A 51,954-nucleotide genomic window follows, 5' to 3' on the forward strand; every position below is an offset into this window, starting at 1 on the left:
AGGACCACGACGTGGAACATTACCCGATTCATTGACGAGATTTTCAGAGAATTGCTTGCATATCTCAAGTATTTTGACGAATTTTGTATAAAGGTTGTACATACGATGGTTTGAACTTAATGTTTTGATCACCACTAAGTTACTAAAAATCAGCGATATATACAACCTTTTACTCATATTTATCAACTTAAATTAATTCCGCCAACGGGTATGGATAGTAATGAAAAGACATATACCTCAAAGCAACTTGAAGTAATACATGCTGATACTGGCTACAATATGGTATTAGCAGGTCCTGGTTGTGGCAAAACGGATATTCTTGCTGAAAGAATAGCGATAGCTTATGAAAGCGGTAAAGCAGAACTTTCAGATATGTTGTGTTTGACCTTTACCAACCGTGCAGCCCGAGGAATGTACGACCGTATCAAGAAACGTCTTGGTGATGACTCGTCAGAATTATTTGTTGGAAATGTACATCGTTATTGTTCTCATTTCCTTTTTGAAAACAGTGTTGTTTCCGCTGAAACGTCCGTTATGGATGAAGATGACACCAACGAGGTTTTAACAAGTGAAATTGAGGAGTCAGACATCAAGAAACTGATTGGTTATCGAGAAGAACAAGGAGCATATGGTATTCTTGTGTCAATGGATTGGTATACTATAAATCATGTGCTTGGAATCGATATGCATGCTTCTGGGTCAACAGGTAAGGTCAAGGTTGAAACTGCCAAAAAGGTTATCAATGCCGTTCGGTACAAAGTTATGGATATGCAACACCTTATGTACCAGATTAAAGGCGAACATCCGCATGATTCTTTGTTGCATAGAGAAATCATTGAATTAGATGGATTCAAAGACTATTATCCTTTTATACGCAGTCTAAAAGATGCATTCATAACCATAAAATATGATTATAGAACTTATAACGGGCTTAATCCTGTTGATAAGTTAATCGCACTTGCTGAAAAATTTGGAACATACAAGGAAAAGAATGGTCTCATAGATTTCGATGACCTTCTACTTATAACCTATGATGCGTATCTAAATGACATAGAACATGCTTATAAAAGATATAAGTGGGTACAGATAGATGAGATTCAAGACCTCTCCAAATTCCAAATATCACTGGTTGACTTGTTTACTGACAAGTCTAAAGATTTTGTTGTCCTCTATTTAGGAGATGAGCAGCAAGCTATATATTCGTTCATGGGTGCTTCTCTTAGCACTCTTGATATGCTAAAAGAAAGATGCATAAACCATATTTATCATCTTGATAAGAACTTTAGGTCTCCAAAGTATTTATTAGACCTGTACAATGAGTACGCAATAAAAGAATTACATGTAGATAAAGACTTCCTTCCTGAGCCAAAAGATGAAATGGAGGCTGGATTCCATGATGTTTGCATCCATGATTACGGTTCTTTATCAGAAGAGGTAGATAGGGTATATAATGATGTTCTTCCATATCTGATAAAAGAAGTTAAAACTGAAGAAGGCATAAAAAAGGCAAGGACAGCATTACTTGTTCCTTGGAATATCGATGCTAATGAAATCAGTGACCGATTAAAGAAAGATAAAATACCTCATTTCAAAATATCAGGTATGGATTCTTTTCAGATGGTACACATGAAGACCCTTATGGCTCATTTCAATGCAGTTGACAATGACTTCAACCTTATAGCTTGGTCTCGTATCTTAAAGCAAACATTCGCTGTTGACACATACTCTCAAGGTCGGCATATTATTGACGAAATGAGAGGCATAGGTATGTGCCCTTCTGACTTGTTGAGAGATAATGGCTCAACATTAGGTGAATTTGTATATTATTTTGATAATGAGGAGATTGTACTCTTTGATACGGAAACGACAGGAGTAGATGTCTTTACGGATGATATTATCCAAATAGCAGCCATAAAGATCAGAAATGGTGTAGAAGTGCCAGGCTCATTTAAGGAAATTTATCTACGTACAGATAAAAACCGTATTCCGGCAAAACTAGGGAAATTAGTGAACCCAATGGTAGAGGATTATGCACAAGCAGAAAGAGAAGGTCGTGTTGTTGAAAGAACGCAAGGTCTTGAAGACTTCATGAACTACATAGGAAATGCCGTTTTGCTTGGACATAATGTGAAATATGACTACAATATCCTAAAATACAATCTCAAAAGGTATTGTGGGAATAAATATGATTGGTTTGAAACACCGATATTAGATACATTAAAATTAGCACATCTTATTTGTCCTAGATTTAGAAGATATAAGCTTGCATATCTTATTGAGCGTTTAGGATTAGAAGGAACCAACAGCCATAATGCAAAAGATGATATTATGGCAACATATGAACTTGCCAAATATTGCAGGGCTCAGTCTGACAATCTTTTGATTAAGCAAGGTGATTTCTATCAAAGACGTGATGTTCAAAAGATTATAGAAGAGCTTTTCAACGGATATAAGGAATGTTATGACATCACAAAGGCCAGACTTTATGAGCTATGTGATGATAGCGCCCCCTTGGCTTTAGTAAGGGAAATGAAAGAATTAAGCGAATCTCTATCTCGTATTTGTGAATTCAAGATTGTAGATAGCTTCGATCTGATACTTTCATTCATAGAAGAAGATGTTATAAAAGATGAGCCAAATGCATTAAAGGCACACTTTGACAATCATCTTATGGACATGAGTACATATCGAGAGGCTGATCTTTGTTCAAGTTCTCATTTTAAGGAAAACCTTTTTGTTTCTACTGTTCATAAATCAAAAGGTCTTGAATTTGAAAATGTAATTGTTATGAGAGCTGTTGATCAAAGATACCCTCATTTCGCCCATGTAACATATGAACAACAGGAAGAAGATAAAAGACTGTTCTATGTGGCTATTTCAAGAGCAATGAAACGCTTAGTTGTATCGGGGTCTTCAACACAACAATTCACTCCGTACCTTCGTTCTATTCTCCATCGCTTTACTGTAAGATCCATCATCGGTAGATATTTAATTGAGATTGGTTCATCTGAAATGCGAATATCTGAGAATGGAATTAGAAAAAGAAGATATACACACATAGAAAGAATCTTTAATCCTTCAAATATCAAAGATCAGTTTGCTCTAAAACAACAAGTAGGTTGGCTTGGTAGTCAAATTGAGCTATTAGAGAATGTAGATAAATTTATGCTTAAGTATGGCATAATTCCTTCAGTAAATTAACTAAAATCATATTCAAAAATGAGAACAAAAGTAGTAGGTGTTACGTTTAGTAACGAGGATGGCTCGAGTAGAACCAGAATTATTGCTGGTATGACTGAGTCTGATAAGGTGTGCATTGAAAGAGACCCATTTAATCAGTATGATGCTAATGCAGTAAAAGTGTGCGTATTAAAGAACGGAGAAAAGAAACAGATTGGATTCCTTGCAAAAGAAATTGCAGCCGAAATCTCTCCTAAATTACGCAAGAATGTCACATTTAATGTATCAATTGCAGGTGTAGGTATCTGGAATGACAGACCTTTCTGCGAAATAGACATAATGGAGGTGGCTTCAGTTCCTAAAGAAGAGGTAAAACCTGTAACTTCAGGCCCTTCGTTTACGCCATCAAAACCTTCAGGTCCAACTTTCAATCCAACGCGTCCTTCAGGACCTGCTTCTACACCGTCAAAACCTGCAGGTCCAACTTTCACACCAAATAGACCTTCAACCCCATCGTCAACTCCAACTTCAACAACAGCAAGAGCAACTGTATCTGGAGCTAGTCAACCAAAGGCAACCCCTGTGACTTCTTCACCAAGACCTTCTTCATCAACAACACCGCAGAATACAAACAATTCGGGATGTTTGGGAATTATGGTTGGTATTGTTGTGGTATTATCGGCATTACTAATGCTTTAGGGGTTAATTAAGATTGGAAAAGTATCGAATCAGAATTGTTGCTTTATCACTGTATGCAATACTTCTTAACGGATGTATTGCATGCAGTGGTTCGCATCATAGATATAGCGAGTTTACACCTGAAAAGATAGTAAAAGGTAGTGGATTAACTCTTCCAAAATACAAGATTCAACAAGACATAAATGATAAAGACCTCATTGAAGATGGATGGGGGCAACAGGGGTGGCTTCTTGAAATATCAAGAACATACGATAACGAGTTTTTAGATAGCCTTGTTCGCTTTGATGAACGATGGGAGTTTCAGAACGATGCTCGACAGCAGTATTTCTTTTACGAGAAACTAAATGAGACCGAATCCAGAGTAATCTACATCGGAAAAGACAATGATCCTATAATGTCTGTATGTTATGAATGGAAAAAGTAAATAATCTCTCAAATTGTCTTTATTCAATCTATAAATAATGAGTACATCAAAAGATTATGCTATGGAATCAGGCGAAAACTGTTATACGGTTTTTGCCAACATCAATAATGAATTTAGTTTGTTCGTAAAATCATGCGAGCTTTCTGCATTTCGTGCACCAAGTCCTGGGATTATTGAACATGATTTCAAAGGAAATAGTTTGTCATTTGTATTCAACTGGGAATATTTGGAAATCTATGACACTGGTAACATCGAAGAGAAGAAAGCTGTGAAGATACCAGAATTAAAGAAACATCTGCAGGAAAGGATTATTTCAACAAATATCATAGATACTCAATTCTTTGACACTATTGATTGTTGCAAAAAAGATGTTGAACAATTTGAATATTCATATCTGAGACTGGAATTAAAAGATGAAAAAGATTTTGCATATATTTTTCTTGTAATATCAGGTTTCTTTAACCCTCTTTCTACAGAACATTTCTACATATAATGAAACACAGGTAAGGAATGGTTGATACCTCTCGGTTTAAGTATATTCATCTTATTAAGATTGACAACAAAACAAGCAGACCCACTGATTTTCAGCAGAAATGCCGATTGTCAGTGGGTTTGTTGTTCCCAAAATGAATCCCACAAGGCATGTTGGGAACATTAGATTACTTCGTCCAGTGGTAGTGACTGTCGAGCATCAGGAAGATAGCCAAGCCGAAAATTACGAGTCCAAGGACAAAGAAGAACCAGAAGAATAATAAACGAGAAAATAAAGCTTTTGCATCACACATGCGGCAACTCCACAATAAAAAAAATAAGCAGGAAGAGGGAATGGAAATTCAATATGATTTTGTGCTGGGCGATAGGCTGTGCTGCATCGAGAACCAGAGAGTTTATATTCTTCCTGAAAAAGACTTTGGCTCTTCCTGGCGATTGATGCAATACAATTCTATCGCCATAAACGTAATCGTGGAAAATAAGAAGGGTGGTATCAACTCCTGTGATAGTCCTTATTCTGATGATATTCAGAAATTTAATAATGATTATCTTCGCCTGACTTCTGAGGCTACTGCTGAAGGTAAATTTTCTTCTCTAGAGGATGCAATGGTGGTTAGAACGTCGGCGATGATAGGAACAGAACTTGATTGCATCGTGAATCAATACACAGATTTGTTTTGCAATCCCATGCTGATGTGGGGGAGTTATCGCCATGGCTTCTCCCGTACCACGCTCCCCATTCCCTTCCAGTTTTCATCATGTTCATATGGATGGCAGTCATGCAGCACGATTCTTAGAATTGTTACAAGCAATAATTATTGCTATATAAAAACATTATAGCATAATTATGCTCAAAGAAAGGAGCAAAAAGCATGGAAAATCGGGAAAACTGTTGTATATTTGCAGAAGATAAGCTGCACCTCGGCATAATATTCAAGCAAGCTTGATATTCTGCTCTCGGTTTGCATTATCTTTGCAAAAGATTAGTTGCACCTCGGCAAAGATTGCAAGGGGAAACAAAAAATCCGGAACTATGATGGAGACGAATAACAGACGATTGCCAGTTGGCATCCAGTCTTTTGAGGAAATAAGAAAGGAAGGATTCCTTTATGTTGACAAGACAGACATTATCTGGCAACTTGCCAACAGGGGGAAAAAGTATAATTACCTGAGCCGCCCACGCCGCTTTGGCAAGTCGGTGCTTGTAGATACACTCGAAGCCTACTTCACAGGAAAGAAGGAACTCTTCGAGGGGTTGAAGATCATGGAACTGGAGACGGAATGGGTGAAGCGACCTGTCATCCGTCTCGATATGAGCCGTGCAGGAGCAGAACCTGACACTTTGCGCTCTTATCTCAATAATATTTTCAGACAATATGAAAAAGAATATTCATTGGTTCCTAATCCAACAGACAGTCTTGCCGACCGCTTTAATGCCATAATAGTTGGTTCGTATGAGCAGACCGGACAGCAAGTGGCAATTCTCATCGATGAGTACGACTCTCCATTGCAGCATTCCTGGAAAACTCCTCAACACGAAGCATGCACAAGCATCTACAGGGAGGTGTTTGCTATCTTAAAAGCTGACGACAAATACGAAAAGTTTGTCTTCATCACAGGCATCACCAAGTTTACTCAAATCTCGCTCTTCTCTGTGCTCAACAATCTGAGCAACATCAGTTTTGATCCAGAATATGCTGCCCTCTGCGGCATTACCAAGGACGAGATGCTGCGCGATTTCAGACCCGAGATAAACAAACTGGCAGAATATGAGGGCTGCACCTTCGATGAAGCTGTAGCGCTGTTGACGGCTCATTATGATGGCTACCATTTCAGTCATGACAACATGGTGGATGTTTTCAACCCGTTTAGTCTTATCAATTCTCTCGCTGATTCAAAGTTGAGAAACTATTGGGCTTCGTCTGGTGCAACATCATTGCTTCCTAAGTTTGTTGATGATATGGAAATAAGACTGAAAAATTTTGAGAACTGTCCGATAGACCGCGACACCCTTGAGACCTCTGACGTAACAGGGGGTGGAGCAGAACTGTTTCTCTATCAGTCGGGATATCTTACGATAAAGGATTATCTTGATGGCATTTATTTGCTCGGCATTCCCAACTATGAAGTCCGCAAGGCTCTATACAAGATTGTCTTGCCTGCCTTGACGTTGCAATCGAATGCACAAGTAATAACAACCCAAAGCATGTTGTTGTATTCCCTAAAGCTTGGCAATCTCACCGAAGCCATGAAATGCCTGAAGGCCCTCATTGCGGATGTGCCCTACAGCAATAAGAAACTTGCAAGCATGGATATGGAGGAACGCTACCGCCTGATATTGAGCACCATATTCAATGCCATCGGCTGCCGGGTGGAAGTGGAGAAGATGATTGCTACGGGCAGAATTGACATGGTGGTGGAAACTACCAACATCATCTATGTCCTTGAATTGAAACTTAGCAACAACGGCGGCATTGACGCTGCCACCGAACAGATCAGAGCCAAGCAATATGTCGAACCTTTCAAGGCTGACAAACGCCGGGTGACTGCTCTTGCCATAGAACTGGACGACAAGGGAAAGGGATTGACTGACTGGAAAGAAGTATAGTGTTTTTTTAGATAGAAAAGTATCAAAGTATCATTTCCGACTTCTGTCAGACACCTTAAGCCCACTAAACCAACAGGTTAGACGTATGAGACTTTTCCGAATGTTTTACAGAAAAGTATCATAGAAGTATCATCAAAGTATCACTGGTAAATCATCATCGGAACACCATAACACCAAATATAGGCAAGGAGAACAAAACATCAAGAAATGGACACGGATTGTGCACAAATGGGGCAAGCACCGTGCCCATGTAGGGCAAGCACGTTGCCCATGTGGGGCAAGCACGTTGCCCCAAGTGGGCACGACCAGTGCCCAAACCGTGCCCAAAATATTCATTAGCCTGCTATATGTACTTTCGAGACATCCGACCGCTTAAACCCTAATCGGTCATTAGCCAGTTTATTGTATTTTTATATACTGCTTGCAGTCTTTTGCTCTTTATAAGAGCGTTTTTCGTTTGCTTTTAATTCGCAACAGCTCACTATTACTCATAAAACTTCATCCAACACCTGATGTAGATTGCCAATCAGATAGAACGGCAGGTTGATTAATCGGTATTCCTTGCCATTTGGTGTCTTTACTTTATCTACAGAGTATGGATTAGACCAAACACGGATGGCTGTGTCTATATTAGAATTGTCCATGAAAACATGAATTGAACGCAGACGGGCATTGGTACCACTCTTCACTTCTATAGGGTAGAGCCTGGAGTTGTGGGTGAAAATGAAATCAACCTCGGCGCCATTGTTGGGTCTGGCCCAAAACGAGCGGTGCTGTCCAACACGGTCTTCTATCGACAGAAGCTCTTGTGCCGTGATTTGCTCGGCAAGATGTCCCCGCCAGCTGTCCACCATATCCGTTGAACCTATGATTTCTTTTCTGATGCCTGCCTGATAGTTTACCAAACCGGTATCAAACCAAATGAGTTTGGGCATTCTCTTGGTTTCAGGGATAATTGGCATCTGAGTGGAAGATACTGGATAAACCAATTCCAGGATCATGGTTTTCTCCAAGAGACGAAAAGCTTCGCCAACTTCTCGTGACTTATAGCCAGAGTTGGCAAAATTGCCCAAGGTGATGGTCTCGCCCGAAAATCCCCAACCATACGATAATATGAAGCGCACGACTTCTGTCAGTTTATTGCCTCTGACATATTTCTCAGAATCATCCTTGTAGGCCTGTACCAAAGTCTCGTACACATCTTCTATGGCTACGATGTCTTGAGTCTCTGCATAGCGCTGCACAGCCTCTGGCATTCCGCCAATGATAGTGTATTGATTGAATTGGTGAATGAGTTGCTCATGAAAGGCAACGGTGTATTCTGGTTTCTGTGAGAGAACAGCAAGAAGATTGGTTTTGCCGATGGCCCCCAAAAACTCATAAAAGGAGCAAGGACGCAAAGCCATATACATTACTCTTCCTACAGGAAAACTTACATTTACGTCTACAAGATTCTCCAACAGGCTACCTGCTGCTATGACATACAGGTCAGGTCTCTGCTCGTAGAAATATCTGAGCAGAGCGATTGTCTTTGGAGAATTCTGTATCTCGTCGATGAAAATGAGCGTGCTGCCTTCTCGTTGCGATTTGCCTAAACTGGCAAACAGCATATTGACCAAATCATTCAAAGGAATATCCATCTCGAACAATCTGACGCTCTCATTCATTTCCAGGTTGAAGTATAGGTAGTTGTCGAACTGGGAACCAAATTCGTTGACAACTGTTGTCTTGCCTACTTGTCTGGCTCCTCTCAAGATGAGTGGTTTATGCCTTTCATCTCGCTTCCATGCTTCTAATTTGCTTAATATCTTGCGCTTAAACATATCTTTTGTCTCAAATCATGGGCAAAGATACAACTTTTTTGTTTCAAATCAGGGGCAACAAGAATATTTTTTGTTTTAAATCATGGGCAAAACACCTCTATTTTTGTTTCAAATCAGGGGCAAAGACGTGAGAAATGGGAGATGGACTATTTACCTTTTACTACATTGTGGCTGTCAGGAATGTGGCGTTGCCGAAGATGTGGAGCGCTCTATGTCAGCTTATGACAACGAACCATCCAGACAATCGAAAACAACCATCTGGTCGCCAACAGCCAATATATAAATGCGTTACAGCAAAAACCTGACGATCTGACGGTTTATGAAGAATTTTCAGAATTTCCATTTTGGGGGATGTTTGTCATGGTTATCCCTACCCTCGGATGCAGACCGATAGGTACAAAAGCGGTGAAGCGACGTCAAATTAAAGACATGGATTATCCTGACATTATCATAATGTCTTCATAACCGGAAACAAGCAACATAGACAAAAAAGAAATCACACCAACCAGAAGAGATGAAAAAAGCAATAATACTATCAGCCGCGGTCTTGACTCTTGCCGCCACGACGACACTCGCAAAAGGCAACGATACAAAGACCGGAAACTGCCACATACTGTGGTATGACAAGCCTGCAGCAATGTGGACGGAAGCATTGCCTTTGGGCAACAGCCGGTTGGGAGCGATGGTCTACGGCACTCCTGCCACCGACCGTCTGCAACTCAACGAAGAGACTATCTGGGCAGGACGCCCCAACAACAACGCCAACCCGGAGGCTCGGGAATACCTGCCCCGGGTGAGAGAACTGGTGTGGCAGGGCAAATACAAGGAGGCGCAAGACATGGCTACGGCTCATGTCATGGCAAAGACGAACTCCGGAATGCCATACCAGCCCTTCGGCGACCTGTATGTAAGTTTTCCCGGACTGGAAGAGTATTCTGACTACCGCCGCGAACTGAGTCTCGACTCGGCAAGGGCAGTGACTCAGTTCAAGGCCAATGGCGTGACATACCGCCGCGAATACATATCGTCGCTGAGCGGCAACGTGATAATGGTGAAGCTCTCTGCCAGCAAGAAGGGAATGATAACATGCAATGCCCAGATGACATCGCCACAGCAGGACGTCAGCGTGAGGTCGGAAGGCGACGAGATTGTGCTCAGCGGCATCAGCGGATGGCACGAGGGACTGAAGGGAAAGGTGCAGTTCACCGGACGCGCCACGGCGCAGCTAAAGGGTGGAACAATCAGAAGCAAAGACGGTGTGCTGCAGATAAAGGATGCTGACGAAGCCACCATATTCCTCACCATCGCCACAAACTTCAAGAAATACAACGATATCAGCGGAAACGACACGCTACTCTCGGAGAGCACTCTGAGAAGAGCTCTCGACAGTGGTTTCGACAGACTGAAAAAGGAGCACGTGGCACTATACAAGGAGCAGTTTGACCGCGTGAGCCTCAACCTGGGCAACGACAAGTTTGCCGACAAGACAACGGACTGGAGAATACAGAATTTCAAGAGTCACAACGACGAACACCTTGTAGAGACATACTTCCAGTTCGGACGCTACCTGCTCATCTCCACATCGCAACCCGGCACACAGCCGCCAACGCTTCAAGGACTGTGGAACGACAAGATGATGCCGTCGTGGGACAGCAAATATACCTGCAACATAAATCTGGAAATGAACTACTGGCCGGCTGAAGTGGCGAATCTCACGGAACTGAACCAGCCGCTCTTCTCGCTCATCAAGGACGTGAGCGAGACGGGACGCGACGCTGCCCGCATAATGTATGGCGCTGACGGATGGGTGCTCCACCACAACACGGACCTATGGCGAGTGACAGGAGCCATCGACAAGGCTCCCTCTGGACTATGGCCAACGGGAGGGGCATGGATGAGCCAGCATCTGTGGGAACACTATCTATATACCGGCGACAAGGGCTTCCTGAGCAGCGTGTATCCGATAATGTGCGGTGCGGCACGATTCCTCAACCAGATAATGGTGAAAAATCCATCGGGCAGGAACTGGATGATATGTCCGTCGCTGTCGCCAGAGAACCCGCATCTCCACAAGGCCACCACGGCGGCCGGAGTGACGATGGACAACGAACTGCTGACCGACCTCTTCAGCCATGTGATAGAGGCATCGAGGATTCTCGGAGCCAAGGGTGACAAGGCATTCACAGACAGTCTGCAGGAGAAGCTCGACGGACTGCTGCCTCTGCAGACCGGACGCTGGGGACAGTTGCAGGAATGGAAAGACGACTGGGACAATCCCGACGACATACACCGCCACGTGTCGCATCTCTACGGTCTGTATCCAAGCAATCTGATTTCGCCGTTCCGCACACCGGAACTGGCTTCGGCAGCTCGCACATCGCTGATTCATCGCGGCGACCCCTCTACGGGATGGAGCATGGGATGGAAGGTGTGTCTGTGGTCGAGACTCCTCGACGGCAACCATGCCCTGAAGCTCATCGGCGACCAACTAACCCTGGTGCGCAACGAGAAGAAGAAAGGCGGTACCTATGCCAATCTTTTCGACGCCCATCCGCCATTCCAGATAGACGGAAACTTCGGATGCGCCGCCGGCATCGCCGAGATGCTGATGCAGAGCCACGACGGTTTCATATATCTGCTCCCTGCCCTGCCCGACGCATGGAAGGAGGGAACGGTAAGCGGACTGAAAGCACGCGGCGGTTTTGAGGTGAGCATGACATGGAAGGAGAACAACATCGTGAAAGCTGTGATAAAGTCGGAAAACGGCGGCAACCTACGCATACGGTCTGCCGTACCGCTCACAGGCAAGGGACTCCGGACTGCCAAAGGCAAGAATCCCAACCCACTCTTCGCCACACCGACAAACGTGAAGCAGCAGATCAACCATCCCGAAAAGATCGAGAAGATGCCAGAACTCAGAAAGTCTTACGTCTATGACATACCGACCAAGAAGGGACAGACGATAGAACTGAAGGCGAAAAACTGACAACCTCTTATTATATAAGAAAAATAACGAATACAATATGACAATAAAGAAATCTCTATTCATCGCAGCCTTCATGCTGCTCGCCACGACAATGGCAAACGCTGCCAAGAAGACCATATACAAACCATGGTCTAACGGCAAACTGAAAGTATCGGCAAACCAGCGCTATCTCATACACGAGAACGGCACACCGTTTTTCTGGCTCGGCAACACCGCATGGCTGCTGCCGGAAAGGCTGAACCGCGACGAGGCTGAATATTTCCTCGCCAAAGAGCGCGAACTGGGCTACAACGTGGAGCAGATACAGGTGCTCAACGCCATTCCAACCTTCAACGTTTATGGTCAGCAGGCCAACAACAAGGAGTTCGACTTCAGCAAGGTGTCAAAGCCGGGTGTCTACGGATACTGGGAACACCTGGACTACATCATAGACCGCGCTGCCGACAACGGAATATATATCGCCATGGACTGCATCTGGGGGTCTATGATCGGCCAGATGGACGTGAAGAAGGCTGCTGCCTACGGCAAGTTCCTGGGTGAGAGATACAAGGACAAGCCGAACATCATCTGGATGATAGGCGGAGACATTCTCGGCGACAAGTCGCCTGAAGTGTGGGACGCTCTGGCCCGTGCCATAAAGAAATACGACAACCGCCATATCATGACTTTCCACCCAAGAGGCAGAACCACGTCGGCAAGATGGTTTAACGACCGCGAGTGGATGGACTTCAACATGTTTCAGAGCGGTCACCGCCGCTACGGACAGCGCAATGGTGACGGCGACTACACCATAAAGGACAATACCGAGGAGGACAACTGGCGCTATGTGGACATGAGCTTTGAGAAGAAGCCACTGAAACCTGTAATCGACGGTGAACCTTCGTATGAGGACATTCCGCAGGGACTGCACGATTTCTCAGCTCCTCGCTGGCAGGACTACGACGTGCGCCGCTATGCCTACTGGGCGGTATTCGCCGGATGTTTCGGACATACCTACGGCCATAACTCCGTGATGCAGTTCATGCGTCCAGGAGTGCTCGCCTCGTTCGGAGCCGAAAAGCCATGGTGGGAAGCCATGAACGACCCTGGCTACAAACAGATGAGATACCTGAAATGGCTTATGCTCGCCTTCCCGTTCACTGAAGCGGAGAGCGACCAGAGTGTAATCGCCGGTCAGAACGGCGAACGCTACGACCGTGTCATCGCTCTGCGCGGCAGCGACTTTATGCTGGTATACAACTACAGCGGCAAGCCGATGTCTATAGACCTCACCAAAATCAGCGGCAACAAGAAACATGCATGGTGGATGAATCCTCAGAACGGCAAACTGTCGTTTGTTGGCGAAATGGACAATAAAGTAACCGACTTCACCTACGACGGTGCTTATCTGCGCGGCAGCGACAGGGTGCTCATCGTAACAGATGCCGACAAGAACTACCTCTCTACCTCTCAGACGGAATTAGAAGAAAAATGGTAAGCCTCCCCTGCCTGTTCGTTTACTTGTAAACTGGTCTATCCATAAACCGGTCTACCCGTAAACTGACAACATAATAAATCCAAACCATTATGATAATGATTCTTTGAGACTCAAATTCATCATAATGATTTGGATTTATTTCTTTTTCTTACAAGCCATTTGGTTTGGATTTGCGCCACATTCCTGTTGAAGTTGGTTTGGATTTGTATCAGTTTCCTCCGAATGTTGGTTTGGATTTGTATCGTTTTTTAATCGTTTTTGGTTTGGATTTGATTAAAAACCACCCGTTTTTTGGTTTGGATTTGAAAAAAATATCGTACCTTTGTGCATGATAAGACTGCAGTTTAGACACACTATTCAATACAAGCAAACTACAGTTTTCGCAAAAATCAGATTTTAACGATTCAGACATGTTCACAAGAATTGCCATCAACTACCTTCGTCAATGGGCGGAAAAAGAAGAGAGGAAACCTCTTGTATTGCGTGGAGCTCGACAAGTAGGAAAAACTACCCTTGTAGATCTTTTTGCAAAAGATTTCGAATATTACATATACATAAATCTTGAAGAAAAGGAAAACGCAAATTTGTTTGCAAACTACAGTTCCTTCGAAGATTTGCTGTCTGGCATTTTCTTCAAAGCGAAAACAACAGCAAACAGTGGACGCACACTTATTTTCATCGATGAAATACAGAACGAACCAAATGCCGTGCAGTCACTTCGCTATTTCTATGAGAAGCGACCAGACCTTTATGTCATTGCTGCAGGATCGTTGCTCGAGAGTCTGATGGGAAGACACATCTCCTTTCCGGTAGGTAGAGTTGAATATATGGCCCTGCACCCATGCACCTTTGTGGAATTTCTGACAGCTACAGGCTACAATACCCTTGCAGAACAGGTAAGTAACATCTCTGTGCCACAATCCATGCATGAATATACCCTTGATCTGTTCAAGAAATATATGATTGTAGGCGGATTGCCTGAGGCTGTAGCCAACTATGCCAAGCACAAAGATTTCGTGAGACTCAACGGAGTATTCAATTCGTTGCTCTCCGGGTATCGGGATGATGTGGAGAAATATGCCGACAAGCCTAAGGAACAAGACACCATACGCTATATTCTAAACTATGGATGGGGATTTGCCGGACATAGAATACAGTTCGCCAAGTTTTCAAATTCTTCATTTAAGTCTACCGACGTGAGCAATGCTTTCAGAATATTGGAAAAGACATTACTCCTCGAGCTGGCATATCCTCAGACATCCGCATCGTTCCCGATATTGCCGGACACGAAAAAAAGTCCCAAACTCCTATGGCTCGACACCGGACTTGTCAATTATGTTGCCGGCATGCAAGATGATCTGCTGTTTTCAACCGATACCGATGAACTATGGAACGGCGACATTGCCGAACATATAGTTGCACAGGAACTGCTCGGGGCTTCATTCATATTTGGTGAGAAGCGTATATTCTGGGTACGTGAAGCAAGGAACTCACAGGCAGAGGTGGATTTCCTATTGCGCTACAAGTCACATCTCCTGCCGATAGAAGTAAAGACGGGAAACAATTCCAAACTCCGGTCGCTACATCTGTTCATGAACGAATCAAAAGAGGGAGTGGCTCTACGCTTATGGAACGGCAATATGTCGTCAGACAATATATCCAAATCGTCTGGCGACACGTTCACTCTATACAATATCCCGATATATTATGCCGGACAGCTACACACTTTTCTCAATCAGCTGTCATTCAACCCAAATCGGTAATTAGCTTTGAGGTTCAACCTGATGCCTCAACCGTAAACCCAAATCGGTCATTAGGGCTTGCCTGGATTTTGTCTTTTTAGAAGGATGGATTTTGTTTGGCTTTTAATGAGTAATAGCAAGCTATTGCGAATTAAAAACAAGCAAAAGACGCCTTATAAAAGACAAAAGACTGCAAGCAGTTATAAAATACTACCTTTGAACGGCCTAATGACCGTTTTGGGTTAAAGCGATGGCGGTTACAAAAGCCACGTCACAACGTCTTAAACGTAATGAGATATTCACTGCTCAGAAACAACAGAAGATTATGAATAAGACTATAATGACAGCGGCTTTGGCTCTCTTTGTCATCGGCAGCGAAGCGACAGCAAGAGAAATGGCATCGGCAAGCAAAATGATGTCAGCAAGCCAAAAAACGACAACAAGAAAGAAGACTACGGCGAGAAAGAAAGCGACAGGGATAAAGGTAGTTGACCTGAGGACCGAACGCATGGTATCGCCTATGAGCATCGGCACGACAACGCCTCGCCTGGGATGGCGAATCACGGCAGACAAGAGCGACGTGATGCAGAAAAGCTACCACATCATCGTGGCTTCATCTGAAGAGAATGCTCTGAAAGGCATAGGCGACCTGTGGGACACCACGGCTGACAGCGACCAGTCGCAATGGGTGGAATATGCCGGAAAACCTGTGCGCAGCAACACTACCTGCTACTGGCGAGTGAAAGTGGAGACGACACAAGGCGACTCTGAATGGAGCGACGTGGCGATGTGGAATGTGGGACTGATTTCTGAATCCGACTGGAGCGGACAATGGATCGGTTTCGACGCCGCCAAACCGTGGGACAAAGAGGAGCTGCACAGCAAACTGTCGTCGAGATATCTCAGACGGGAATTCTCTCTGGACAAACCCGTGAGGAAAGCTACGCTATACATCAGCGGACTGGGAATGTATGAGGCGTTTATCAACGGGAAGAAAGTGGGCGAACAGGTATTGGCTCCGGCACCGACAGACTACCGCAAGACGGTGGTTTACAACGCATTCGACGTTACCGACATGATGCAGTCAGAAAATGCCATTGCCGTGGCACTGGGCAACGGACGATACTACACCATGCAGCAGAAAAAGAAGCCTTACAAGATAACGAACTTCGGATACCCGAAGCTGCGCGCCAACATAATCATAGAATTTGCCGACGGCACGAAGAAGACCATTTCAACCGACACGAAATGGAAGCTCAACGCTGACGGCGCAATACGCTCCAACAACGAATACGACGGCGAGATTTACGACGCACGAAAGGAGTTCAAGGGATGGACAACGGCTGGCTACGACGACTCAAAATGGGAGAACGCCGAACGCACCGCTATCCCCACCGGCACGCTGCGCGGAGCTATGAGTCCAAACATGAAGGTGATGAAGCAGATGCCGGCACAGACTATCACCATGCATGGCGACACGGCGATAATAGACCTCGGACAGAATATCGCAGGATGGCTCAAGATGAGGGTAGAGAATACTGCAAGCGGCGACTCCATAAAGATACGCTTTGCCGAAACACTGACTCCCGACGGCAGACTCTACCGCGAGAACCTGCGCCATGCGCTGACGACGGACTGCTACGTGGCTGACGGCACGGAGAAGGGCAAATGGTGGAACCCGACATTCGTATACCATGGGTTCCGCTATGCTGAGATTACCGGACTGAAAAGTCCGAAGAAGGAGGATTTCATAGGTGAGGTGGTGAGCGACGAGATGGAAAAGACCGGTACGTTCACCTGTTCAGACACCATTCTCAACAAGGTTTACCACAATGCGGAATGGGGAATACTCGCCAACTACAAGGGAATGCCCGTTGACTGTCCGCAGCGCGACGAGAGGCAGCCGTGGCTCGGCGACAGGACAAGGGGCTGTCTGGGAGAATCGTTTATCTTCGACAACAACCTGCTCTACAACAAATGGGACCGCGACATCACTGAAGCCCAGCGAGAAGACGGATGCATACCCGATGTGGCACCGGCATACTGGAACTACTACTCCGACAACATCACATGGCCGGCAGCACTGCCTTTCTCCATGGAGATGCAGTATGACCAGTTCGGCGACCTGTCGGCTATCAGCAGATATTATCCAGCCGCAAAAAAATGGATAACCCATATGGGCTACCAATATGAGAAAGACGGACTGATGCCTCGCGACAAATACGGCGACTGGTGTGTACCGCCAGAAGACATCAAGATGATACACAGCAAAGACCCAAACCGTACCACCGACGGAACCCTCATAGCCACAGCATACTACTATAAGCTGAACAGGATGATGGAACGCTTTGCCGGCATCCTGGGCAAAAGCGACGATGCACAGGCTTTCGCCAAGAAGGCGGAAGAGGTGAAGACGGCTTTCAACAGAAAATTCCTTACTATAAAGAAAGACACCCATGAGGCTTACGGCGGACTGCTGTATCCCGACAGCACATTCTACGGCAACAACACCTGCACAGCCAACCTGCTGCCGCTCGCTTTCGGAATGACCGACGACCCGTATGTGAAGACTGAGGTGGAGAAGAACATCCTGAAAAACATCATTACCCTGAACAAGGGCAGGATACCGTGTGGCGTCATCGGAGTGCAATGGATAATGCATACGCTCAGCGACATGGGACGCACAGACGTGGCATGGCTGCTCGCCACAAACAAGGCATACCCGAGTTGGGGATACATGGCAGAAAACGGCGCGACAACGACTTGGGAGCTATGGAACGGCAACACGGCAAGTCCGAAGATGAACAGCGGAAACCATGTGATGCTGCTCGGCGACCTCGTGTCGTGGATATACCAAGACCTCGGAGGAATAAACAGCGACCCCGACAATCCGGGCTACAAGCATATCATACTGAAACCGGACTTCAGCGTTGACGAAATCGACGACATCAGCACGTCGTACAAGAGCATCTACGGCAACATCCAGAGCAAATGGAAAAAGAAGAACGGAATGCTGCACTGGCAAGTGGAAATTCCTGCCAACACCACTGCGACACTACACATGCCCGACGGCACGACAAGGGAAACGGGATCGGGAAAATACTCGTTCACCGAGAAACTGCCAATGAGAGACAGCAGTATCGTGACTGACGAATTTCTCTACACCAAGGCTACATTCCCGGAATGCCATTCGGCTACCATCGCAGAGACGACAAAGGGTGACCTCGTGGCAACCTACTTCGGAGGAACAAAGGAGCGCAATCCCGACGTCTGTATATGGGTAAGCCGCAAGGTGAAAGGCAGCAAGGAATGGACAAAGCCACAGATGGTGGCAGACGGCATCATCAACGACACACTGCGTAAGGCATGCTGGAACCCGGTGGTATACCAGATTCCACAAGGCGACCTCGTGATATATTTCAAGATCGGCAGCAAAGTGAGCGACTGGTCCGGATGGATGGTGAGATCGAAAGACGGCGGAAAGACGTGGTCGAAGCGTGAACCGCTGCAGAAAGACTTTCTCGGACCGGTGAAGAACAAGCCGGTGATGAGCCGCGGCAGACTGATTGCTCCGTCAAGCATAGAGAGCAACGGATGGAGACTATACTTCGAATACTCCGACGACATGGGAAAGACATGGCAGCGCACGGACTACGTAGAAGCTGACAGTATCACCATTGAGGGAAAGAAGAAACTGAAGGACCTCGCCATACAGCCGAGCATCATCTTGCTGAAAGACGGCAGGCTGGCGGCTCTGGCACGCACACGCAGCGAACATATAGGCATAACATACAGCGAGGACAACGGCAAGACATGGTCGAAGCTCAAACTCATCGACACGCCAAACAACAACAGCGGACTTGATGCCGTGACGCTTTCCGACGGCAACCACGTGCTCATCTGCAACGACAAGCCTATTCCCAACGGAATAAAGAATGGCAAGGGACTGCGCACTCCGCTCTCGCTGATGACAAGCAGCGACGGCGAAAGCTGGCAACATTGGATGACGCTCGAAGACTCGCCAATCAGCCAGTATTCATATCCCTCGATAATCCAGACCTCCGACGGACATATCCACTGCATCTACACATGGCGCAGACAGAGGATAAAACATGTGGAGGTGAGGACTGACAAGTAAACGAATAGAAAAGTTGAAAAGTAAACAGGTCAAATAACTTGACTCGTTGAAAAACAAACAAGTTGAAAATTTGACAACAAACTTCAATGTCCAATGAAACATCTACTATCCATACTCCTCATGCTGCTGACAATGAATGCAGCCAGCATGAACGCCACACCGACAGAAGGCAAGACCTCCGTAGCGGGATTCTTTCCGCTCAACGGCAGCGGACGCATAGTGTATAACTTCAACCAAGGCTGGCGCTTCCATCTGGGCGACGCCAAGGGAGCGGAGGCTACTACATTCAACGACTCCAAATGGGAAGTGGTATGCGCCCCACACACCGTCCGGCTCGAACCATCTGAGGCGAGCGGCGGCAGAAACTATCAGGGCGTAGCATGGTATCGCAAACGCTTCCGGATGCCGAAAGACATGCTGGGAAAGGATGCTACACTGTATTTCGAAGCCATAATGGGCAAACAGGAAATCTACGTGAACGGCAAACTCGCCACATCCCACCTCGGCGGCTATATGCCCATAATCATAAATCTGACACAATGCGGAGTGAAGGCCGGCGACGAGTGCATCATCGCCGTGAAAGCCGACAACAGCGACGACAAGAATTATCCGCCGGGCAAGAAACAGGCGGCCCTGGACTTCTGCTACCACGGCGGAATGTACCGCGACGTTTGGCTCATCGGCAAATCGCCGATTGCCATTACCGATGCCAATGAGCAGAACAGCGTTGCCGGAGGCGGAGCATTTCTCCACTTCGACAACATCTCGGAAAAGAAGGCCGACGTGTTTGTAAACGTGGAGGTGGGCAATAAGTCGACTGCCACTGCGTCACCTACCGTAATAGTAAGGATAAAGGACAAGGGAGGCAAGGTGGTGGCCACCATGAAACAGAAAATCTCTGTTGCTCCAAAATCTGCAACCACGGCAACGCCACACACCACACTCCGGACGCCTCATCTCTGGAGCCCTGAGTCGCCATATCTGTATGATGTGGAGATAAGCGTGGTGAACGGCGGAAAGACAGTAGACGGCGGCATCCTGCACATGGGAATACGCAATGCGGAATTCTGCGGCAAAGATGGTTTCTGGCTCAACGGCAAACCTTATCATCAGCTCATCGGCGGCAACCGCCACCAGGATTTCGCCTACGTGGGAAATGCGGTGCCTAACAGTCAGCAATGGCGTGACGCCAAGAGACTCAAGGATGCAGGAATGACGATAATCCGCGCTGCCCACTATCCTCAAGACCCGGCATTCATGGATGCCTGCGACGAGCTGGGACTCTTCATCATCGTACCTACTCCGGGATGGCAATATTGGAACAAAGACCCTAAGTTCGGCGAACTGGTGCATGAGAACACCCGACAGATAATCCGTCGCGACAGAAACCACACGAGCGTGCTGATGTGGGAACCGATTCTCAACGAGACACGTTATCCTGAGGATTTCGCACTGAAAGCCCTCGACATAACACACGAGGAATTCCCCTACCCTGGTCGTCCTGTAGCCGCCGCCGACATGAATTCGGCTGGAGTGAAAGACAACTACGACGTGCTCTACGGATGGACTGACGACATAGGCAAGGAGGGCACACCGGAAAACAAATGCATATTCACCCGTGAGTTCGGAGAGATGGTGGACGACTGGTATGCACACAACTGCCTGAACCGTGCTGCCCGCTCATGGGGCGAGAAGCCAATGCTCACCGCCGCCCTCTCTCTGTCTGACACCTACGGCGAGATGTTCCACGGCCAGCGCCAGTTCATCGGCGGATGCCAGTGGCACCCCTTCGACCATCAGCGCGGCTACCATCCCGACCCATACTACGGCGGTATCTACGACGCCTTCCGCCAGAAGAAATATGCCTTCGAGATGTTCCGCTCACAAGACCGCACACAGGAGCCTATGGTGTTCGTGGCGAACGAGATGACACAGTTCTCCGACGAAGACGTGGTGGTGTTCTCCAACTGCGACAGCGTGAGACTGACACAATTTGAGGGCGACAAGGTGCTCACACTGCCCGTAGTACACGATGCCGGCGACAAGCCTTGCGCACCAGTGGTATTCAAGGGATTCTGGAATTTCTGGAAGGCACGCGAATATAGCTACAAGCAGCGCAACTGGCAGCGGGTGAGTCTGCTTGCCGAAGGAATAAAAGACGGCAAGGTGGTATGTTCTGAAAAGAAGATGCCGTCGCGCCGCAGCACCAAAATCCGTCTCTATGCCGACGAGATGGGCAGAAAGCTGACAGCTGACGGCAGCGACTTCATCGTGGTGGTGGCAGAGATTACCGACGACAACGGCAACGTGAAGCGTCTGGCAAAAGACAATATCATGTTCAGCATCGAGGGCGAAGGACGCATCATCGGTGATGAGACGATTTTCGCCAACCCTCGTGCCGTGGAATGGGGAAGCGCCCCTATTCTCGTTCAGGCTACCGACAAACCGGGCAGCATCACCATCCATGCCCGCAGCGCCTTCTCTGGTGTGTACGCTCCTGCAGAAGCCACGTTGACGATAGAGAGTGTGGCTGCCGAAATGCCGAAATGCTTCACCGATGAACCGTCTGCCAAGACCGTCCGCACGGCATCTGCCTCAGCGGCAGCCTCTCAACAGATGACCGACGAGGAGCGCCAGCGCACTCTCGAAGAGGTGAACCGTCAGCAGATGGACTTCGGAATACAATAATCACCAAACGGTATTAATGCAAGTTCTAATTACCGGTTTTGGATAATTGCATAGTCTGTACAATACACATCACGCCGCAACACCGACTGTCTCAACGATTCAGAGACTATTGGTGTTGCGGCGTGACCGTTTTCTTATCCCTATCAATACTATGGATTAAGCCCGAACCAGTCATTATGCCTGTCTGGATTTTATTCTATAAAAGTGAGTTTTTTTCGGCTTTCAGCCCAAATCAATTATTAGGACCTGTTTGGGTTTGTATTTTGGGAAGAGGGGATTTTGTTTGTTTTTAATTCGCAATAGCGGGCTATTGCGAATCAAAAATTTGCAGGCTATACAAATAAATAGTACATTTGCACATTGACACCAGCTGGATTCATTCCGGTGAATAAACGGGACAAAAAACTTTAGAATCATGACACGCGAAGAAACAGTATTGAACTATCTCAGAGAACATGACATACCATTCACCAACTACAACCACCCCGAAGGAAAGACCATCGAAGAGGCTAAACAATGGTGGAAGGATGACGGCAGCGTGCACTGCAAGAATCTCTTCTTCCGCAACCACAAGGGAAACAGGCATTATCTCGTGTGTTTCGACAGCGACCACGACCTCGCCATACACGATCTGGAACATCTGCTGAAGGAATCGCTCGTGAGCCGCGGACTGCCTTCATGCGGAAAACTCTCGTTCGCCTCTCCTGAACGGATGATGAAGTATCTGGGACTGGAACCAGGCAGCGTGTCGCCTTTCGGACTGATAAACGACACGGAAAACCACGTGCATCTGTTTCTTGACGAGAATCTGCAGAAGGCAGACTCCCTGTCGTTCCACCCTAACGACTGCCGCGGAACGGTGGTGATAAAGCGAGAGGATTTCGAGCGGTATCTCAGCATCGTGGGCAACACGTATGAATACATAAGATTATATTGACAAACAATCGGAATTTAGCATTTGTAGATTGCAAAATCATAGTTTTTTTTACACAAAGCGACATGTCGAGTGTAAAAAAACCACTTACCCATATATTTATTTTACTTTTATTTCTTTCGTAAAGAAACATTTACTAACTTTGCATTACAAACCTTACTTAAGGTTAAATATTGCTAACAGCAAAAAAGGATGAGGAGGGGAACATACATACCCTCCCCCACAATAAAAAACATATCTATCAAACAAAAAAACAAATTGTAAGCTAATCAAGGACTTGCAAGTATTATACTGACATTTTTCAGCAGGCGATGTGAACATACATGTCTTCAGGCCAGTTTGTCTACTTGTCCTTCATCTACTCGACTACCAAAAACAACTTAAAAACAAATACCTTATGACAACGAAACAATTATCACTACACTGCAAGAGCATCGGAATGATGTGTCTGGCAGGAGGAGCGCTCACCATGGCGTCTTGTGCACAAGACGACCTCACGGGAGAGCAATTCGGCAGTGGAGTTAGGAATTCGCAGCTCGTGGCACCATCGGCCGACCAGATCAGCGTGACGCCGAGCACCGACGGAAGTCAACAGATCATTGCGTGGCCCGTGGTGGAGGGAGCCGGCGGCTATCATGCCGTGCTGACAAACGTGGACAACGGAGAGGTGGTGAAAGACACACTCATCGACGGAATCACATTTGCGGCACAGCGCATCGAAGACACCAACTACACGTTAGCCCTCTCGGTGCTCGACAACGAGAAACTGAACAACAAAGGTTCTGAAGCCGTGACAAAGGCTTTCAGCACATTCACCGCCACCTATCAGGTGATTCCTGACGGTACCGACCTCGCCACTTATTTCGAAGAGAATGCAGTGCCCGACGAAGGACTCACCACCATGCTCTGCTACGACCTTCAGCCAGGAGGAGAATACACGATGTCGAAGAGCGTGGACTTCGGAAACAAACAGGTGACGCTGCGCACTACAAGCATCTCTAACCATGCCAAGCTGAAGCTAACGGCAGACAACGTGTCGATAAAGACCGGCACCATCTTTGCCCTGAAGAACCTCGACATCGACGCATCGCAGTCGTTCGACCCGCTGATAAGCCTCTCTACTCCCGACGAGAGCATCAAGGGCACTGGCGACTACTACATAGTGCGCGGAGCACTGACCATCAACGGATGCAACATCACGGGAGTGAACAACAATCTCATTTACGACGGCAACAAGAAATACTGCTATGAGAGCGTGGTGATAAACAACACCATGGCTCATCTCACACTGAGCAGCCAGACAAACGTCAGCGGAAACGCCGTGATATACTTCAAGGGCGGATTCGCCAACACGCTGCAAGTGAGCAACTCCACGATATGGAACACGGGAGACAGCGACAGCAAATACTTCGTGCAATACAACAACAGCGGACGCGCCACACGTGCCGGATACAACAACAGCAACGTGAACTTCCTGAACTGCACTTTCTACAATATCGCAAAGACTGGACAGTGGGCTAACTATGGAGGATTCAACGGACAGAAGTGTTCTTATTTCGACGTGGAGCGCAACATCTTCGTTGACTGCGGAAACAAGCAGGTTATCCGACGCATTCTGGGTGGACGCTCGGCATCGTCATACGACGTGGCGAAGACTCTATTCAACACCTATATGTTTGACGGAGAATTCGAAAGCACCGGTGGTATCGTTGAGAACTACGACGTGACTGGCAACTGTCTCGAAACCGACCCAGGTTTCAAGGATGCCAAGAACGGCGACTTCACCATCAGCGGTTCGGCACAGCTGGAAAACAAGACCGGCGACCCTCGCTGGATAAAGACAGCTGAATAACAAGAGACTGGCAACAATCGAAAACAAATGAAACACAAGACAAGAATCATGAAAAGGAAAACGATAATCAGCTTATGCTTCGGATGCTTGGCATTGGTTTCCATACCTATCCATGCACAGCAGCAGAACCAGACAATAAAGGGCACCGTGGTTGACCAGAACGGCGACCCCATCATCGGCGCTACAGTGCGCCTGGTGGGCAGCAAGGGAGCAAACACTGGTGTCATCACCGACATCGACGGTAACTACAGCATCACGGCGCCGAAAGGCAGCAAAGTGAACATCTCATACATCGGATATCTATCACAGACGGTAGTGGCCGGCGGAAAAGCACAGCTCAAGGAAGACGCTCAGAATCTGGAAGAGGTAGTGGTAGTGGGCTATGGCACACAGAAGAAGGCCCACCTCACCGGTTCTGTCGGCACGGTGCCGATAGACGACATCAAGGACCTCTCTGGAGCAAGCCTCGCATCATCCCTCTCCGGACTCATCAACGGAGTGAGCGTGAGCGGCGGCGACAGACAGGTGGGACAATCGTCGAGCATCACCATCCGCGACGGAGGAGTATTGCGTGACTTCACAGGAAACGCTGCCGGTCCGCTCTACGTCATCGACGGCTACGTATATCCTAACGATATAAAGAACCTGGGCGAGGAGGCGTTCAACAACCTCGACCCTTCTGAAGTGGAGAACATCTCGGTATTGAAAGACGCATCGGCTGCCGTATATGGAGCTCGCGCCGCAAACGGTGTGATTCTCGTCACTACGAAAAAGGGAAAGATGGGAGCACCGAAGATTTCATACAACGGCACATTCGGTATCGCCGACGCTATGTCAACACCGAAGATGCTCAACGCATACAACTACGGCCGCCTGTATGACATCATGACCGACAACGACCCGAGAAGCACATCGCTGAACCGCACCACGTCATTGTTCCAGCAGGATGAGCTGGAGGCTATGAAGGGACTGAACTACGACCTGCTCGACAAATACTGGGATACGGCAGTGACTCAGCAGCACAGCGTGAACGTGAGCGGAGCCACCGACAAGGTGAACTACTTCGCCGGAATTTCTTACTTCACACAGGACGGTAACCTGGGCAAACTCGACTACGACCGCTGGAACTACCGTGCGGGTGTCGACGTGAAGATAAGCCGCAACCTGAAGGCCAACCTCAACGTGAGCGGAAACTTCAGCGAACTGAACAAGCCTAACAACTCTATCGGTAACGGAGGACTGGAGAACGACTACCGCAACCTGCTCTACCGTCCGCGCTACATTCCGGAACAGGTGAACGGCATGCCGATTCTCGGCTACGGTGTGAGCAACGCCCAGACTAACGATTCGCAGACATATTCTTATGGTCTGATGCAGAACAACGGCGACTACGCTGAGACGAAGACAAACAACATGACCGTGAATGCCGGACTGGAATATGACTTTGAATGGAGCAAGGTGCTCAAGGGTCTGAAGCTGAGGCTGACATACTCTAAGAGCATCAACAATGACAAGGGCAACCAGTATGGTTCCAAGTTCACATTATATAAGATGGTGAACCGCACCGGTAGCGGACAACATCTCTATACGCCAATCGCCGGCGAGGAATACGACACATACCTCTCACAGGACAATTTCGAGCCAACGACACTCGACAACGGCAACTATATCTCTCGTTCCATGTCGCGCATGGACAACTACCAGATAAACTTCACGGCAAGCTACGGACGCAAGTTCGGTCTCCACGACGTCAATGCCCTCTTCTCAATAGAGAAGTCGGAGTCTGAATACGAGGATCTGGGCGGTCATGCCACGGAACCTTATTCATTCACCAACTTCCAGTCTAACGGTGCTTCGGGCACTAAGACTCCAAGCTGGTCGAGAAGCGAGTCGGCAAGTCTCTCATATATCGGACGCTTGAACTACGCCTATGCCGACAAGTACCTCTTCGAGTTCCTCATCCGTTCTGACGCTTCCACAAAGTTCGCCCCCAAGAACTACTGGGGTGTGTTCCCGTCAGCAAGTATCGGATGGGTGATGTCACAGGAGAAGTGGTTCAACAATGCCCTGCCATGGGTTGACTTCCTCAAGCTCAGAGGATCATTCGGTCTGACAGGCCGCGACAACACCACAGCATGGCTCTGGATGCAGCACTACGGCATCTGGAACAAGACAAGCGACAATGCCGTGTTTGGAGAAGGAACGACAAACAGCGGACAGTCGATACGTATGGATAACGGTAATGCCGACGTGAACTACGACGTGCATTGGGACAAGTCGTACAAGGCAAACTTCGGTATCGACTTCAACGTGCTCTCACAGCGTCTCGCCGTGACTCTCGAGGCATACAAGGTGTGGAACCGTGAGATGTTCATGAACCTGTCACAGTCGGTACCGGCAACGGTGGGCTGTCTGTCGGCTTCTACCAACCTTGGCAAGATCGACAACTGGGGCTATGAGGCAAGCATCACATGGAGAGACAAGATAGGCAAAGACTTCAAATACCGCATCGGTGTGAACTTCGGCTATAGCGACAACAAGGTCATCAACAGCGACTTCGCAACCGACTACGTGTATAAAACAGTGCAGAAGGGCGACCGCTTCGACATCGGAACATGGGGAATGGAATGCCTCGGAATGTTCCGAAGCTATCAGGAGATTCAGGAGTATGTGAAGAAATACAACATCACCAACTATATGGGAATGGCTCCAGACCAGATCAAGCCGGGTATGCTTATCTATAAGGATGTGCGCGGAGCTGGCGGTACAGGAACGCCCGACGGTATCGTCAACGCCAACGACGATCAGGTGCGCATCTCCCACCGTGCCAGCAACCCATACGGATTCACCACCAACCTTCATGCCGAGTGGAAGGGACTCTCTGTAACGGCTCAGCTCAGCGCCAGCTGGGGTTCGCGTTCTGTGATTCCTACATCTGCCCTCAAGGCTTCTTACGGCATTGAAGCACAGAACATGCCTTCGTTCTGGAATCCTGACGATGTGTTCGTATACAACGACATAACAGACGGAGCAGGCAATGTGGTGGTATCACAGAACCGCGACGGTTCGCTGCCAAACCCATCATACAACATCAACAGCCAGGCATCAAGCTTCTGGACTGTCAGCGGCACAAGGGTTTCGCTTAACCGTCTCACCGTGGCTTACAAGATTCCTAAGATGGCATGGTTCAAGACAATCGGCCTGGAGAGCGCCAGGGTGAACATCACAGGACAGAACCTGCTGAGTTTCTACAACCCCTACCCTGACAACTTCATCGACCCTCAGTGCAGCTACGGCAGCTATCCTAAGCTCCGCAAATGGACTATCGGTGTGAACCTGACTTTCTAACGTATAACTCATAATCAAGGAATAACAACAATGAACAAGAATATAATAAAAGTTTGCAGCATCGCGTTTGCAGCATCTTTTCTCGCCTCATGTAGCGACAGTTTCCTCGAGGAGAAGAAAGACAACAACAACGTGAACAAGGAGGTCTACAACGACTTCACCGGAGCACAGCTGCGCGTCAACTCCATCTATGGCGAATGCCTTCCAAACCCAAGTTCAGTATCGGGATGGAACAACAACTGCACGGGTCTCGCTTCCGACATACAGGCAAAAGCTACAGAGGAATACTGCGGAATGAGCGGTTCGAGCGAACAGAGCTTCGTGAATCCTCTCTATGAGCTTGATGCCCTTACCGGCAACGTGGTGCCTGATTATTTCACCAATGAGCAGAAGCATCTCTCCAACGTTTGGGGACGCATCCGCAACATCAACGACGTGATTGCCGGACTGGAAGGCTGCACACTGAGCGAGAGCCAGAAGAACCAGTTGCTCGGACAGGCTTACTTCTTCCGTGCATGGTGTTACTACCAGCTTGTGAAATGGTATGGCGGTGTGCCTATCATAAAGGAAGTGCAGGAAACTTCTCCAAGTTCGTTCACACCTCGTTCATCGGCAAAAGACTGCTTCTCTTTCATCATCAGCGATCTCGACACCTCTGCCAAACTGCTCACCGATGCCACCACACATGGCGGATGGAGCGGAGAAAACTGGGGCAGAGTGACTTCCGGCACGGCGCTTGCCTTGAAAGGACGCGTAATGGTGTTGTGGGCAAGTCCGATGTTCAACCGCGCCAACGACCAGCAGCGCTGGAAGGATGCCTACGAGGCAATAAAGGAGAGTCTGCCAGTGCTCAACGCCTGTGGATACGACCTCTACACCGGTACTGACGATGTCAACGCTTCTGCCTTCGCCACGATATTCGGACAGACGAAGAACTGCGAAGATGTATTCGTTACGCTCTTCAACACCGAAGACCCTATGCAGAGCGGCGAGGCTGGCGACAAGGGAAAGAACAACTACTGGGAGAACAATATCCGTCCGGCAAACACCAACAACCGCACCGGCGGTATGGAACCGTCGGCAATGATCGTCGACATGTTCCCTATGGCTGACGGCAAGCTGCCTTCTTCGGCATCTACATACAACAAGCTGGAGAAGTCTTCATTTGAATACGACCGCAACTATCCGTTCATGAACCGTGACCCTCGCTTCTACCGCACCTTCGCCTTCCCTGGTGTGCGTTGGGCTTACAACGGCGATGCCAGTCAGGGCGGAGTGAACAACAACCCTCAGGACGGTGCCAACTATGCTCTTTGGAACTATGTATGGTATACCAACCAGGATGATGCGGGCAACGTGGAGAGCGGTGAGGCTTATGGTGCCGACAACCTGCTGAAAAACAAAAAGGGTCTCTACGTCAGAAAGCGCACAAGCGACTACGACCTCGGTTCATCGCTCTATGTATACAACAGCGGTTACTCTCGTGGCGCATTTGCCAGAAGCGCTTCGCCATTCATCGAGATCCGCTACGCCGAAGTTCTCCTCAACTATGCTGAGGCTGCATGTGGCGCCGGTCACATGGATGTGGCTGTAGAACAGTTGCAGAAAATTCGTTCGAGAGTGGGCTACACGGCAGAAAACAACTACGGTCTGCCTGCCAATCTTGCTTCCGACCAGGCTACTTGTATGAGTGCCGTACTGCTGGAGCGCCAGATAGAATTGGCATACGAGGGCAAGCGTTTCGACGATATGCGCCGCTGGATGCTCTACGATGGTGGAGCGACAAAGGTAGCAGGTGCGCCCGACACTTGGACTCTCACCGGATGGGGCGGCAACACCTGTCAGTGGCTCGGATTCACACCGCTCAACGGACAGCGTCGCGAGCGCATGGAGTTCCGTGTGGCCGACAAATATGGTGTTGGCGGCACTACCTACGAGAGCGACCCTCTCATCAAGGCTGGTGTCAGCCGCTGTCAGCCGATAGACCTGCGTAAGCCGCTTGCCACACAGCAGGAGCAGCTCAAGACATGGTATCAGGAGAATCTCGTGAGAAAGGACAACAAGGGTGACGGCCGTGACTCTTACCATCAGGATCTCACCATCAGCTATCGCGCAAAATACTACTTCCTCGGCTTCTCGCTCGGAGCAATGAACCGCAACGATGCTCGTCTGAAGCAGACAATCGGATGGAGCGACAACCGCGGCGGTACCGGTACTTTCGACCCGCTGGCTGAAACAAGCAAATAACAGGAGTCTGAACTCGACAAATAAAAATGGCACGCCATCATTCGGCGTGCCATTTTTATTTGAATCCCAACCAGTCATTAGCTGAAACAGATTGTCCGTCTAACCCAAGCAAGTTCTGATGAGCGATTAGGGTTTAACCCAAAACGGTCATTAGGGCTTGCCTGGATTTTGTTTTTTAGAAGAGTGGATTTTGTTTGGCTTTTAATGAGTAATAGCGGGCTATTGCGAATTAAAAACAAGCAAAAGACGCCTTATAAAAAGCAAAAGACTGCAAGCAGTTATTAAAATTATACATTAAACGGCCTAATGACCGATTTGGGTTTAAGCCTCTTGCCCTTTCTTCTCCAGATAGTCGGCGAATATTCTTGCGGCACTTTCCACCTTTGCCGCACAAGGACGCTTCTTGTAGTATTCCGCCGTGCGCTCCGAAGCCACATAGCTGTTTGCAGCCTTCTCGTAGCCTTTCAGTCCGAGGATTTCGGCACAGATTATAGAACCGTTCTGCTGCTTTGATTCTTCGAGCAGCTGCTGCACAATCTTGTAGCAATGTGATTTTCCCTCGTTGTCAGCGCCCTCGGTCTGTCCTTCTTCCAGACCAATGAGCATCACCAGTCCCGACACAGCGCCACACATCATGCGCATCTTGCCTACTCCGCCACCGAATCCTGCAGCGATTTTCAGAGCCAGTTTCTCGTCGAGTCCATAGATGTCTGCAAAAGCAGCCACCACACTCTGACAGCAGCCATAGCCCTGCATAAAATAGTCAACGGCACGATTTACGCGTGCTTCCAATTCTTCTTTCATGTTTATTGTTTTGTTTAAAGTTTTGTTTTTCTTATAAAAAGTCTGCAAATGTAACGTCTTATTTCGGAAAAGACTATACGTCTGTTATAAAAAACCGGTTACTCCCCAACAGTCTGATGCCCGATTTGTGGTATACAAATATCTGCCAGCTTTTCTATTACATTGTCTAACTGCTCCCGATAAATCAGTCCCTCCACATATTCTTCCGGAATGGCACTGTAACCAAATATCGCTCCCAGTCTTTCAGCACTTTGAGCATGTCGTCTGGCAGATAGCCCAAAGCTTTTCTCCGCATCTCTTCGGGAATCGGCCATATTGCCTCTGCTATACTTCCCACTATGGCACCGAGGGTATCGGCATCCGCCCCAAGAGAAACGGCAGTGCGGATGGCATCCTCAAAGTTGACGCTCTTGCTTATGATGCATAATGCCACTGGAACGGTTCCCTGACAAGTCTCGTCAAACCTGTTCAATACAGACTCTCGACGTATATTGATGTCGTATCCAGAGAATTCCACGCATGGAGCTATCACCTTCTCCATCATCTCGCCATGAAGAACAGGTTCTCCTTGATGACACCTGCGCAGCTTCAATGCCAGATGTATGGCAAGGGCTACGGTCTGTGCGCCCTTGATACCCTCCGGATGGTTGTGTGTGCAGGCTGCCGACTGTTCTGCATTGGCAAGCACACTCTCTTTGTCGGCGAATGCCCACCCTATGGCACTCACTCTCATCGCCGCTCCATTGCCATAAGAACCATAGGGCTGTGGTTCGTCGCTTCTCACCCACGCATTGAAACGGCCTCCATAGCTACCCATAGGGTTTGGATAGCGTCTGCACCATTCATGTAGAGCCGCTCCGTAGCTCTTCTGATGCATTATGGCATCTGCCACGGCAATAGTGCAGATGGTATCGTCGGTAAAGTCGTTCTTGTCGGAAAACAACTCGAAATTATAATCATTGGTGGAGAAAAACTCCCAACGGCTACCGACAATGTCGCCGATTATCGCTCCTAACATAGTATATTAATCGTTGTGTATTTTAAAATTCCAGCCGGAATCCTTTCTGCTTCAATTCTTTGTATTTGTCCTCATTGAAACTGAAGAGGAAAGCCTTGCGCTTTGGCGTAGGCCACACCGTCTCGTCGAGTTGTGTGAGGATGTCGAGATGCAGCATCTTCTTGGCAAAGTTGCGGCGGTCGAAATGCACGCCGAGGATTGCTTCGTATAGCAGCTGCAGTTCCTTGAGCGTGAATTTTTCGGGCAGCAGGTCAAAGCCTATGGGCTGGAAGTGGATTCGCTCGCGCAATTTGCTCATCGCCATGCGCAGGATGCTCTCGTGGTCGAATGCCAACTGTGGGATTTCATCCATTGAGAACCACTGTGCCTTGGCAGCATCATCGCCTCCCTTCACCTCTTCCGTCTTCACCAGGGCAAGAAAGGCGATGGAGATGACGCGCTCTCGTGGGTCGCGGTTGGGCGAACTGAAGCAGTGGAACTGTTCCAGATAAGTGGCTGTCAGATTTGTCTCTTCCTTCAGTTCTCTCATAGCTCCCTCTTCGGCGCTCTCGTCCATCTTCAGGAAACCGCCAGGGAACGCCCATTTCCCTTTGAATGGGTCAATGCCGCGCTGTATGAGCAGGATTTTGAGTTTCATTCCGTCGAAGCCGAAAATCACGCAGTCTGTAGCGACTGCCGGATGTGGATATTTGTAGCTATACATTTTCTCTTCTATTTTCTCGATTGTTTTATGTTCCTCTTACACCCTTGCGTAAGTTTTACGCCGCAAAGATAATCACTTTTAGTATAAGCCCCAAATGTTATAGTAAAAATCGAGCAAAAGACGCCTTATAAAAAACAAAATAATGACCGACTTGGGATAATTACAACTTTTCCACAATTATCATCAACCATCTGGTCGCTTTCACACAAACCACTGAAATACAAGTACTTCCGTCTTTTCACACCCACAAAAACCATCGGGCAACTGTCTGGATGGTTGGCTATATTTCAGGAAAAAGTATAATTTATTAAACTTTTATTTGCACGAACAAGGAAATTCTCCTATATTTGCGTCGAAAGTATAATATATTAGACAATGGAATTAAATGAAGTGATAAAATCTCGTAGAAAGGTGCTTGCTATTTCTCAGTTAGACCTTGCAGAAATGGCAGATGTGAGTCTTGCTACAGTCAACAAACTTCTTGGAGTGTTGGGACTGGAAATGGATTTCAAGATACGTAAAACCATATTATAATAATAGAATGATATGAGACAGTTGTATGTCTATATGAACGACCTCAAGGCAGGTGTCCTGACTGAAAACACCTCTGGAAAAGAATATACTTTCTGTTATGACGAGAACTATCTTTCAACTAAAAACCCTTCCATTTCTGTCACTCTTCCCAAAAGAGAGGAATCCTATAAGAATGAATATTTGTTTCCTTTCTTCACGAACATGCTGCCAGAAGGTGCTAACCGTAGGAGCATTTGCCGTTCGTTGAGAATTGATGAGAATGATTTCTTCGGACTTCTTATTGCCATGGCAGATAAGGATTTCATTGGCGCCGTACAAGTAAGAAAGACAACAGATGATTGACATTAAGACTGGCATTTGAAAGGTGGTCACGCCACATATCAGTTATATATATAACGCTGTACTCATGAATAAAACTTATACTTGGAATTCGTGAAACATAGACTTGAAATCTCTAAAACACAGACTTGTAATTCATAAAAGATAGACCTCGGATTCCCCCCACGCCGTGGGGAACAGAACCCCCTAATGTGGGGATGTCTTCCCCCTGGCGTGGGGAAAATATGGGATGCCGAAAGGCATGATACTTCTATGGTACTTCTATGATACTTTTCTGTAAAATATTCAGAAAAGTATCATCGGGTTAAATCGTTAGTCTATAGTATTATATGGACTTGGCGGCGGTCTGGAATGATACTATGATACTTATAAGGAAGCAACTTGATACGGAAGGCTTTTGTTTTCCACAAAGGTGTCATATTAGTATACTTCGAATTGTTTATTAAGTTTTTATATCATTCATAGAGAACCCTAAATGTTCCTCTTTATTCTTTATAGAAATAGCTTCTTCTGCATTGTTTATTGTTTTTATGAAACGCCCGTCATCCATTTTCTTTATATAGTTTGATACTGTTATTTTCTCAATTTGAGAAAGTGTTTTTTCAGTCTTGTTCCATTCAAGCACAGCATTCCACCATTCCTTCGTAATAGCGTTCGCTTGAGCTATAATGTTGTATTCCTCTTCACTATAATTATCTTCACTGCTAGAAGACAGTAAAGAATAAGGGATGCTACAACAACCTTCTATCAAATCTTTCATGTCTTCCCAGCACTTGGCATTTTTAGTGAATGACCTTGAATTGTCCAAATCAAGATGACAATTGATTTTAACAACAAGTCTTTCAATAATTTCTTCCAGTTGAGGCTGAACTTTCTCGTTTTTCCAGATATATACAAGGTCGAGTTCTTGATTCGTCAGATAAGAGATGGCGGACATCGTATATGCAGCAGTTCTTGACTTAAAGCCTTTAGACTCACATCTTTTTTCATAGCATTTTTCTATTTCATCATACAAAATGCTTAATGCAACGACTTTATGCCAATAGTCTACGTCAATGGTCTGCTGGTTCTTTCTTAATGTAAACATATAAGAAGCGAAGCATTTTTCCCGGCTATTACATGCAATATGCGGTTTCATATCCCAAATGACCATAACCCTTGCAACATCAATCTTGGTAAGCATCTGGTCTTTGGGACATTCTCTTTTGAATAAATCTTCTTCGATCTTATTCAGACTGGCGCGTTTGTCTGTATATTGCCCCCTCATACGTTCAAAGAACCACTTCGTTTTGGATATCGGAGTGATTTCATCATTGCTTAGTTTCTCCAACTTTATCAAATATTCTTCTCCGGAATCAAAGTCTGATGGCTTGATGCCGGTTTGACTATTGGCGCATCTGGAGATTGACTTTACAATCTCTGAATATTTTTCCTTGTCTTTGACAACGCTGACTTTCATTTGCACATACACTTTGCTCAAATCACAGTCCTTGGCACTTGCTATAGAAGCGGTGGTCTGACCGCCATTGACAATTTGCCAATCTTTCAGTTTCGTGATATACTGAACACGGCCTGTTTGTTTCAGTTCAACGTCGCTTGCAGTTGTCGAAATGCCGTTGTTATATGAGAAAAACATTTCAGGCTTGTTCCTTATTGTAGACATTATACGCTGGTTGACCTTGCTCTTGTTATGTAAGAATGCTCTTACATTCTTTTCAAGCAATAATGACCTGTATTGATTGTATATTTTTGCAAGTATATCTCCTGGAATGATTGCAAGGTATGTATCTACACAAGGGTTTTCATCGTCTACTTTCAAACATTGGATTTTGGGGGATACAAGTGTATTGTTCTTTGCCTCTTTGCTTGGAACAAAGTATTTTATGTCATGTTCAAAATCTATCTCTATTTTATTGTTTCCCTGCTTTATTTGTTCTTGTTGGTATACTTTGGCTATATCCCAAATATTATATTCGCAAATGACTCTATCCTCATCTTTGTCTGGAGAACTTATTTCATCAGAAGAAGAAACAACGCCATCGGTTAAAAGATAAAATCTTATTATTTTGACATTGCCTTTTGATTCACGGATAGTGCTTATTGCCTCTTGTACTTCGCTGTTAAACTCCTTCTCCATTCCGCCGAATGATGCCTTACGCTTTATGCATTGGTCATAGAATTCGCGAAGGCTGTTGAATCCGCTCCTGATTCTTGAATCAACTCTGGATGCTAATGGCGTAACATGTATAAAGAGGAAGAGGTCGAGTGATTCCGCTTCATCATTATACCCATAGGCTGTAAGCTTCGCCTTGGGGCTTGAAAATGTGCAGATGTCAGGTGCACTGACTTCTTCGCATTCTTCCATACAGTCAAGATAATATCTTGCAATTTCTGTTTCAATATTTGTATTGTTGGTTTCTACAGAATCCTGTACCGTATCAAGGACATACTGTGCAAACTCTTTTATGTTCATGGTTTATAAGTATTTATTACTTCAATTTAGAAACTTCATCGAGTGACATTCCCGTCATTTCTGCAACAAGTTCAGCAGAAATACCCTTGAGAAGCATTTTTTTCGCGACCTCTACAATTCCTTCTGCACGTCCTTCTGCACGTCCTTCTGCACGACCTTCTGCACGTCCTTCCGCACGACCTTCTGCATATTTCTTCTTTTCCGCAGTCCGTATGGCATTCACGATGTCGCGGTATGCATTGACGCTGTCTTCATATAGTTTCAGCTCCTGTTTGTCGAACTTTGATATCTCTGCCTGTTCGAACAGACGTGTGAAAACACGCTCCTGCAGGGCTGCGGGGCGTTGCATCAGGTTGGAGAGATTCTTCAACACGTACATCCACTTGTCGTACATACTTTCGAGTTCACTCTCTTTCTTGTCAAACTTAGGTATCTCAACGTATATATATGTGAGCTTGTCGTAGAACACCTCGTGTGTGTCCACCTCCATCAGCTTCACCTCATGGTGCCAGCGCTTTGCATTCTCAAGACCGTCGGCAAAGTTGAAGTTCAGCAAGCCAATCGTGTAGACAGGATTGAGATGGAAGTCCCAGTCTCCTCCACGCTGTGCCTGTTCTCTGATGGGGAACGTAGAATAATAGATGGTGCGGTCTTTGAAGAACTCCTGGTATACGTTCTGCATCTCTACTATGAATTTCTCTCCCTTGTCATTCTCGCAACGTACAACGAAGAAACCAGGACGTGATTCCGAATTTATATATGTTACTTTCTGGATATTCTGTTTGCCGTGAAATATGGTGTTCAGAAAGCTAATGAGCAATTCAGTGTTACATTCAGAACCGAAAAGGCGCTTAAAGCCGAAATCGGTATGTGGATTGATGTATTTCTCTGCCATAATGCTGCATTTATTATTCAATCAGCAAATTTACGGCATTTTCGCCAATAAAACAACACTGTTGACTGGAAATAATTACAACAACCAGGGGTAACGTTGATAAAAACGTTGCCCTTTTGCATTGCACGTTAGCAAATGTGGCGATATGGTTTATGACAGCTTTATTTTTCGAAAGGTGTGCTTTCATGGCTTATTCTCGTATAGTTTGAGTATATTTGCATGCGCTCAAAATCTGGTAGCGCCATAAGGAAAACAGATTTGCCGACACCATAACAGGAAAATAATCATGCAGACAAAACCATATACCAAACGAAAGATTGACAACAGCGAGAGGGTCAATGCCAGCATAGGAAAATCCATCGTCGTAGACTCCGCATCAAGCCTATATATGCAACTGAAGGAATCTTGCGCTGACGACATGACGGAAGAAGAGAGATACGCCATTCTCAAACAGGTATTCCGCCGGGCGGTGGACCAAGCCGTTCTCGACTGCCAGATTGCTTTCGTGGGACTATTCGCCAAGGTGGATTATTGCATCAAGGAATACAATATACCATCCAATATTGCCAATCTCATACAGCTGGGTCGCAAGGACCTCTTTCCCCGCCCCAACAGCGACCAGGAACTCTCGGCAGAAGAACTTTCCAAGCTCTTTCCGCATAATCTGAAAGCCACCACGCTGCTGGTGTATCATGTGTGCGGCAAGGAAGAAATACCGGAGCAGCTGAAAGCCTGTTTTCCACGTGCCGACAGGAAGAAGACATGGGGACGATACAGCGAGAAGGTGCTTCGGGTCGTTGTGGAACGTTGGGATGACGAGTATATATGGGCGACGGAAGAGGAAAACAACAACACCCTGCAGATTTCCTACGGCAACCACAACCACATCCTCACGCTTGAGGGGAAATCAGACTGGTCGTACCTCAAGACAACACTCTGGGAGGGAGCCAGACTGAACCTGGTGCGCATCCGTATGGATGAGCGCGGCGAAATCTGTCTGCCGGAGCTTATCATTCTGGAGCCAGACTATCTCATAAACATCACCACGATATCAAGCTGCTTCGAGTCTTATGCCGAATCGCCGTTCGTGAATCTGGTAAACAAGATAAAACCGAATCCCAACACGCTGCCCATACATCTGGGTAACCTGTCGGGACAGTTCCTCGATGATGTGGTACACGACCGCAACATCGCCTTCAGCGACAGCATCAAGGAGTTTGTCAGCAGGAATATCATGAGCATAATATCATGCCCGGGGCTGGAACTCCCAAAGGACCGCATCAGGTTCACGCAAGACGCACAGATACAGAAGCGCAACATCAGCCATCTGATAGGCGCCAGTCTGCCACAGTCTATCAAAGACTACAACAGAAAAGGCGTGGTTCTCGAACCGTCGTTCTTCAGCGAGGTGCTGGGCATTCAGGGACGCCTTGACTTCTTGTGGCAAAAGGATAAAGACATCATCATCATAGAGCAGAAATCAGGAAAGGGGGATTTCGTGCCTTACACTTCGCCATCTTATAACCCCAACATACCCAAAGTGAGGGAACCACACTGGGTGCAGGCCCTATTGTATGGTGCGCTGCTCACCTATGGATATGACAAGTATCCGTCGGAAATCAGAGGCATCATGCTCCTCTACTCCAAATACTCTGAAGGACTGGTCAGCTCACCTAATGCCCCGCAGCTGCTGCACCGCGCCATCAGGATGCGCAACCTGCTCGCATGGAGCGAGATACTGTATGCCAAGGAGGGACTCGACATCCTGACAAGTCTTACTCCCGACATGCTGAACAAGAAGAAGGTGACCGGACGGTTGTGGGAGGATTACATACGGCCTCAACTTTCAGAACTCCTTTCGCCCATCGCCTCTGCATCAAAGCTTGAGCGTCTGTATTATCTCCGGTTTCTGCGCTTTCTGGAAAACGAGCAGCTGCTTGCCAAGGTTGGCAACAAGACGAAGGAGGATTCCGGCTTCGCCTCAACATGGAATGACACGCTGGAGGACAAGAAGGCTGCCGGCAACATCTACGACAAGCTGCACATCGCCGGATATGACTTTGAGGACAAGCAGGAAACGTCTGTGAGAGGAATAAAGCTCCGGTTTGACGAGCCACAGTCGGCTGACACCACAAATTTCCGCATCGGCGACATCGTTATGCTCTATCCATACAATTACAACAAAGACACGAAGGTGCCTGACGCATGTGCGCAGATGGTACACCGCGCCACCATCATCGACATGCGCAACGACAGTATAGAACTGCGTCTGCGCTGCAGCCAGACGGACAAGACTGCTTTTGGGAACAAACCTGGCGACACACTATGGGCAATAGAGCACGATATGCTTGAGTCGATGACGGGCTCTCTGTATAGCGCCATGCACTCATTCCTCTCTGCTCCCAAAGAGCGACGCGACCTTATCCTCCTGCAGCGCCAGCCGGAGACCGACCCTACGATAAGGCGCAAGGGGGAATACGGCAACTTCAACACGCTCGTTGACCGTGCGAAACAGGCGCGCGACCTGTTTCTCATCATCGGTCCTCCGGGAACGGGCAAGACATCCTACGGACTGGTGAACCTGCTGAAGGAAGAACTGCAGGAGGAGGACACCAACGTGTTGCTGCTATCATACACAAACCGGGCGGTTGACGAGATATGCAGCAAGCTTGTGGAACTGAAGGAGGAGGATCCCGACTTCGACTTCGTGAGGATTGGTTCCGAGCTCTCTTGCTCCAAGGAATACCGTCAATATCTGCTGAGCAACAAACTGAAATCCCAAGATCTGGATTCCGGCAGAAAGGCCATCCGCTCCACGAGGGTGTTCTGCGGAACGACTGCCGCGCTCAACGCCAACGTGTCATTGCTGCAGATAAAGCACTTCAGTCTTGCCATTGTAGACGAGTCGTCGCAGATTCTCGAGCCACATCTCATCGGACTGCTCAGCGCACAGAAAGACAACCTGTGCAGGATAGACAAGTTTGTGCTCATAGGCGACCACAAGCAGTTGCCTGCCGTAGTGCAGCAGACGCCGGAGGAGTCTGCCGTGACTGAACCGGAGCTGTGCGACATCCATCTCTCTGACTGCCGGTTGTCGCTCTTTGAGCGTCTGCTCACACATTTCAAGACGGGCAGAGGCGACTACGACGACCGCTTCGTGTATATGCTGACGAAGCAGGGGCGCATGCACAGAGACATTGCGGAGTTTCCCAACTATGCCTTCTACGGCAACCGCCTTGACATCGTGCCGCTCGACCACCAGATTCTTCCCAATGTGCGCAAAAACACCGGAAACAGCATCATCACCATGCTCACGACCCGCCGCATAGCTTTCGTCACGGCAGAACCGCCAAAGCGGTCGCTATCGGCAAAGACAAACAGCGTGGAGGCAAGGATGATTGCCGCCACAGTACGTGCCGTGTATGAGCTGGCATCCGGTTGCTTCGACACGGAAAAGACGATTGGCGTGATTGTGCCCTACCGCAACCAGATATCCACGGTGAGAAACGAGATAGACAAGTTCGGCATTCCCTGTCTTCATGACATCACGATAGACACCGTGGAGCGCTATCAGGGCAGTCAGCGTGACTATATCATATATGGTTTCACCATCCAGCAGCCGTATCAGCTCAACTTCCTTACGAGCAATGTGTTTGAAGAGGACGGACTGGTGATAGACCGCAAACTGAATGTTGCCATGACCAGGGCGAGGCTGAACCTGATTCTCATCGGAAACCCTGTTCTTCTCAACGAGAACTTCACTTTCTACAAACTGATGGAGTTCGTGAGGAGCAAGGGTGGATACTTTGATGTAGCTCCGGATGATTATTGCAAGGGAAACTTTGAAGTAAGCGAAACGGTTGACGCCTATGAAACGACAATGGCTGAGGAAACATTGGGCATGTCATCCCGATTCGCTGCCGCATTCAGCAAGCATGTCGTGGATGCGATAAAAAATGATTCGCGCACAAGAGGACACGAGATAATCCTCGGCAATACGACGGATGCCAACATGTCGCTCATCAACTACGGACGGTCGGACTTCTCGAATGACTCGTCGCTATTCAGCACGGAATTGAATGCCAACCTGATAATGAATGCCGACGACCAGGTATTGCTATACTGTCATTACATCATGCAGAGGTATTATCGCAGTGCGAAAAGACTGTATCAGTCTTACAGCAACTGGTTGTCGGCCATGGCAAAGAATATGAGCGGAAGAATAAGGTTTATAGACATCGGATGCGGACCTGCCACCTGCGGCATCGCGTTTGCAGAGCAAATGGCGGGGCTGTTTCCGGACATTCATTATACTGGCATTGACATCTCTGCGGCGATGAAGGCAATGGCGGAAAAACTACTGGGAGAAACTACCGGCGACAGGATGCTGATGGATTTCAAGACTTCATTCATGGAATTGGACGACAGCTATTGGACTTCCGTGTCTGAAGTGCCAAACCTCGTGGTTTTCAATATGTCGTATTTCTTCTCAAATGTAGACTGCACCTTCACAGAAAACCTGGCAGACAGGATTGTCAGCGTGATGCGGAAGCATCCGCTCAACCGTTATGTCTTCATCATCCAGCATTCAGACCACGACACGAAGATACGTTCTTTCCTTGTCTTCAAGAACATGCTGGAACAATATGTGGAAACAATAAAGGCTGAGCGCTCTACCTTCTGTTATGAACAGGAAGGAAATCCCAATACTCCTCCGTTCTGCTATGAAATATGGAAGTCAAAATAACCCCAAACGGCCATCAGCGCCGCTTGGGGTCAGACTCAATGGGGCATATAAATCTCCCGCTTATTTCGTGAGTTTATACCACACCCATGCGATGTATGCCAACACGAACGGAATGGCAAGGCTGACGACACTCATAGTCTTCAGGGTGAACTCTGATGATGACGAATTGTAGATTGTCAGCGACGACTCCATATCGGCATAAGACGGATAGTAAGGCGTGTCGTTATAGCCTGCCACCCAGAAGAGCGACAGAACCACAAGCACCGTTCCCAAGCCGGAGAACCATATTCCCTTGCGACTCTTTCTGAACAGAGCGGCAAAGACTGCATAGAGCACCATGAGTGTGCCCAAGAGGAAGCTTATGAGCGCCGCCGGCATGGCTATGAAATTGTTGAGATATTTGTTGTCTACCCACTGGAACTCATGCAGGCCGGTAGTTTCGTAACTGCCGGTCGTAAGCAATACTGCCGTTGTGGCAAGAAAGAGAACGACAAATACCGGAGCATTGACACGGAGCTGTTTTCTGTTCCACTCTGCCGTGTTCTCGTCTTTCACCTGATTGAGAAACCACAGGTTGGCCTGCACCCTTGTGAGGAACAATACCATCAATCCGAACATCACCACACGCCAATCCAGAAGGACTTCGAGTCCATGCCAGTCTCCCCACTGCGATATCACGGGAGCTGCAGCGTCTGTGAGATTTGTCTTCTCTACCGTGAAATCGCTTCCGAAGAAGAATGTGCTCACCGCACCGCCCAAGAGCAGCGGCGCGAGAATGCCGTTGATGAAAAGGAAGATGTCATATAGCTTGCGGCCGAGGATGTTTCCGTCGGAAAGACGGTATTTGAAGCTCACCGCCTGCACGACGAAGCCGAAGAGTATAAGCATCCATATCCAGTATGCTCCACCGAAGGAGGTGGAATAGAACAGCGGAAACGAAGCGAAGAAGGCTCCGCCAAAGGTGACGAGCACGGTGAAGGTTAGTTCCCAACGGTGGGCAATGGTATATATCATGTCCTCACGCTGCTCCTCCTTCATCTGGGGTATCATCGACTGTCCGCCCTGAACGAAGAGCATGAAGACCAACAGTGATCCCAAGACGGAAATCAAAAGCCACCAGTATTCTTGTAATAATTGATAGTTCATAGTGTATATATTTGTGGGTTTAACAAAATTAGTTTACGTGTTCCTGCACTTCGGGACCCTTCTTTATCTGCTTTATCATAATGTTTATCTCAGCACACAGCAGGATGGTGAACAACAAGCCGAAGATGACAAATGTGGTGACGACCTGACCTACCGACAGACTTGACACGGCTGCCTGCACTGGCATGATATCCTGGATTGCCCATGGCTGACGACCCACTTCGGCTACTATCCAGCCACACTGGGAGCAGAGATATGCCAGAGGCAAAGTGACAAATGCCAAAAGCGGGAATACACTTATTTTCTTCCATCTGCAGCTCAGCCATCCGCGTCTCTTGAACGACAGGAACACCGTTGCGGCGAGGAACACCAACAGCCATCCGCCTACGGCGACCATGATATGGAAAGGATAGAACACCATTGCCACATCGGGGATTGCTTCTTTCACATCGTTGAAGTAGCCGTAGCCAAAATACTTGTAGTCTGGCTTCAGTTCCTTTTCTGCCTTTGCCATTCCGGCAGCGTCGCCTGCCTTCTTAGCCTCGTTGTATGCCGCCAGAGCCTTCTGGGCTGCCTTGCCGCGCTTGATGCGTTCGGCATACGGAACGGTATTGACCATCTTTCCATCCACAATATCTTTGCCCTCAATAATGTCTTTGATGCCCGGAATAAAGGCATTGGCGTCGTGGCGTCCCAGTATGCTCAATCCCTTTGGTATGGCTATCTCAAACAGCATCGGATCCTTGTCGTCATTCCACTGTTTTTCCGTATTCAGTATGCCAAAGCCCACAAGGGGCGTGCCTTCCTTGCCCTCATACAGACCCTCCATGGCAGCGAGCTTCATGGGCTGCACCTTTGTCACCTCAACAGCACTGCCGTCGCCGGAGAACATACACAACAGGATGCCTGCAAGACCTACTGCGCCGCCTACCTTGATGGATTTGACGGCAAAGTCTACGTTGCGCTTCTTCATCAGGAACCATCCGCTGACGCATACGACAAAGGCACCGGCGAGACACCATCCGCTGGTGACGGCATGGATGAACTTGTTTACCGCTACCGGCGACAGAGCCACATCACGGAAGCTGACCATCACATTGCGCATCTGGTCGGCAGAAAACTCCATGCCCACAGGATACTGCATCCATGAGTTGGCAACGAGAATCCACCATGCGCTGAGACTCGCTCCGAAGGCAGTGAGCCAGGTGGCGGCGAGGTGCTGGCCGGCAGAAAACTTCTTCCATCCAAAGAACATCACGGCGAAGAAAGTGCTTTCACAGAAGAAGGCAAAGATGCCCTCGATGGCTAATGGAGCACCGAAGATGTCGCCTACAAACCATGAATAGTTGGAGAAATTGGTGCCGAACTCAAACTCCAGGATAATGCCCGTGGCTACTCCGATGGCGAAATTGACGCCAAAGAGCGTCATCCAGAACTTGGTGAGACTGAGCCATTCCTGCTTGCGGGTGCGGTAATACACTGTCTCCATCACGGCTACTATTATTCCCAATCCCAATGTCAGAGGAACGAAAAGCCAATGGTAACATGCGGTAAGGGCAAACTGTGCCCTTGACCATTCTACTACGTTGATTATATCCATACGCTTTTTTATTAAGGTTTCGTTGTTATCAGATTTTCCCTCACTTTGTCTGCTTTCTCCTCGTCGGTGCCCGAAAGGGCGGGCTGGAAAAAGAATATGCGGAGAACGGCAAACATTATGAAGAGCTTTATGAGGATGATGGTCCACAGCGTCTTGCCGACCGTCATCCCCCTGAAGCCTTCATAATAGAAGAGGAATATTTTACGCAATTTCTCCATATCTTTGCTTTATCCTCCCCAACGGGCTATTGAACGTTGGGAGTTGTTGTCATAATATAGTTTTGCAAAGATACTATTCCTTCTACATGTGAACAATTGTAAATATCTATCCCGTGATAGAGAATATCTTTTCAGCACGGGATTTTGTCATCTTTAAAAGCCATCAGGGCTGCTTGGATTTTGTTTTTTGGCAACTATATTTTTCAAAACGGTCATAGCCTGATGCCGTATTTCATTATCCCCTCGCCTATCATCCCTGCGGGCATGAATGTCTTCATGGTGTCGGTAATGGTGTTGAGCATACGCTCTCTCACATAATCCTCCTTGACATACAGCGACACTCGTCTTTGCGAGAGATAGTCGCCTTCTATCGGGCGCACGTTCTCCCGCTGCCTGTCGTTGAGAAACGGCAGATGCATCTCCGGAATGATGGTAAACCCGCCATTCTCGTCGACGATATGCACAAGGGTGGTGATGCTGCCAGCCTCATAGATATGGGTTCCCTTGCTCCGTGCTTTACAGAAAGAGAAAGCGCTGTCTCTCAGACACTGGGCATCCTTCATTATCCACATGTTCTCGTGTTCCAGATTCTCCGGTTTGAACACGGGCAACTTGCGCCAGCAGCTCTCGGCAAGATATACCATGAATTTCTCTGCATAGAGCGGAATCTCAAGCACCCCATCGCACACATTGCCCGATATCGCCATTCCGGCATCCAGTTCGCCTCGCTGCAGCGCCTCTATCATGAAGTTCACTTTCATTTCCTGTATCGACAATTCCACTGTGGGATACATCTCCCTATAGTGTCTGATGAACTTCGGCAGTATATATGGCGCTATCGTGGGACCTACCGACAATCTGAACCCGCCGCCTATTTGTCCCTTGTCTTCAGAAACTATCTCGCCGATGCGCTCAATCTCCATCAGCGCATTCTCTGCCTGACGGATTATCTTTTCGCCGGCTGTGGTAGGCGTCACAGATCTGTTGGTGCGGTCAAAGATTCTGATGTCGAGTTCTTCTTCCAGTTTCTGCAGCATGGCGCTGAGCGTTGGCTGCGATACATTACACGAGTCAGCCGCTTTCGCAAAATTGCGGAAGCGGTTGACGGCGATTATGTATCTGAGTTGTTGTAGATTCATAATGCGGTGTTAGTGAATGGGCATATACATTGTTGACTGTTTATTCTTATATAAAGAGATTCACGTTTGCCCTGTCTGCACGCTCCATATAGCTTGCCACACCTCCGACGGTGACATTGTCGAGCAGTTCCTCGCGCTTCACTCCCATCACATCCATCGACATCTGGCAGGCTATGAACTCCACTCCATTGTCGATTGCCTGCTGGCGAAGCGACTCCAGAGAGTCCACTCCCTTCTTGTTCATCAGATAGCGCATCATCTTGGCGCCCATACCCATCATGTTCATCTTCGAGAGTGCCAGTCTGGAAGAGTCTGAAGGGAGCATCCAACTGAACATCCGTCCGAAGATGTCTTTCTTCACCTTTGGTTTGTGAGTCTTCTTTATGGCATTCAGTCCCCAGAACGTGAAGAATATGCTGACTTTCTTTCTTGTTGCTGCCGCCCCGTTGGCGAGAACGAATGTGGCGAGCGTCTTGTCGAGATCGTCGCTGAAGAGTATCAACGTCTTTCCAAAATCGTTGGTCTGAGGCTTGGCTGCTTCTATGGCGCATGGTGTGGCTTTCTCTATGAGAGCTATGTGTATGCCAGCCTCCGACCGTTTGCCCAGAAACTTGTTTCCTGTTGTATTACACCATGCCTCTGCATCTCTTGGGAAGGCAGCGTCTGTGGCACGGATTTCCAACTGCTGGCCGGCACTCAATGCGTCCATCGCCTGTTTCATCTTCATGATTGGTCCGGGACACTGGATGCCACACGCATCTACCTTTATCACCTCTTTGTCTGCGGAACACGACGGAGCATCAGCGCTGCATCCTGACGTTTCTGAAGCGTTCGCCTGACTATTATCTGCTGCTTCGCCGAATCCTTCCGGTGTGTTTATCTTTGCAGTGGCAGCCTTGTATGTCTTGTATCCTCCTATCAGATTGCGCACATCTTCATATCCGTTGGCTTTCAGGATATTGGAAGCCAGATAGCCACGGAGTCCTACTCCGCAGAACAGCCATATCTGCTTGTCTCTCGGTATTTCGGAGAGTCTGTCGCGCATATCATCCAACGGGATGTTTATGGCTCCATTTATTGTTCCCAGGGCATATTCATCGGCTGTGCGCACATCGATGAGCGTCACCTTCGTTGTATCAATATCTTTCAACTCGCGCCAATATAGTGGAGTCATCTTTCCGCTCAGTATATTGCCTGCCACATAGCCTGATATCGCCACGGGATCTTTGGCTGAAGAGAATGGCGGCGCATAGGCATGCTCCAGACGGGTGAGGTCGTCTACTGCGGCTCCGTTCTTTATCGCCATGGCATATTCATCGATGCGCTTGTCCACTCCGTCGTAGCCCACGATCTGAGCGCCATAGAGTCTGCCGTCTTCAGGCGAGAAGGTTATCTTGATGTCCATCTGCATACTGCCGGGATAGTAGCCGGCGTGGGCGCCATTATGTATAGTGGCTGAGAGATAAGGGATGTCCATCTGCTTGAGTCGCTTTGCCGGCAGACCGGTAGATGCCACGGTAATGTCGAACACTTTGGCTATTGCCGTGCCGATTGCCCCTTCGTATCTCTCGTTGTTGCCCGTCACCATATTGTCTGCCACTATGCGAGCCTGACGGTTGGCTGGTCCTGCAAGGAAGTTCAACCACGGTTTGCCGGTGATGGGATGAGGATATTCGATGGCGTCGCCTACGGCATAAATGTTCTCGTCTGATGTCTGCAGATACTCGTTCACCCAGATGCCGCGCATGTCGCCAAGTTTCAGTCCTGCTGCCTGTGCAAGTCGTGTTTCCGCTCTCACACCGATGCTCAGCAACACCAGGTCTGCCTTGAGACTGATGCCTGATTTGAAATGCACTTCCAGTTCTTCTCCCTCCTGAGAGAAGCCTTCCACAGCCTGTTCCAGATACAGTTTCACGCCCTGCTGCTGCAGATGGTCGTGCACGAGAGCCGCCATCGAATAGTCGATAGGCGCCATCACCTGGTTTGCCATCTCCACCACAGCCACCTGTGCGCCGGCGTGCTTCAGATTCTCTGCCATCTCCAGACCGATGAATCCACCTCCCACAATGACAGCTCGCCTCACCTTGTGGTTGCTCATGTAACGCTTGATGCGGTCGGTGTCGCTCACGTTTCTCAGCGTGAAGATTCCTTCGCTGTCGATGCCATCGAGAGGTGGCACCACTGGCGACGCTCCCGGTGAGAGCAACAGTTTGTCGTAGTATTCGCTATATTCCTTGCCGTCAGCGGTGCGCACGGTCACTTTTCTGGCTGTCGCATCTATCGCCGTCACTTCACTCCTTGTGCGCACGTCGATATTGAAACGTCTGCCGAAAGCTTCTGGAGTCTGCACAAACAGACGGTCGCGGTCTTCTATCACTCCACCGATATAATATGGCAATCCGCAGTTGGCGTATGAGATATGTTCTCCTTTTTCAAAGAGTATGATTTCTGCATCTTCTGTCATTCGTCTGATGCGTGCGGCTGCAGTAGCTCCACCTGCCACTCCACCCACTATGAGGAATTTTTTCTTGTTTGCTGTCATGGCCGATAAATATTTACTCCCCAAACGGTCACTAAGACGTTCAGTAATGGTGAAAGAATAACTTAATCAAATTTTGACCTGTATTTTTATTGGTCAAGTTATTGTTTTACCTTTACTCAATTGGGGTTATTACTGTTTGATGTCTTTTCTACTTCACTCTCTCTATCACTTGCTTCAGTTCGTTTGCCGACATGGCACCGCTCTGTCGCCATTTCATCTCTCCTCCGTTGAAAACCATCAGGGTGGGAACGGACTGGATGCGCATCTGCATAGCTATGGCTTCGTTTTTGTCTACGTCAACTTTCACTATGCGTATGCTGTCGCCGAGTTCTTCCTTCAGTTGTTCCAAAACGGGATGCATTGTCTTGCACGGACCACACCATGTGGCAAAGAAGTCAACGAGAGTCAGTTGACCGCTCTTTATTATATCTGAAAGCTTTTCCATATCTTTTATATTTATTGGTTAATACTTGGGTGTTCATCATTTGGTCTGTCATTGATTTTGACGATGCAAAGATACGGATTCTTTTATAGACAAACAAATGAGCACATCTATATCATAATAGACTGCAACTATCATAAACTTAAATCGGTCTACCCAAATTAGAATAAACAAAATACAAACAAGTCCTAATGATCATTTTGTTTTAAACCGGCAGAAACCCCATGCTTTTACCTATCTCCAATACAGAACGAGATACTTGAGCTTCAACAGTTTTATGCTCTAAAATGGGCACGATGCTTGCCCATGTGGGGCAAGGTGCTTTCTCAACAGGGGCACGGTGCTTGCCCCTGTTGGGCAGAATTTATGCCAAGCGGTTGCCCAATAAGTTGATGTAATCTGATAATTGAAAGCGCATCCGCGATGATAGTGTTAAGCTTACTTTCCATGATACTTCAATGATACTTTAATGATACTTTAATGATACTTTTCTGTAAAGCATTCAGAAAAGTATCATTGAGTCAAGTCATTAGTCTATAGCGATTTAGTGGCTTCATTAAGGAGGAAAATGATACTATGACTGATTTTTGATGATAAACAAAATTCATAGCGATGTAATAACGATTGGCGACAAACAGGACGTGCACAATCAGATGGCAAAATGGTCGTACACTCAAATTGAGAATGTAGACGTGGATGTTAGGGGATTTCTTATTTCGAACCGAGGAAAACTCTTTGCCACGGATGAAGTTCAATTAACAGACAACGCCATTGACATCTTCCACGCTTTTGTTGGTCACATGTCATGTAGCGCAGTTACATACGTTTCGCTCGGCGCCTCCAATGGTTGTGCCGACCAACTTACGAATTGGGATGGAATACAGAAGTTGGGGTTAGGAGCGCCACCAAAAAAGAAGACACAAGGTTTATCCTGGTAATGACAATGAGAGGTGATTTGTAGCAACCAGCACTACAAATCAACTCAAATTGCAGAAATATGATGTCAGAAGTAAAGATTTCCAATGATTTAATATTTCGTCTGAATAAGATTTTTTATCTTTGTAGTCAATAATTGACAATCCTATCAAGAAAAAGTCTATTGGTTTAATCTAACCTCTGAGCAATAACATTGGAAGATAACACCAAACAGCCTTTAACGGCTGACGCTTCATTGTATAATGGGCAACCTACTGACACAGGTTCTTCGTGTCCAAGTGCAAGACTTACCTCTTGTACGCCCTCCATCTCAAAGAACAAAGGTGGGGTGTCGGTAGAGAATGTGCCTGATGCAAGTAAGCAATGGTTCGTTCTGCGAGATTCGTATGGGCGTATTGTCAAGGCTAAAGAATTTGCAGAAGCTAAAGGCTTGGTATGCTATGTTCCTTTGCGATACAAAGAAGTAAGGAAGCAAGGAAAGAAGCGAATCATAACAGAGCCTCTTCTCTCCTCATTTCTCTTTGTTCATGCTACAGCAGAACAAGTTGAAACATTGCTCTATGAAATCAAAGTAAGTACTAATGAAATCAGAAATCTACTAAGTTATTATTTCGACCACACTCCCCAACGTCAAGACTTTCCCGACCGTAATCCTCCACTTACCATATGTGATGAGACGATGAATAACTTCATCAAACTAATATCTATCAAGAATCCGCACATAATCCCTGTTACAACAGAAATTATCCCATATAAATTAGGCGATATGGCCATTGGGACCGAAGGAGATTTTAAGGACATTCATGGCAGAGTGGCACGCATTGCCGGACAACAGCGAGTAATAGTAGAGCTGTTCAGCGGATGTTTGGTGACGACGGCATATATACCGAAGGAGGAGAAGGAAAAGAAAAATCAAGAACGCTGCTTGATTAACGCAACAGGTTAAACACTATATAATAAATGAAATAAGCAATTCTCCTAACATAGAATAAAAATATACAATCAAATGATGAAAGAAGAATTCATGAATATGAAAAAGTTGTATCATTACACAAAGTTTGATACAGCAATTAAAATATTGGAATCCCATAGTCTAAGATTTGGAAGGTTGCATAATATGAATGACATTCATGAAAATGACAAACTTTCCTATGTCGACACAACAGGAACTCTTATCAATAGTTTTCCATCCGATGTATTGGATGCAATAGATTGTGAGATGGCAAAATATCGACAGATTAGCCTTACCGCAGATGATAACAAACAGGATAAATTGGGGTTCGACCTTCATCAAATGTGGGGACTTTATGCCGATAAAGGCCAAGGCATCTGTCTCGTATTTGACAAGGACATATTATGCAAACAAATTGATGATGCCGTTCTGCACAAAATTGTATCATACGATACCTCTGTAGAATCGTTTTATATCGCAAACTCCAATGACTCTCAAAGTATCCAATGCAACATACAAAAGAAAGCCGATAAGTTATTCTTTCACAAGCGAAAAGAATGGGAGCACGAACAAGAATACCGATTTATTAAACGCTGTACCAACCTCAATAAAGAGGAATACTTATATTATGGCAAAGCCTTAAAATATATTATCCTGAATTCTGTAATCGAGAATACTGATAGTGTTAAGTTTAAAAAAAATGTAGAGAAACTGAATAAACATACACAAAGAGTTCCAATACTGGTATATGGTAATGGATTGCTTGATTATTCTCTTATTGATATAAATCACACGGAAATAATCTGGAATTCTTCCTATGGATATGAT

The 51,954-nt window shown here is 47.1% G+C and carries 32 protein-coding genes and 1 pseudogene; 20 read left to right on the forward strand and 13 right to left on the reverse strand.

Annotated elements, in window-relative coordinates; translation table 11 throughout:
- A pseudogene (locus ST42_RS13810) lies at positions 1–177 on the reverse strand (IS982 family transposase); the annotation flags it as partial.
- A gap of 33 nt (positions 178–210) precedes the next feature.
- Between ST42_RS13810 and ST42_RS06115 the strand changes: the two are divergent.
- The 6 genes from ST42_RS06115 to ST42_RS06135 all read left to right on the forward strand — a co-directional run bounded on the left by ST42_RS06115 (position 211) and on the right by ST42_RS06135 (position 7,403).
- Positions 211–3,201, forward strand: a complete 2,991-nt coding sequence (locus tag ST42_RS06115) for a 3'-5' exonuclease (protein WP_044072865.1) — start codon at positions 211–213, stop codon at positions 3,199–3,201.
- An 18-nt stretch (positions 3,202–3,219) separates the two neighbouring features.
- Complete coding sequence (locus ST42_RS13520; protein ID WP_082028597.1) at positions 3,220–3,879, forward strand: HIRAN domain-containing protein; 660 nt, start codon at positions 3,220–3,222, stop codon at positions 3,877–3,879.
- 13 nt (positions 3,880–3,892) lie between these two features.
- Positions 3,893–4,303, forward strand: a complete 411-nt coding sequence (locus ST42_RS06120) for a hypothetical protein (RefSeq protein WP_044072866.1) — start codon at positions 3,893–3,895, stop codon at positions 4,301–4,303.
- A 37-nt stretch (positions 4,304–4,340) separates the two neighbouring features.
- Entirely contained in the window at positions 4,341–4,796 is a 456-nt protein-coding gene (locus ST42_RS06125; RefSeq protein ID WP_044072867.1) for a hypothetical protein, read from the forward strand.
- Between the two features lie 332 nt (positions 4,797–5,128).
- The gene (locus ST42_RS06130) at positions 5,129–5,635 is read left to right on the forward strand and encodes a hypothetical protein (RefSeq protein ID WP_156139310.1); all 507 of its coding nucleotides are present in this window, start codon (positions 5,129–5,131) and stop codon (positions 5,633–5,635) included.
- Between the two features lie 193 nt (positions 5,636–5,828).
- Complete coding sequence (locus ST42_RS06135; RefSeq protein ID WP_044072868.1) at positions 5,829–7,403, forward strand: ATP-binding protein; 1,575 nt, start codon at positions 5,829–5,831, stop codon at positions 7,401–7,403.
- A 488-nt stretch (positions 7,404–7,891) separates the two neighbouring features.
- Here the strand turns inward: ST42_RS06135 and ST42_RS06140 are convergent, their stop codons facing one another.
- Positions 7,892–9,226 carry an ATP-binding protein gene (locus ST42_RS06140; RefSeq protein WP_044072869.1) on the reverse strand — a complete coding sequence of 445 codons (1,335 nt, stop codon included), beginning with the start codon at positions 9,224–9,226 and terminating at the stop codon, positions 7,892–7,894.
- Positions 9,227–9,740: 514 nt separating this feature from the next.
- Here ST42_RS06140 and ST42_RS06145 point away from each other — a divergent pair.
- The 9 genes from ST42_RS06145 (at position 9,741) to ST42_RS06185 (ending at position 30,638) form a co-directional block, all read left to right on the forward strand.
- Entirely contained in the window at positions 9,741–12,212 is a 2,472-nt protein-coding gene (locus ST42_RS06145; RefSeq protein ID WP_044072871.1) for a glycoside hydrolase family 95 protein, read from the forward strand.
- Between the two features lie 37 nt (positions 12,213–12,249).
- Positions 12,250–13,689, forward strand: a complete 1,440-nt coding sequence (locus ST42_RS06150) for a glycoside hydrolase family 140 protein (RefSeq protein WP_052488259.1) — start codon at positions 12,250–12,252, stop codon at positions 13,687–13,689.
- A 410-nt stretch (positions 13,690–14,099) separates the two neighbouring features.
- The gene (locus ST42_RS06155; RefSeq protein WP_022316114.1) at positions 14,100–15,452 is read left to right on the forward strand and encodes an ATP-binding protein; all 1,353 of its coding nucleotides are present in this window, start codon (positions 14,100–14,102) and stop codon (positions 15,450–15,452) included.
- Positions 15,453–15,843: 391 nt separating this feature from the next.
- Entirely contained in the window at positions 15,844–19,569 is a 3,726-nt protein-coding gene (locus tag ST42_RS06160) for a family 78 glycoside hydrolase catalytic domain (protein WP_455430377.1), read from the forward strand.
- Positions 19,570–19,662: 93 nt separating this feature from the next.
- Positions 19,663–22,257, forward strand: coding sequence for a glycoside hydrolase family 2 protein (locus ST42_RS06165; RefSeq protein ID WP_044072872.1), 2,595 nt, complete (start codon positions 19,663–19,665; stop codon positions 22,255–22,257).
- Between the two features lie 415 nt (positions 22,258–22,672).
- Positions 22,673–23,194 (forward strand): prolyl-tRNA synthetase associated domain-containing protein, encoded by a 522-nt coding sequence (locus ST42_RS06170; protein ID WP_022317011.1) that lies wholly within the window; start codon positions 22,673–22,675, stop codon positions 23,192–23,194.
- Between the two features lie 394 nt (positions 23,195–23,588).
- Positions 23,589–25,043, forward strand: coding sequence for a DUF4992 family lipoprotein (locus ST42_RS06175; RefSeq protein ID WP_082028598.1), 1,455 nt, complete (start codon positions 23,589–23,591; stop codon positions 25,041–25,043).
- Positions 25,044–25,091: 48 nt separating this feature from the next.
- Complete coding sequence (locus tag ST42_RS06180) at positions 25,092–28,391, forward strand: SusC/RagA family TonB-linked outer membrane protein (RefSeq protein WP_042519547.1); 3,300 nt, start codon at positions 25,092–25,094, stop codon at positions 28,389–28,391.
- A gap of 30 nt (positions 28,392–28,421) precedes the next feature.
- Positions 28,422–30,638, forward strand: coding sequence for a RagB/SusD family nutrient uptake outer membrane protein (locus tag ST42_RS06185; RefSeq protein ID WP_044072875.1), 2,217 nt, complete (start codon positions 28,422–28,424; stop codon positions 30,636–30,638).
- Positions 30,639–30,959: 321 nt separating this feature from the next.
- Here ST42_RS06185 and ST42_RS06190 read toward each other — a convergent pair whose 3' ends face one another.
- From ST42_RS06190 to ST42_RS06200, 3 genes are all read right to left on the reverse strand, one after another.
- Positions 30,960–31,442, reverse strand: coding sequence for a C-GCAxxG-C-C family protein (locus ST42_RS06190; RefSeq protein ID WP_022317015.1), 483 nt, complete (start codon positions 31,440–31,442; stop codon positions 30,960–30,962).
- 184 nt (positions 31,443–31,626) lie between these two features.
- Positions 31,627–32,460, reverse strand: coding sequence for an ADP-ribosylglycohydrolase family protein (locus ST42_RS06195; RefSeq protein ID WP_042519535.1), 834 nt, complete (start codon positions 32,458–32,460; stop codon positions 31,627–31,629).
- 22 nt (positions 32,461–32,482) lie between these two features.
- On the reverse strand, positions 32,483–33,163 hold the full coding sequence (locus ST42_RS06200) for an NUDIX hydrolase (RefSeq protein ID WP_042519545.1): 681 nt from the start codon (positions 33,161–33,163) through the stop codon (positions 32,483–32,485).
- A 375-nt stretch (positions 33,164–33,538) separates the two neighbouring features.
- Here ST42_RS06200 and ST42_RS13815 point away from each other — a divergent pair, with 375 nt between their 5' ends.
- On the forward strand, positions 33,539–33,697 hold the full coding sequence (locus tag ST42_RS13815; protein WP_156139311.1) for a helix-turn-helix domain-containing protein: 159 nt from the start codon (positions 33,539–33,541) through the stop codon (positions 33,695–33,697).
- Between the two features lie 12 nt (positions 33,698–33,709).
- Positions 33,710–34,039 (forward strand): HipA N-terminal domain-containing protein, encoded by a 330-nt coding sequence (locus tag ST42_RS06205; RefSeq protein ID WP_042519533.1) that lies wholly within the window; start codon positions 33,710–33,712, stop codon positions 34,037–34,039.
- A gap of 439 nt (positions 34,040–34,478) precedes the next feature.
- On the opposite strand, the gene ST42_RS06210 is transcribed toward ST42_RS06205, so the two are convergent.
- Both ST42_RS06210 and ST42_RS06215 read right to left on the reverse strand, forming a co-directional pair.
- Positions 34,479–36,509 (reverse strand): AIPR family protein, encoded by a 2,031-nt coding sequence (locus tag ST42_RS06210; RefSeq protein WP_044072876.1) that lies wholly within the window; start codon positions 36,507–36,509, stop codon positions 34,479–34,481.
- A 16-nt stretch (positions 36,510–36,525) separates the two neighbouring features.
- Positions 36,526–37,404 carry an Rpn family recombination-promoting nuclease/putative transposase gene (locus tag ST42_RS06215; RefSeq protein WP_044072877.1) on the reverse strand — a complete coding sequence of 293 codons (879 nt, stop codon included), beginning with the start codon at positions 37,402–37,404 and terminating at the stop codon, positions 36,526–36,528.
- 286 nt (positions 37,405–37,690) lie between these two features.
- Between ST42_RS06215 and ST42_RS06220 the strand changes: the two genes are divergently transcribed.
- Complete coding sequence (locus ST42_RS06220) at positions 37,691–42,151, forward strand: AAA domain-containing protein (protein ID WP_052488261.1); 4,461 nt, start codon at positions 37,691–37,693, stop codon at positions 42,149–42,151.
- Positions 42,152–42,211: 60 nt separating this feature from the next.
- Here the strand turns inward: ST42_RS06220 and ST42_RS06225 are convergent, their stop codons facing one another.
- The 6 genes from ST42_RS06225 to trxA all read right to left on the reverse strand — a co-directional run bounded on the left by ST42_RS06225 (position 42,212) and on the right by trxA (position 49,241).
- Positions 42,212–43,297: a cytochrome d ubiquinol oxidase subunit II gene (locus ST42_RS06225; protein WP_044072878.1), complete on the reverse strand. Its 1,086-nt coding sequence runs from the start codon at positions 43,295–43,297 to the stop codon at positions 42,212–42,214.
- Positions 43,298–43,325: 28 nt separating this feature from the next.
- Entirely contained in the window at positions 43,326–44,897 is a 1,572-nt protein-coding gene (locus ST42_RS06230; protein WP_394365285.1) for a cytochrome ubiquinol oxidase subunit I, read from the reverse strand.
- A gap of 11 nt (positions 44,898–44,908) precedes the next feature.
- The gene (locus tag ST42_RS06235) at positions 44,909–45,115 is read right to left on the reverse strand and encodes a DUF4492 domain-containing protein (protein WP_042519529.1); all 207 of its coding nucleotides are present in this window, start codon (positions 45,113–45,115) and stop codon (positions 44,909–44,911) included.
- 212 nt (positions 45,116–45,327) lie between these two features.
- Complete coding sequence (locus ST42_RS06240; protein WP_042519528.1) at positions 45,328–46,254, reverse strand: LysR substrate-binding domain-containing protein; 927 nt, start codon at positions 46,252–46,254, stop codon at positions 45,328–45,330.
- A gap of 46 nt (positions 46,255–46,300) precedes the next feature.
- Positions 46,301–48,796, reverse strand: coding sequence for an FAD-dependent oxidoreductase (locus ST42_RS06245; protein ID WP_044072880.1), 2,496 nt, complete (start codon positions 48,794–48,796; stop codon positions 46,301–46,303).
- 148 nt (positions 48,797–48,944) lie between these two features.
- On the reverse strand, positions 48,945–49,241 hold the full coding sequence (gene trxA / locus ST42_RS06250) for a thioredoxin (protein ID WP_022315636.1): 297 nt from the start codon (positions 49,239–49,241) through the stop codon (positions 48,945–48,947).
- 1,126 nt (positions 49,242–50,367) lie between these two features.
- Here trxA and ST42_RS06260 point away from each other — a divergent pair.
- Both ST42_RS06260 and ST42_RS06265 read left to right on the forward strand, forming a co-directional pair.
- Positions 50,368–51,120: a transcription termination/antitermination NusG family protein gene (locus ST42_RS06260; protein WP_044072883.1), complete on the forward strand. Its 753-nt coding sequence runs from the start codon at positions 50,368–50,370 to the stop codon at positions 51,118–51,120.
- A gap of 60 nt (positions 51,121–51,180) precedes the next feature.
- A partial coding sequence (locus tag ST42_RS06265) for a DUF2971 domain-containing protein (protein WP_044072885.1) occupies positions 51,181–51,954 on the forward strand: 774 nt, incomplete at its 3' end.

Origin of the sequence: Prevotella pectinovora, assembly GCF_000834015.1 — a bacterium.
Lineage (GTDB): Bacteria > Bacteroidota > Bacteroidia > Bacteroidales > Bacteroidaceae > Prevotella > Prevotella pectinovora.

Coding starts and splice junctions, on each gene's coding strand:
- ST42_RS06160 (WP_455430377.1), top strand. CDS start 15,844: ATGATGTCAGCAAGCCAAAAAACGACAACAAGAAAGAAGACTACGGCG.
- ST42_RS06210 (WP_044072876.1), bottom strand. CDS start 36,509: ATGAACATAAAAGAGTTTGCACAGTATGTCCTTGATACGGTACAGGAT.
- ST42_RS06145 (WP_044072871.1), top strand. CDS start 9,741: ATGAAAAAAGCAATAATACTATCAGCCGCGGTCTTGACTCTTGCCGCC.
- ST42_RS06230 (WP_394365285.1), bottom strand. CDS start 44,897: ATGGATATAATCAACGTAGTAGAATGGTCAAGGGCACAGTTTGCCCTT.
- ST42_RS06220 (WP_052488261.1), top strand. CDS start 37,691: ATGCAGACAAAACCATATACCAAACGAAAGATTGACAACAGCGAGAGG.
- ST42_RS06195 (WP_042519535.1), bottom strand. CDS start 32,460: ATGTTAGGAGCGATAATCGGCGACATTGTCGGTAGCCGTTGGGAGTTT.
- ST42_RS06150 (WP_052488259.1), top strand. CDS start 12,250: ATGACAATAAAGAAATCTCTATTCATCGCAGCCTTCATGCTGCTCGCC.
- ST42_RS06155 (WP_022316114.1), top strand. CDS start 14,100: ATGTTCACAAGAATTGCCATCAACTACCTTCGTCAATGGGCGGAAAAA.
- ST42_RS06115 (WP_044072865.1), top strand. CDS start 211: ATGGATAGTAATGAAAAGACATATACCTCAAAGCAACTTGAAGTAATA.
- ST42_RS06175 (WP_082028598.1), top strand. CDS start 23,589: ATGACAACGAAACAATTATCACTACACTGCAAGAGCATCGGAATGATG.
- ST42_RS06140 (WP_044072869.1), bottom strand. CDS start 9,226: ATGTTTAAGCGCAAGATATTAAGCAAATTAGAAGCATGGAAGCGAGAT.
- ST42_RS06235 (WP_042519529.1), bottom strand. CDS start 45,115: ATGGAGAAATTGCGTAAAATATTCCTCTTCTATTATGAAGGCTTCAGG.
- ST42_RS06190 (WP_022317015.1), bottom strand. CDS start 31,442: ATGAAAGAAGAATTGGAAGCACGCGTAAATCGTGCCGTTGACTATTTT.
- ST42_RS06215 (WP_044072877.1), bottom strand. CDS start 37,404: ATGGCAGAGAAATACATCAATCCACATACCGATTTCGGCTTTAAGCGC.
- ST42_RS06130 (WP_156139310.1), top strand. CDS start 5,129: ATGGAAATTCAATATGATTTTGTGCTGGGCGATAGGCTGTGCTGCATC.
- ST42_RS06245 (WP_044072880.1), bottom strand. CDS start 48,796: ATGACAGCAAACAAGAAAAAATTCCTCATAGTGGGTGGAGTGGCAGGT.
- ST42_RS06205 (WP_042519533.1), top strand. CDS start 33,710: ATGAGACAGTTGTATGTCTATATGAACGACCTCAAGGCAGGTGTCCTG.
- ST42_RS06170 (WP_022317011.1), top strand. CDS start 22,673: ATGACACGCGAAGAAACAGTATTGAACTATCTCAGAGAACATGACATA.
- ST42_RS06135 (WP_044072868.1), top strand. CDS start 5,829: ATGATGGAGACGAATAACAGACGATTGCCAGTTGGCATCCAGTCTTTT.
- ST42_RS06225 (WP_044072878.1), bottom strand. CDS start 43,297: ATGAACTATCAATTATTACAAGAATACTGGTGGCTTTTGATTTCCGTC.
- ST42_RS06180 (WP_042519547.1), top strand. CDS start 25,092: ATGAAAAGGAAAACGATAATCAGCTTATGCTTCGGATGCTTGGCATTG.
- ST42_RS06200 (WP_042519545.1), bottom strand. CDS start 33,163: ATGTATAGCTACAAATATCCACATCCGGCAGTCGCTACAGACTGCGTG.
- ST42_RS13815 (WP_156139311.1), top strand. CDS start 33,539: ATGGAATTAAATGAAGTGATAAAATCTCGTAGAAAGGTGCTTGCTATT.
- ST42_RS06240 (WP_042519528.1), bottom strand. CDS start 46,254: ATGAATCTACAACAACTCAGATACATAATCGCCGTCAACCGCTTCCGC.
- ST42_RS06185 (WP_044072875.1), top strand. CDS start 28,422: ATGAACAAGAATATAATAAAAGTTTGCAGCATCGCGTTTGCAGCATCT.
- ST42_RS06125 (WP_044072867.1), top strand. CDS start 4,341: ATGAGTACATCAAAAGATTATGCTATGGAATCAGGCGAAAACTGTTAT.
- trxA (WP_022315636.1), bottom strand. CDS start 49,241: ATGGAAAAGCTTTCAGATATAATAAAGAGCGGTCAACTGACTCTCGTT.
- ST42_RS06165 (WP_044072872.1), top strand. CDS start 19,663: ATGAAACATCTACTATCCATACTCCTCATGCTGCTGACAATGAATGCA.
- ST42_RS13520 (WP_082028597.1), top strand. CDS start 3,220: ATGAGAACAAAAGTAGTAGGTGTTACGTTTAGTAACGAGGATGGCTCG.